Here is a 56,544-nt window from a genome sequence, read left to right on the forward strand (position 1 = left end):
AACTGGACGAAGCGCAGGAGGACTGGAGGCGCGGTGCGAGCTGACACCGCGCCTCCTGTCCGTCAGCGGGTCGCGTCAGACCGCGATCCGACCACCGTCCACCGGCACGACCGCGCCGTGCACGAACGAGGCCGCGTCGGTGGCGAGGAAGACGATCGCCTCGGCGATCTCCCCGGCCGTGCCCGGCCGTCCGGCCGGACCGGCAGCGGCGAGCTGGTCGAGGCTCTCCCCCATGGCGGCCGTGCCCTCGGTGCGGGTCGGGCCGGGACTCACGGCGTTCACGCGGACGCCGGCGGGGCCGAACTCGGCCGCCCACGACTTCGTCAGCAGGACGAGCGCCGCCTTCGTCGAGCCGTACAGCCCCATGCCGGCCGCACCGAACTCGGCGACCATCGTCGTGACGTTCACGATCGCGCCCGCACCGCGCTCTGCCATGCCCGGAGCGAGAGCAGCGACCAGGAAGTACGGCGCCTTCACGTTGACGTCGTAGACCTCGTCGAAACCTTCCGAGGTGGTGTCAGCCGTCGCGCCGAAGGGGAAGATGCCCGCGCTGTTGACGAGCACGTCGACCCGGCCGCCCCCGATCGCGAGCGCCGCCTCGGCGAGCTCCTTCGCGCTGGCGGCGTCACGCAAGTCCGCCCGGACGAAGTCGGCCGTGCCACCGGCCACACGGATCCCCCGTACGACCTCGTCACCTCGCTCGGCGTTCCGGCCGGAGACGACGACGTGCATCCCCTCCGCGGCGAGGCGTTCGGCGGTGGCGCGGCCGATGCCGCTGGTGGACCCGGTGACGAGGGCGGTGGTGGTCATGGTCGATGTCCTAACTGAACAGATCGGTTTGGTTGAATCGCTGGTAACTGTACAGATCAGTGCAGTAAAGTCAAACCATGTCCGACACGTCGACTCCCCGAACCCGCCGCCGACCCGCGTACGAGCGCGCGGTCGCCACGGCCGACCGGCTCTTCTACGAGCAGGGGATCCACGCGGTCGGGGTGGACCAGGTCGCTGCCGAGGCGGACATCTCGAAGGCGAGCCTCTACACGCACTTCCGGACGAAGGACGACCTCGTGCTCGGCTACCTGCAAGGACGGAGCCGGTCGTGGCAGGAGCACGTCGCCGCCGAGCTCCCCGGGCGCGGGAGCACGCCGCGCGACCGCGTCCTGGCGGTGTTCGACCTGCTCGGGGAGTGGTTCGCGGCTCCGGGCTACCGGGGCTGCCCGTTCATCAACGTCGAGGCGGAGTACGGCGCCGGGCACCCCACGCACGAGGTGACGCTCGAGCACCGCACGTGGGTCCGGGGACTCTTCACGTCACTGCTCGCGGAGGCCGACGCAGCCGATCCGGACGGCAAGGCGCTACAGCTCTGCCTGCTCTACGACGGCGCGATGGCGAGCGCGCAGGCTGACCCGTCGCGGCCCTGGGCAGCGGCGGCGCGGGCGGCCGCCGAACGGCTCGTCGACGCCTGAACGGGCGGGATCCGCCGGACAGCACCCGGGGTCAGAGTCGACCCGGCACGAGACGCAGCCGCGGCGGCCGGAGCTGTGCCAGCGTGCTGTCGGCAGCGCACCGGTACCGGATGACGTCGTCGTCGATGGGGGCGGAAGCAGACTCGGCCGGAGCCCACAGCAGCTCGTCCCGGTCATCCCGACCGCACGGCCGGACCGCTGGGCGCTCGAGGATCGCCGTCCAGACCTCGGAGACCCGCTCGGCGGCCCGACTGTCCAACACCACGCGGAACCCTCCCGGACTGCAGCGAATCCGTCCGCCCACGACGCCGGAGCCTGATCGGCACGTCGAAGGCCGGCCACCGGTCCGAGGCCGCGAGGTGCCGCAGCCAATCGTCCACCGGGAGCCGGTCGATCCACCGGAAGGCGATGGTCGAGTTCGCAGCGACCACGGCCTGGTGGCGGTCGACGCCGTCCACCAGGAACACCCCCTGGTTCCGCAACGGGAACCGCACCCGCCGACGACGAAGTGCGTGTGCGGTCGCCAGAACCTCACGCGACGAGTGGTTGACGAGGCGTCCCGATACCACCACCTCGACGTGCAGGCGCTCGTCACGTGCTCGTCGCGGCGAGACGCCCTCGCCCGGAACGAGGCCGGGGTCCGTCGCGGCGCCGGACTCCCAGACCTCGGTGTCGGTCGCCCACCGGTACGTGACCGCGTCGAGCACCATGTCGACGGTCGGTTGCCAGGAGCCGACCCACGCGGCGTGCCCGAGCTGGTTCTGCTGATCCGCCGCGCGCTCGGCCGCCCGACCCGCCCGCCATGCGACGACGGCGGACGCGACCGCCACCGGGACACTCACCGTCGCGGCCACCGCACTGATCGCCGCAGCGGTCGTCTCGTCCATGCCACGATCATCGCAGGGGCCGCCGACGCCGCGCGAGACGACCGGGGCGGACTACTGCGGGTCCGCCGGCTCGCCGCCCGAGTCGTGGTCGCTGTCCTGCTCCGGGTCCTTCGTGGCGTCGCCCGAGGGCGAGCCGTCCGGCAGGTCCTCGGTGTACTGCCGCTCGGCGTCGGTGGGGTCGCTGGTTCCGCTGGTGTCGCTCATGTCCCGGACCGTACGCGCGCTGCGTCCGGTGTCCGTCCAGGACGGGCGTCGGTCAGCGGACGAGCCGCACGGTGGAGCCGATCGGGCCGAAGCTCGACGTCGCGCCGTCCGGAGCGAATCCGTTCCGTCGGTAGAAGGCGTGCGCACGCGGGTTGTCCTCGGCGACCCACAGCGATGCCGGACGGTCACCGAGGACCGCGTCGAGGAGCGCTTGACCGCTGCCGTCGCCGTGAGCGCGCCCGAGCACGTACAGCATCGTGAGTTCCTCGGGTCGGACGGCGTCGGGCTCGGGCGTCGCCTCCACCGCGGCGAAGCCGACGATCCCGTCAGCGCCGTCGGCCACCACGGCCGCGAACGTCCCCTGGGCGAGGTTCGCGCGCCACATGTCGAGTCGCCGCCCCAGGTCGAACCACGGGTCGGTCTCCGGATCGTCCACGAACCGGCCGTAGGTCTCGCGCCACGATGTGGTGTGCACCCTGGCGATGCCCTCGGCGTCGGCGGTCGTCGCCGGGCGGATCACCACGGCCTCGTCGTGCGGGTCTCCCATGGGACGACCGTACCGGCCGAACCCACACCGATGACGGACGGGAGGCGCGGTGCCAGCCCGCACCGCGCCTCCCGTCCGTCTCGGCGTCGGTCTACTGCACCGCCGGCTGCGGCAACGAGGCGAGGATCTCGGCCGCCGCTTCGCGGCCCATCCGCACCGCCCCGTCCACGTGCTGGTACCCGTGCCCGGCGAGGTCGCTCGACGCGAACCGGATCGGGCCGACGGCAGCGCGCTGGTCGGCGCCGTACCGGACGAGCCCGCCCAGGTCGAAGCTCGCCGCGTAGGCGCCACGGGTCCACTCCTCGGTGCCCCAGTCGCTCTCGTAGTAGACGACCGGTCGGCGCGCCTCGTCGCCGTAGTAGTGCGCGAGCGAGTCGAGCACGCGGGCCTTGCGCTCCTCGGCGGAGAGGGCGAAGACGTCGTCGGCGTGCTGGTCGGACACGAACCCGACGAGCGTGCCCTGCTCCTGCCCGTACGAGGTGTTGTCGTACGCCTCGTGCACGAGCTCGTACGGGCTGAACGCGGTGCCGGACAGCCCGGCGCCGCGCCAGAACGGCCGGTCGTAGACGGCGTGCACCTTGATGACGAACCCCATCGACAGGTGCTGGTGCAGCTGGTGCTGGCGACGCGGCAGCGGCGGCTCGTACGAGATGCGGGAGTACAGGGGCGGCGGGACGGCCACGAGTGCCTGGCGGGCACGGACCTCGATGCCGCCGTCGGCGAGCGCTGTGACGCCCTCGTCGTCCCAGCGCAGGGTGCGCACCGGGGCGTTCAGGTGGACGTCCGCACCGAGCCGGGCGGCGAGCCGCTCGGACACCTGCTGCATGCCGCCGACGACGCGCTTGTCGAGGATGAAGTCGGCGTCGACGAGGTTCGAGAAGCTCCCGGCCGAGGCGGCCATGAGCAGGGCCTGCAACGCCGAGAAGGCGTGCGCGGGCTTGGTCAGCATGGCGCCGGCGATGAAGAGCTCGACGTTGTCGGTCGCGACCCGGTCGTCGCTCAGCGTGTGCAGCCAGGCGCGGAACGAGGTCTCGTCGAGCGCGGCGGCGTGGGGCGCTTCCCAGGGGCGCGCCGGGTCGACCGTCGCCACGTACTCGTCGACGACGGCGACGAGCCGCTCGATCTCGGCGGCGGTGGCCTCCGGCAGCGGGAAGATGTCGCCGGTGTACTCGGTGCGGGTGCCGTGCTCGTCGATGTAGACGCTGGAGCCCTCGCGGTAGCGGTCGTACGTCTCGAGTCCGAGTTCGTCGAGGGTCTCGAGCAGGGCGGTCTGGTCCGGGGAGACCCACTGGCCGCCGATCTCGAGGGTGACGCCCTCGATGTCGTTCGTCCACGTGCGGCCACCGACGCGGTCGCGGGCCTCGAGCACGGCCACGCGCTTCCCCTCGGCGACGAGGCGGGTCGCGGCGATGAGGCCGGTGACCCCGGCGCCGATGACGACGACGTCCTTCTCGATGGTCATCGCTGCGCTCCCTTCGGGCGCCCGAACGGGTCGGGCGTCAACGTGTACATGGTCTCGAGGTACTCGGCGATGCCCTCGCCGCCGCCCTCGCGTCCGAGGCCGGACTGCTTGACCCCGCCGAACGGTGCCGAGGCGTTCGAGACGACACCGGTGTTGAGCCCCAGCATGCCCGTCTCGAGCCGTTCCGTGAGGCGCTGTCCGCGCGCGGGGTCCTCGGTGAACGCGTAGCCGACGAGCCCGTACTCGGTGTCGTTCGCCGCCGCGACGGCCTCGTCCTCGGTCGAGAACGTCCGGATCGCCAGGACGGGTCCGAAGATCTCGTCGCGGAGCAGGTCGCTGCCGGGCTGCACGTCGGTGATGACGGTGGGCGCGTAGAACGTGCCGGGGCCGTCGACGGGGTGGCCGCCGGTCCGGAGGGTCGCACCGCGCTCGAGGGCGTCGGTGACGAGCCGGTGCGCCTTGTCGACGGCGCGCTGGTCGATGAGCGGGCCGATGGCGACGCCGTCCTCGGTCCCACGGCCGACGGACATGGCCGCGACGCGGTCGGTGAGCCGGCCGGCGAACTCCTCGGCGACGTCCTCGTGCACGAGGAACCGGTTGGCCGCGGTGCACGCCTGCCCGGTGTTCCGGAACTTCGCGGCGAGCGCTCCCTCGACCGCGAGGTCGAGGTCCGCGTCGGCGAACACGAGGAACGGGGCGTTGCCGCCGAGCTCCATGCTCGTCCGCAGCACGTTCTGCGCCGCCTGGGCGAGGAGCGTCCGGCCGACCGGCGTCGATCCCGTGAACGACAGCTTCCGGAGTCGCGGGTCGGCGATGATCGGCTCGGAAAGCGCACCGGCGCGCGTGGTCGGCACGACGTTGACGACCCCGGCCGGCACGCCCGCCTCGACCAGCAGGTCGGCGAACAGCAGGGTGGTGAGCGGGGTGAGCTCGGCGGGCTTCACGACGACCGTGCACCCGGCGGCGAGCGCGGGGGCGATCTTGCGGGTGGCCATCGCGAGGGGGAAGTTCCACGGGGTGATGAGGAACGCCGGGCCGACGGGCTTGTGGCTGACGATCGCACGGCCGGTGCCCTCGGGGTTGGTGCCGTAGGACCCGCCGATGCGGACGGCCTCCTCGGAGAACCAGCGGAGGAACTCACCGCCGTAGGTGACCTCGCCGTTCGCCTCGGCGAGCGGCTTCCCCATCTCGAGCGTCATGAGGAGGGCGAAGTCGGCGCGGCGCTCCTGGAGCAGGTCGAAGGCGCGGCGCAGCACCTCGGCTCGCTCGCGCGGCGGGGTCGTCGCCCAGCCGTGCTTCGCCGCTTCGGCGGCGTCGAGTGCCGCGACACCGTCTTCGGGGGTTGCGTCGGCGATCTCGAGGAGCGTCTCACCGGTGGCGGGGTCGACGACGCCGAACGTGCCGCCGTCGGCTGCCGGTCGCCAGGTGCCGTCGACCAGGAGGCCCGTGGGGACCTTCGCGAGCAGCTCGCGTTCGGCGTCGGTGCGCTGGGTGGCCTGCTGGCTGGTCTGCTGGGTGTCGGTCATGCTGCTGCGAGTCCTTCCAGGACGATGTCGAGCCCCTCGTGGAGCAGGTCGTCGTCGATCGCGAGCGGGGGGAGGAAGCGGAGGACGTTGCCGTACGTCCCCGCGGTGAGGGCGATCACGCCGTGCTCGTACGCGTACCGTACGACCCGTCCGGTGAGCGCGGCGTCGGGTTCCCCGGTCGCCGGGTCGACGAGTTCGATCGCGATCATGGCGCCGCGGCCGCGGACGTCGCCGATGCGGGGGTCGGTCGCCTGCGCGGCGCGGAGTCGTCCGAGCAGCACGTCGCCGATCTCGGCAGCGCGTTCGACCAGGCCCTCGTGCTCGAAGGCGTGGATCGCGGCGAGTGCTGCGGCGCAGGCGACGGGGTTGCCGCCGTACGTGCCGCCGAGTCCGCCGACGTGGGCGGAGTCCATGATCTCGGCGCGCCCGGTGACGGCGGAGAGCGGCATCCCGCCGGCCATGCCCTTGGCGGTGGTGACGATGTCGGGGACGATGCCCTCGTGCTCGCTCGCGAACATGGCGCCGGTGCGGGCGAACCCGGTCTGCACCTCGTCGGCGATGAACACGACGTCGTTCGCGGTGGTCCACTCCGACAGCGCGGCGAGGAACCCGGGTGCCGGGACGACGAAGCCGCCCTCGCCCTGGATCGGCTCGACGAGCACCGCGGCGGTGTTCTCCGCGCCGACCTGCTTCTCGATCTGGCTGATCGCGCGCTTCGCCGCCTCGGCACCGGACAGTCCGCCGTCGCGGAACGGGTACGACATCGGGACGCGGTAGACCTCGGGCGCGAAGGGACCGAAGCCGTTCTTGTACGGCTGGTTCTTCGCGGTGAGCGCCATCGTGAGGTTCGTCCGCCCGTGGTAGGCGTGGTCGAACACCACGATCGCCTGCCGACCGGTGTGCTTGCGGGCGATCTTCACCGCGTTCTCGACCGCCTCGGCACCGGAGTTGAAGAGCGCGCTCCGCTTCTCGTGGTCGCCGGGGGTGAGCCGGTTGAGCGCCTCGGCGACCTCGACGTACCCGTCGTAGGCGGCGATGGTGAAGCAGGTGTGCGTGAACGCCTGGACCTGCTGCTGCACGGCGTCGACCACGCCCGGGTGGGCGTTGCCGACGCTCGTCACGGCGATCCCGGAGCCCAGGTCGACGAACGAGTTGCCGTCCGCGTCGACGACCACGCCCCCGCCGGCCGCGACGACGGCGATCGGCACCGCGACCCCGACGCCGGACGCCACGGCGGCGGCCTTGCGTTCGAAGAGCGCTCGGGAGCGGGGGCCCGGCACCTCCGTGACGAGCCGCCGTTCCTGGGGCAGCGAGGGGCCGCCCGCGGCGGCGCTGGTCGAGGGTGCGACGGTGGAGGACATGCCGCGATCGTAGGAGCCACTCCCCTGCGGTGCCGCTGTCCACCGCGTACACCGGCGGCCACCTCGATCGACGCAGCGGATAGGGTGCACCCATGCCCGCGACCCTGCGCTCCCTGCTCCACCGCGCCGACCTGCGGCTCCGGCTCCTGACGGCCACCGACGCAGCCCTCGATGCGCCGCTGTCCTGGTTGCACAGCTCCGACCTCGAGGACCCGACGCCGTTCCTCGCTGACGGGCAGGGGCTGCTCACCACCGGCACGCAGTTCGGCGACGACACCGAGGTCACGGCGGCGGTCGCGGACGCCTACGTCGCCCGACTGCTGCGCCGGGGCGTCGTCGCGCTCGGCTTCGGGGACGAGGTCGTGCGCACCGGCACCCCGCCGCAGCTCGTCGACGCCTGCACCCAGCAGGGACTCGCACTCTTCGAGGTCCCGTACGAGACCTCCTTCATCGCCGTCGCGCAGGCGAACGCGGACGCCGTCGCCCGTGACGCCAACGCCCGCAACGCCTGGGCCCTCGCCGCGCAGCGGGCCATCTCGCTCGCGGCCATGCGCCCCGACGGCCTCGGGGCGACCATCGCCGAGCTGTCCCGGCAGCTCGACGGGTGGGTCGGCCTCTTCGACGTCTCCGGACGGCTCGACCGCGGTCACCCGGCCGACGGTGTCCCCGTCGAGGACCTCGAGGTGCTCCGGACCGAGGCGCTCCGGCTCCTCCGAGCCGGCCAGCGGGCGAGCCTGCCCGTGACGACCGAGCACCGCACCGGGTTCTCGCTGCAGACCCTCGGCAGCGGCGGCCACCTCAGCGGCGTGCTCGCCATCGCGAACGGCGGCGCGCTCGACCGGGCCGGCCGCGAGGTCGTCACCGCCGTGATCGCCCTGGCCGGACTCGCACTGCAGCAGAACCGCGAACTCGCCCGTGCGCGCGGGCTCCTCCGCACCGGGCTCCTCACCATGCTGTCGGTGGGCGACCCCGCCGTCGTGGACACGACCTCGCGCGAGGTGTGGGGACCGCTGCCGGCCGAACCCGTCCGGATCGCCGCCGTCGACGTCCCCGACCAGGACCTCGACACCGTGGTCGACTGGCTCGAGCTGTGGGTGCAGGACCGCCCCGGCCGGCTCTTCTTCGCGGCGGACGACGAACTGTTCCTCTGCGTCGGCGCGGAGGACACCGCGATCGTCGAGGAACTCGTGGACCGCTTCGACCTGCACGCCGGGCTCTCCGACGGCGCCTCGTACCGGTACTTCGGCCGTGCGCGGACCGAGGCGGTGCAGGCACTCGACCGCCGTCGCGAGGGGCGACCCGGCACCACCGAGTTCGGCGACCTCGCCCGCGAGGGGGTGCTCGCCCACCTCGCCCACGTGGACGTCGACGCCGGTGCCGTCGCCCGCGCGTTCCTCGCACCCCTGCTCGACCACGACCGGACGGCCGGCACCGAGCTGACCCGCACAGTTCGGACCTGGCTCGAGCAGAACTGCGAGTACGACCGCACCGCCCAGGCACTCGGCATCCACCGGCACACCGCCCGCGCGCGGGTCGAGCACGCCGGACGGCTGCTCGAACGGGACCTGTCGGTGTTCGCCACCCGCGCCGACCTCTGGGCGGCGTTCGTCGTCGAGGGCGCGTGAGGCGCGCCTAGGCTGGCGTCGTGCCGACCACTCCGACCCGCCGGCGCCTCAGCCCGGTCGAGCGGGAGGCCCAGATCGCCGACGCGGCCGTCGCCGTCGCCCGCGCCGAGGGCCTCGCCGCCGTGACCCTGCGCGGTGTGGCCGCTGCGATCGGCGTGGCGCCCTCGCTCGTGGCGCACTACCGCCCGGTGATGGAGGACCTCGTCGGCGACACCTTCCGCACCGTCGCGAGCGCCGAGGTGGCCGAGGTCCGCCGGATCGTGCACGAACGGTCCGACCCGACCGCACGCCTGGGGACCCTGCTGGCCTGCATCGCCGACCCCACCCGGGACGACGTCGCCGCGCTCTGGGCCGACGCGTGGAGCCTCGGCCGGACCAACGGTGCGCTCGCCACCGCCGCGCGTGACGCCATGGACGACTGGCAGGCGCTCGCGACCGGGGTGGTCCGCGACGGCGTCCGCGACGGGGTCATGCACACCGACGAGCCGGACGCGGTCGGCCGGCTGCTGTTCGCGCTCGTGGACGCCACGAACGGGTACGCCCTCGTGGACTACCTCGACCGGCCGACGCGCGAGGGCCTCGTCCGCACGACGATCGCGCACGCCGTCGGGCTGGACGCCGCTGCCCTCAGCGCTGCAGGGCCACCCACTGCAGGAGCATGATCGTCTTGCCGTCGGCGATGCGCCCGTCCGCGACCATCGCCAGGGCCTCGTCCGACGGGAGCTCGAGCACCTCGATGTCCTCGCCCTCGTCCTCCAGCCCGCCGCCGGCGTGCACGAGGTCGGCGGGCGTGTAGGCACCGACGTACCCGTGCACGCGCTCGGTCACGGACCCGGGGCTCATGAACGCGTCGAACACCTTCGTGACGGTGCCGAGCCGGATGCCGAGCTCCTCCGCCGCCTCGCGCCGCACGGCCGTCTCCGGGTCGTCCTCGTCGAGGAGCCCCGCCGCCGCCTCGACGAGCATCCCGTCCGGGTGGCCGTTGACGTAGGCGGGCCAGCGGAACTGCCGGGTGAGCAGCACGGTGTCGCGCTCGGGGTCGTGGGGCAGCACGGCAGCACCGTTGCCACGGTCGTAGGTCTCGCGCTGCTGCCGGTCCCAACGACCGTCACGGCGCCGGACGTCGAGGGTCGTCCGGCGGAGCACGTGCCAGCCGTCCGAGACGACCTCGACGTCACGGACGACCACCTCCGGGTTGCGGTCGAGGTCGCGGCCGACGGCGTCGAGCCCGGTGCGACCACGGGCGTCCGGGACGGTGGTACCGGGTCGGGGGTCGGTCGTGCGCGCGTCGTCCACGTCGTCACGCTAGCGTCCCGCCGGCGCGGGCAGGCCGCCGGTACGATCGTCACGCCGCACCAGGGAGCGGCGGGGACGGGGAGCACATGACGACGACGGACGATCTGCGACGTTCCCGACCGACCCCGCCTCCGGTCGTCCGGACGGCGGTCGTCCTCTGGGCCGTCTGGCTGGTCGTCGGCGTCGTCTCCACCGTCGTCGTCTCGGTGTCCGGATCGGGACTGACCGGGGTCGGCGGCGTCCTCGCACTCGTGCTGTCGTTCGTCGTCTGGGCCGCCGTCGCCGCTGCGACGATCCTGGTGCTCCGCGGGTCCGCGGTGGCCCGGATCGTGCTCGTGGCGATCGCAGCGCTCCGTGCCGTCCTGAGCATCACCGACGGTGGCCTGTCCACCGTCCTGATCCTGGTCTCGGTCGTCGCCGCGGTGCTGCTCTTCCTGCCCAGCGCACGCCCGTTCTTCCGGCGCGCCGACGGTGTCGAGCCGAGCCGCGCCTCCAGGCCGACGGATCCCGACCACCCTCGGAACTGACGCCGCTGCGGAATGCGAAGAGGCCCCCGGATCTCTCCGGGGGCCTCTTGCGTTGCCTGGTGCGCGAGGGGGGACTTGAACCCCCACGCCGTTTCCAGCACACGGACCTGAACCGTGCGCGTCTACCAATTCCGCCACTCGCGCCAGCCCGAGAACACTACCACGCACAGACGCTGCCAGACGCCAACCACTACCATGCAGAGGTCGACGACCGAGAACACTGGAGACCCATGGGCCTGTTGGACAGCTTCGAGCGAGGGCTGGAGCGCGCCGTGAACGGCGCGTTCGCGAAGACCTTCCGCTCCGGCGTGCAGCCCGTCGAGATCTCGAGCGCCCTCCGCCGCGAGCTCGACACCAAGGCAGCCGTCGTCTCCCGCGAACGCATCCTCGTGCCGAACGAGTTCACGGTGCGACTCGCGCCGCCGGACTACACGCGCATGAACGACATCGGTCGGCCGCTCGTCGACGAGCTCTCGCAGATGGTGCAGCAGCACGCGGTCGCGCAGAACTACTCCTTCTCCGGACCGGTCACGATCCGCCTGCAGCAGGACGGCACCCTCTCCACCGGGATCCTGCAGATCGACTCGACGACGGTGCAGCGCGACGTCGCCTGGGTCGCGGTGCTCGACATCGGTTCGCAGCGGCACAAGCTGCAGCGTGGTCGCACCGTGATCGGTCGCGGGACGGACGCCGACATCACCGTCGCCGACACCGGCACGAGCCGCAAGCACGTCGAGGTCATCTGGGACGGCAAGCACGCCCAGGCCAACGACCTCGGGTCGACGAACGGCTCGAAACTGAACGGTGAGCGCTTCCAGCAGGCCATCGTGGAGCCGGATTCCACGATCGAGATCGGTCGTACCCGTATGGTGTTCCGGGTGATACCCGAGAACGACGGAGGTACCAGGTGACCACAGGGCTGACCCTGCTCGTCCTGCGCTTCGCGTTCCTCGCGGTGCTCTGGCTGTTCGTGTTCGTGATCGTCTTCGCCCTGCGGAGCGATCTGTTCGGCCAACGCGTGCGCACGATCCCCACCGATCCGAAGGCCGGTGCGTCGGGTCCGACGACCCCCGCGGTGCCGGCAGCAGCGGCCCCGGCCGCCGCGTCGGCCGGTGCCTTCACGGACCTCATCGGTCAAGCGACGGGGGCGCAGCAGTCCGCCACGCCGGCTGCGACCCGCCTCGTGATCACCGAGGGCTCGCGCGAGGGCATGGAGATGCCGCTCGGTGGCGGCCCGATCACGATCGGCCGGTCGAGCGAGTCCAACGTCGTCATCCGCGACGACTACACGTCCACCAACCACGCCCGCCTCGACCTCCGGGCCGACGGCTGGCTCCTCACCGACCTCGAGTCCACGAACGGCACGTTCGTCAACGGTCAGAAGGTGACCGTTCCCGTGATCATCGCGGAGCGGACGCCGATCACGATCGGGACGACGACGTTCGAGCTGCGGCGGTAACCCGGGATGACCGCTCGCACGCTGAGCGCCGCTGTGTCCCACGTCGGACGCATCCGCGCGAACAACCAGGACTCCGGCTACGCCGGACAGCACCTGTTCGCGGTGGCCGACGGCATGGGCGGACACGCGGGCGGTGACGTCGCCTCGGCGATCGCGATCCGCCGCATCCGGGAGGTCGACCGCGAGTTCCCGTCGGCGCACGACGCCGAGTTCGCACTGCAGTCGGCGCTGATCGCGGCGAACCAGCTCATCACCGAGACGGTGTTCGAGCACCAGGAGCTCACCGGCATGGGCACCACGGTGTCCGCGATGATCCGGGTCGGCGAACAGATCGCCATCGCGCACATCGGCGACTCGCGCATCTACCGGCACCGCGACGGCGAGCTCCAGCAGATCACGTCCGACCACACCTTCGTGCAGCGGCTCGTGGACAGCGGCCGGATCACGCCTGAAGAGGCCGCGGTGCACCCGCGACGCTCCGTCCTCATGCGGGTGCTCGGCGACGTCGACGCCGCGCCGGAGGTCGACACCGCCATCATGGACATCCAGCCGGGCGACCGCTGGCTGCTCTGCTCCGACGGACTCTCGTCGTACCTGGCCGAAGAGCGCATCCGGCACGCGCTCGCGTCGAACATGGACGCGAACCAGGTCACGCAGCGCCTCGTGAAGGAGACGCTCGACCACGGCGCTCCCGACAACGTGACGGTCGTCGTGATGGACGTCACCGACACCGAGCCCGATGACGACGACGATGCGGCCACCACGGTCGGCTCCGCGGCGGCACCGCTCACGTTCGAGGCGTCGACCGGCCGCAAGCCGATCCGCCTCCCCACGATCCTGCTCCACCCGCTCAAGGTCACGACCGCCCCCGAGGACTCGCACTTCGAGCCCGAGTCCGACCAGTTCTTCGCCGAGCTCATCGCCGAGGACCGCCGTCGCCGGATCCGCCGTCGTGTCTCGTGGACCATCGCGCTCATCGTGGCCGTCGCTGCACTCGTCGGCGCCGTCTTCCTCGGCTGGCGGATCATCCAGGACCACTACTACGTGGGGACCGACCGCGGCACCGTCGCGATCTACAAGGGCGTGCAGCAGTCGATCGGGCCGATCGCGCTGTCCGACGTCTACGAGGACACCGACATCTCGGTGTCCGGGTTGCCGGAGTACACCCGCGAGAACGTCCGCTCGACGATCAACGCGCAGTCGCTCGACGACGCCCGTGACATCGTCGACCGGCTGCGGAAGGCCGCCGAGACCGGGCAGGACCAGGCGGGCACCGGCGGAGACGGCGGATCGCCGTCCCCGACGCCCTCCTCGTCCCCGACGAAGTCGCCGTCACCGTCACCAGGGGCGAAGCGATGAGCAGCGCCACCGCCCAGTCCTTCACGCAGGCGATCACGATCAAGCTGCGAGAACCCGCCCGCGCCCGCAACCTCGAGCTCGTGCTGCTCGTCATCGCGTGCGGCATCTGCGCCGGCGCGATGGTCCTCGTGCAGCTCGGCACGAAGGGCAAGCTGTTCGACACCTCGGTGCTCTGGGTCGGCGCCGGCATCCTCGGGCTCGCGCTCGTGATGCACGTCGTGCTGCGCATCGTCGCGAAGAACGCCGACCCGTTCATCCTGCCGGTCGCACTCGTGCTGAACGGCATCGGGATCGCCGAGATCTACCGCATCGACGTCCACAACGGCCTGACCGGCTGGGGCGCGATCGGCGTGAAGCAGATCGTCTGGACGATGCTCGCGATGGTCCTGGCGATCATCACGGTCTCCGTCGTCCGGAACCACCGGTTCCTGCAGCGGTACCGCTACATCTTCATGTTCCTGACGATCGCGCTGCTGCTGCTGCCGATGCTGCCGGGCATCGGACTCAACGTGAACGGCGCGCGGGTCTGGATCAAGCTCGGCTCGTTCACCTTCCAGCCGGGCGAGCTCGCCAAGATCACGATGGCGCTGTTCTTCGCCGGCTACCTCGTCACCGCACGGGACTCGCTGTCGATCGTCGGCCGGAAGTTCCTCGGCATGACGTTCCCGCGGGCGCGCGACCTCGGGCCGATCCTCGTGATGTGGGCCGCGGCCATGGGCGTCCTGGTCTTCCAGCGCGACCTCGGCACCGCACTGCTCTACTTCGGCCTGTTCCTCGTGATGATCTACGTCGCGACGGCGCGGCTGAGCTGGGTCCTCATCGGGCTGGTGCTGTTCGTCGGCGGCGCGCTCGTCGCGCAGTCCGTGCTCGTCTACGTGCACGGCCGGTTCGAGCAGTGGCTCGACCCGTTCAACCAGGAGATCTTCACCAGGCAGACCCAGGGCAGCTACCAGCTCGTGCAGGGCCTGTTCGGCTTCGCGAACGGCGGGATCACGGGCACCGGTCTCGGCCAGGGGCGTCCGTACATCACCCCGGTCGCCAACGCGGACTACATCATCGCCTCCCTGGGTGAGGAACTCGGCCTGATCGGCGTCTTCGCGATCCTCGCCCTGTTCATCATCCTGGCGTCCCGAGGCCTCCGCGTCGGGTTCATGGCGCAGGACGACTTCGGCAAGCTGCTCGGAGTGGGCTTCGGCTTCATCATCGCGCTGCAGGTGTTCGTCGTCGTCGGCGGCATCACCCGGGTCATCCCGGTCACCGGCCTCACGACGCCGTTCATGGCGGCCGGTGGTTCGTCCCTCGTCGCCAACTGGATCATCGCCGCGATGCTGCTGCGCCTGACCGATGCAATCCCCGCCGAACAGCGCGTGCAGCAGGGTGCGATCCCGGCTGCTCGTGGTCGCGGGACGACCAGGAAGGAGCGCAGCCGGTGAACCGACAGCTCCGCGGTGTCTCGACCGTCATCGTGCTCATGTTCGTCGCACTCTTCGTGTCGACGACCTCCATCCAGTTCTTCTCGGCCGACTCCCTCCGCGCGGACTCGCGGAACTCCCGGACGATCCTCGCCAGCTACTCCACGAAGCGCGGCGCGATCCTCGTCAACGGCAGTCCCATCGCCGAGTCGACCCCGGTGGACGACCAGTACCAGTACCAGCGGAAGTACACGAACGGCGACCTGTACTCGGCCGTCACCGGGTACTTCACGATCGGCCAGGGCAACTCCGGCATCGAGGGCGCCGAGAACACCGTGCTCTCCGGCAACTCCGACGCCTCGTTCTTCCAGAACCTCAACGCGATCCTGACCGGCCAGGACGTCCAGGGCGACAACGTCAACCTGACGATCGACCCCGACGTCCAGAAGGCCGCGTACGACGCACTGGGCGACAACACCGGCGCCGTCGTCGCGATCCAGCCGAAGACCGGCAAGATCCTCGCGATGGTGTCGAAGCAGAGCTACGACCCGAACACGCTGACGTCGCACGACACGCAGAACGTCATCGACCAGTACAAGGCGCTCGAGTCGAACGCCGCGAAGCCCCTGCAGAACCGGGCCATCGGCGGCGACCTGTACACGCCCGGCTCGGTCTTCAAGCTCGTCGTGGCGTCCGCGGCGCTCGAGGGCGGCAAGTACAACCTCGACTCCGAGTTCCCGAACCCGTCGCGGCTGCAGCTGCCCGGGACGAGCACGTACATCAACAACGCCGAGGGCGGCTCGTGCGGCGGCGGCGACAAGGTCAAGCTGCGCACCGCGATCCAGTACTCGTGCAACATCCCCTTCGCGGAGCTCGGCCAGAAGCTCGGCTACGACGCGATCAAGAGCATGGCCGACAAGTACGGCTTCGGCGACGCGATCGAGGTCCCGATGCGCGCCACCGCCAGCCAGTACCCCGACGTCAGCGACGACACCGCGCAGCTCATGCTGAGCTCGTTCGGCCAGGCCAGCGTCCGCGTGTCCCCGCTGCAGATGGCCATGGTCTCCGCCGGCATCGCGAACGGCGGCAAGGTCATGCAGCCCTCGCTCGTCGACTCGATCACGACGAGCGACCTGAAGACCGTCGAGTCCTTCTCCCCGAAGCAGTACAGCGACCCGCTCTCGGCCTCCGAATCGAGTGACCTCACCGAGGCCATGCAGAGCGTCGTCAGCTCGGGGACCGGCACCAATGCCAAGATCGACGGTGTCGACGTCGCAGGGAAGACGGGCACGGCCGAAGGTGGCACGGGCGATCCCTACACACTCTGGTTCACGGGCTTCGCCCCGGCGAAGGACCCGGAGGTGGCCGTCGCGGTCGTCGTCGGGAACGGCGGCGGACTCGGGCAGTCCGGAGTCGGCAACACGGTCGCGGCCCCGGTCGCGAAGAAAGTCATGGAGGCGGTGCTGAACAAATGAGACCCACCAGCGGACTCACCTTCGGTGGGCGGTACCAACTCTCGTCCCGCGTCGCCATCGGCGGCATGGGAGAGGTGTGGCAGGCCACCGACCTCGTCATCGGCCGGACCGTCGCACTCAAGATCCTCAAGGACGAGTACCTCGGCGACCCGGGCTTCCTCGAGCGCTTCCGCGCCGAGGCCCGTCACGCTGCGCTCGTCAACCACGAGGGCATCGCCAACGTGTTCGACTACGGCGAGGAGGACGGCAGCGCCTACCTCGTGATGGAGCTCGTCCCCGGCGAGGCGCTCTCGACCATGATCGAGCGGGAGCACACGCTGCCGGTCGACAAGGTCCTCGACATCGTCGCGCAGACCGCGAACGCCCTGCAGGCCGCGCACGCCGTCGGGCTCGTGCACCGCGACATCAAGCCGGGCAACCTGCTCATCACGCCGGACGGCCGCGTCAAGATCACCGACTTCGGCATCGCGCGCATCGCCGACCAGGTGCCGCTCACCGCGACCGGACAGGTCATGGGCACCGTCCAGTACCTCTCGCCGGAGCAGGCGAGTGGGCACCCGGCGTCGCCGTCGACCGACATCTACTCGCTCGGCATCGTCGCGTACGAGTGCCTGGCGGGCCGTCGCCCGTTCACGGGCGAGTCGCAGGTCGCGATCGCCATGGCGCACATCAACGAGCAGCCGCCGGCGCTCCCCGGGGACATCCCGGAGCCGGTGTCCGCCCTCGTGATGTCGTGCATCGCCAAGAAGCCGGCCGACCGTCCGGCGACGGCGGCGAACCTGGCCCGTGCGGCGCAGGCGCTCCGCCGTGGGGACGTCGCGGCCGCCACCGTCGCCGTCCCGGCCATCGCCGCCGGCGGCACGGTGGCGTTCAACCCGCCGCAGACGCCGGGGAACGACGCCGCGACGGCGCTCATCGGCACCCAGGCCGGTGCGGTCGCGGGCGGTCCGGGCACCCCGGGCTCGCCGGTCGACGGCGAGGACGAGGAACCGAAGAAGAAGCGCGCCTGGATCTGGTGGGTCGTGGGCATCGTCGCGGTGCTCATCATCGCCGGTGTCGTCGGCGCGTTCGCCCTGAACAGCAACGGTCAGCCGGAGCCGACCAAGTCCGCGACGACGCGCAGCGCGACGCCGAAGCCGTCCAACACCCCGACGCCGTCTCCGACCGAGACGCGCGTGACCGTGAACTCGGCGGACTTCGTCGGGCTGTCGGTCGCCGACGCGCAGGCCAAGCTCGAGGCGCTGAACCTCACCTCCCGCGTCGAGGACGGCGACCCCGCCCCGAAGCCCGAGCAGGCGAACACCGTCCAGTCGATCAGCCCCACCGGCAGCCTGGCGCCCGGCTCGCTCGTCGTGCTGCAGCAGTACACGGCGCAGCCGACGGTCAACCAGCCGAACTCGGCGTCCCCGGGTGCGGTGTCCGCCGACGGCGTGGTGACCTTCAGCTGGGCGGCGGCGACGTGCCCGACCGGGTACACCGTGTCGTCGTACGCGTACACGATCACCGGCGGCAAGGACGCCTCGAGCCAGACCTCGGGCACCCTCGACGCCGACCACCGATCGGTCACCGTGCAGATCGACAAGATCGACACCTCGGCCTCGCTGAGCTACACCGTGACGTGCGGCAACCTCGCGGCGTCGGCTGCGTCCGAGGCCGCGTCGAGTGACGCCTGGCAGGCCACGGACGAGCCGACGACCGACCCGACCGACGGCAACAACCCGAGCGCTGGCCCGCAGGACGGCAACTGACCGACCCCCGGACGGGGGCTCGCGACACCGTTGCGTAACGGTTCGGTCGAGCCCCCCGTCACCAGCCTCTCACCAGCGAAGCCTGCCGTACACTTGCCCGGACGGACATTCGGAGGAGTACGTGCCAGAAGGTGTGACCGCGGGGATCACCCTCCTCGCCAACCGCTACGAGATCGGTGACGTCATCGGTCGGGGCGGCATGGCCACTGTGCATCTGGGCAACGACACCCGGCTCGGACGCAAGGTGGCAGTGAAGCTGCTGAAGCCCAGCCTCGCCAACGACCCGGCGTTCCGCACGCGCTTCCGCCAGGAAGCCCAGGCGGCCGCCCGCATGGCCCACCCCACCATCGTCCGCGTCTACGACGCCGGCGAAGAGACCGTCACCGAGACCTCCGGTGCCGAGGTGCAGGTGCCCTTCATCGTCATGGAGTACGTCGAGGGCCGTCCGCTCTCCGACATCATCGGCGAGGGCCCGGTCGCCCCGGACGAAGCCGTGCGCATCACCGAGGGCATCCTCACCGCGCTCGAGTACTCCCACCGTGCCGGCGTCGTGCACCGCGACATCAAGCCCGCGAACGTCATGGTGACGCACTCCGGCCAGGTGAAGGTCATGGACTTCGGCATCGCCCGCGCCATCACCGACACCTCCGCGACGGTCGCCCAGACGACCTCGATCCTCGGTACCGCGTCGTACTTCTCCCCGGAACAGGCCCGCGGCGAGACCGTCGACGCCCGTACCGACGTCTACTCCACCGGTGTCGTGTTCTTCGAGCTGCTCACCGGCCGCCCGCCGTTCCTCGGCGACACCCCCGTCGCCGTCGCGTACCAGCACGTCAGCGAACAGCCCGTCGCGCCGTCGTCCCTCACGCCCGAGGTCTCGCCGGCGCTCGACGCGGTCACGCTGCACGCCCTGGTGAAGGACCGCACGCGCCGCTACCAGAACGCGGCGGAGTTCCGGACGGAACTGCAGCAGGCCGCGGCGGGCAAGGTCCCCGCGTCGACCCGCAAGCTGCAGCAGCAGGCCGCCCACGACGCCTCGACCGTGCTGTTCGGGGTGAACCCCCGGACGACCTCGAACCCCGCGGTGGCCTTCCGCGAGCTCGACGACGACACCGCCGAGCACCGCCCGCAGCGCACCCAGAACCGGCCGCCCGTCGCCTGGATCTGGGTCGGCATCATCCTGACCGCGGCGGTCATCGTGGCGGTCGTGTTCTTCGTCGCGAACCTCGGTCCGGGCAAGCCTCCCGTCACGTCCTCGGTCAGCGTGCCGAACGTCGTCGGTGCGACCTACGACTCCGCGGCCTCCGCGCTCGGCAAGAAGGACCTCGTCCCCGTCAAGGTCGAGGAGAACTCCGACGACGTCGACCGGGGATCGGTCATCCGCACCGAGCCCGGCTCCGGCACGAACGTCGCGCGCAAGCAGAACGTCCGCGTGATCGTCTCGCTCGGCCCCGAACAGGTCGCCGTCCCGGACCTCGCGGGGCAGGCGCAGGACGCAGCGCAGAAGACCCTCGAGCAGGCGGGCTTCGCCGTCGGTGCGATCAACTCCGACTACTCGCCCGACGTGCCCGAGGGGACGGTCATGAGCACCGATCCGGCCGCCTCGTCGCAGCACGCCAAGGGCACGGTGGTGAACCTGACGGTGTCGAACGGCAAGGTCGAGTTGCCGAACGTCACCCAGCAGCCGTTCTCCACGGCGAACGCGACCCTCGCCCAGCTGGGGCTGAAGGTCACGCCGGCGCCGTCCTACTCGTGCATCGGCGGTACCGTGACGCAGCAGAGCGCCCCCGCCGGCGACATCGCGCAGGGCAGCACCGTGACGCTCACGTACTGCGCCGGCTCGGCGCAGCCCTCGCAGCCGCCAGCGACGGATGCACCCGCCGACGGTGGGAAAGACGGCGGCGACGACGGTCAGTGACTTGTCCGCGTCCTGACGGATGCTCCGCGGCGGGGGTGCGCCGCGCCTCCCGTCCGGCGTCGTGCCGGCCTGCCTTCCCGGAGGCGCGGCTCGACCCCGCCACGTCCCGACCGTCCCGCAGGGCGGTCGCGTCAGTGGCCCGCCGCTGTCAGGCCCGGTGAGCCGCGATGAGCGGGTTCAGGCCCGCAGCGCGTTCCGCTGCACCGGCGAGGCCGGTCGTCTCGAGCCAGTTGCCGACCATCCGGTAGCCGCCCTCGGTGAGGACCGACTCCGGGTGGAACTGCACGCCGTACACGGGGTGCTCGCGGTGCTGCACGCCCATGATGACGCCGCCACCGGTCCGGGCCGTCACGGTGAGCTCGTCGGGGACCGTGCCGTCGACGATCGCGAGCGAGTGGTACCGCGTCGCCGTGAAGGGATGCGGGACGCCCGCGAAGAGGGGGCTGTCGTCGTGGTCGACCTGCGAGGTCTTGCCGTGCATGAGTTCCTCGGCGTGGGTGACCGTCGCACCGAGCGCCTCGGCGATGGCCTGGTGGCCGAGGCACACACCGAGCAGGGGCTTGTCCGCGGCGATGGCGGCGTGCACGGTCTCGACGGAGACGCCGGCGTCCGCGGGCGTCCCGGGGCCGGGAGACAGGAGCACACCGTCGTACTCGGCGATGCGGTCGGCGATCTCGGACGCGGGGAAGGCGTCGTTCCGGACCACGTCGGTCTCCGCCCCGAGCTGCTGCACGTAGCCGTTCAGCGTGTAGACGAAGCTGTCGTAGTTGTCGACGACGAGGATCTTGGTCATGGTCGGTTCACCGTACTCGTGGGGGATGTGTGAGGCGGGCTGAGAGGCTTCCCACACCCGCGGTCACGGTAGGATACCGGCCATGGCCAAGGACAAGGACCGCACCAAGCCCGCCCGGACGACCCGAGCCGACTCGGTCGACACCGCGGGGGACCAGCCGAACCCCGTGTGGTTCAAGCCGGTCATGTTCGGTTTCATGCTCATCGGCCTCGCCTGGGTGATCGTCTTCTACATCTCGAACACGACCCTGCCGGTGCCGTCCCTCGGTTCGTGGAACATCCTCATCGGCTTCGGCATCATGTTCGTCGGCTTCCTGATGACCACGCGCTGGCGGTAGCACCCCGGCCACACACCTCTCGACGCCCGTCGCACCTGCTGGTGCGGCGGGCGTCGTCGTTCGTGCCGTTGTCCACAGTGAACTCGCCCCGCCGTGGCCCTTGTCCCCACCTCCGCGCGCGTTCTCCACAGTTCTCCACACTCTCCACACACCCATCCACACCCCCGTCCCGGAGTTATCCACAGCGGACTCCACAGTGGGGATAATCACATGCGTGTAACTCACCGCGTTCTCCACAGCTGTGGACAACTCAGTCGTGCACGTGTGGAAAAGCCCCCGGGGACGCACGAACGCCCCGCCGCTGAGCGACGGGGCGTCCGGTGGTGCTGCTGTGCGGCTGTGCGGCTGTCAGCCGATCGTCACCGCGTACCCGACGGCGGTCAAGGCGATGCCCACGACCGCGGCGGCCACGAGCAGTGCGATCTGCAGCGGACGCTGGCGGATGTTGCGGGTCCGTGCGAACACGAAACCGACCACGAAGCCGCCGATGATCCCGCCGACGTGCGCCTGCCACGAGATGTTCGTGCCCGGCAGGAACCCCACGACGAGGTTGAGTCCCATGATGACCAGCAGCTGCACGGCGTTGTTGCCGAGACTGCGCTGCAGGACGAAGAACGCCGCGAACAGCCCGAAGATCGCGCCGGACGCTCCGACCACCCACGTGCCGGGGGCCAGGAACGTCACGAGCATCGACCCGAAGATCCCGGTGATGAAGTAGAGCGCCAGGAACCGCCACGCCCCGAGCATGTTCTCGAGCATCCGGCCGAAGATCCACAGCGCCCACATGTTGAACAGGATGTGGAAGAGGCCCGAGTGCACGAAGAGCACCGTCACCGCTCGCCACGGCTGCGAGGGCAGGAGCAGCGAGTTGTAGGCGAACAGGTTCGTGAAGAACCCGCCCGAGACCTGGTCGAGCAACCAGATCGCGACCGAGACGGCGACGATCACGACCGTCGCCTTCTGGTCAAGCATGGCGAAGCGCCTCCGGGCGACCGTCAGCCCGCTGGGGCCTCCGGACGCCCGACGGTTCGCCTGGAACTGCGCACGCTGCTCGCGCACGCACTCAGGGCAGTGCACCCCGACCGCCGCCGGCGTCTGGCACTCCGGGCAGATCGTCCGCCCGCAGCGCTGGCAGAGCACGAAGCTCTGCCGGTCCGGATGCCGGTAGCAGGTGTTGTTCGGGTTGTACGCCTGATCGGTCACGTGGTGGCTCAGACGTCCTCGACGTCGATGCTCTGGATGACGACGTCCTCGAGCGGCTTGTCACGGCCGTCGGTCGCCACACCCTCGATCGCGTCGACGACCGCGCGGGACTCGTCGTCCGCGACCTCGCCGAAGATGGTGTGCTTGCCCTGCAGCCACGGCGTCGCCACCGTGGTGATGAAGAACTGCGAGCCGTTGGTGCCGCGGCCGCCCTGGATGCCGGCGTTCGCCATGGCGAAGATGTACGGGTTCTGGAAGGTGAGCTCCGGGTGGATCTCGTCGTCGAAGCGGTAGCCCGGTCCGCCGATGCCCTGACCGAGCGGGTCGCCGCCCTGGATCATGAAGTCCTTGATGATGCGGTGGAAGACGACACCGTCGTACAGCTTGTCGGTCGAGACCTTGCCGGTGCCGGGGTGGGTCCACTCCTGCTTGCCCGTCGCGAGGTCGACGAAGTTCTTGACGGTCTTCGGAGCGTGGTTGCCGAACAGGTTGACGCGGATGTCGCCCTTGTTCGTGTGGATCGTTGCGACAGCGGTGTGCAGAGACATGTTCCGATTCTCGCATGTACTGCTGACGGTCAGACGGATCACACAGGTGAGGCTCCGTGACCTGTCAGGCACTGCGGTGGCAGGATGGGGTCACGCCGTTCCGATGGAGGTACCAGATGACGACGATCGAGATCCCGCGCAAGCGCCGGAAGCAGATCAAGAAGCTCAAGGGCCAGACCGCCTCGCTCCTCGGCGAGCAGCGCAAGGTCCTCGAGCACGCGAACGCGATCCTTGCGGAGGCGCGGTCCCACGCCGTGGACACCGCTCGCAAGGACATCGCTCCGCGAGTGCAGAACGCGATCGACAACGGCATCCGTCCGGCTGTCGCCACGGGGGTGCACGCTGCCACGAGTGCAGCGCAGAATGCTTCGCACCGCTTCCAGTCCGAGGTCGTCCCCGGACTCGTCGCGACGGCGGGCTCGGTCCTCAGCGTGGGTGACCTCGCGAAGGACCCCCGCGTCAAGAAGATCGTGAAGAACGCCCAGAAGAAGGGCAAGAAGGCCAAGAAGGCTGCGGAGAAGTACGTGCCGCACCAGAAGAAGGGCATCGGCTTCGGCGGTGTCGCGCTGATCGTGGTCGGTGTCGTGGCCGTGGCGGGCGCCGCCTACGCCGCGTACCAGACGCTCCGCGCGGACGACGACCTGTGGGTCGCCGACGACGCTGACACGGCGGAGAAGCCTGCCGTCTGACCTCCCGGTTCGCACGAAGGGCCCCGGCACGCGCCGGGGCCCTTCGTCGTCCGTGGGCCAGCGGCTCGAGGGCTTGGCCGGAGCGGCGAGCGGGCAGAATACGTCCCGTTCACCGCGCCGAAGCGGCCGTTCGTGCCCGCTCGACGCCCGACGCACGGCATGTCGTGCCCACTCGCCGGCCCGGCGTCGGCCCGGCGATGGACGGGAGGGGCGGGTCGGCCCCGCCCCGCGCCTCCCGTCCGCCGTCGCGTTCGGCCCACCCCGCCACGCGGCGAGGTCGCACGACCCGCCACGCACGTCCACCGGGGTCCACCCGGAGCCGTGTCGCGGTCGCACGACGCGCCGCTCACGTCCACCGAGGTCCCGCAAACGGCCGCCAAGCCGGCGCGAGATGCCACAATCGGCACACCTCGAGCCCGAAACCGACCGGTCCCACGACGCGAGAACGTCGCGCAACGGAACCGATCGCGGAGCGGCGCGCCGAAGGCGCCGACGAACACGACGACCGAGCGAGGCGAGGAACGAGCGGAGCATCGCTCACGCCGAGGGAGTGGAGCCTGGGAGAATCGAACTCCCGACATCCTGCTTGCAAAGCAGGCGCTCTACCAACTGAGCTAAGGCCCCGTGACACCCATCGTACGGAGTGTCGGAGGAAGTGGTGGGGCTACAAGGACTTGAACCTTGGACCTCTTCGTTATCAGCGAAGCGCTCTAACCGCCTGAGCTATAGCCCCTCAGACCGGATGAAAGCCTACCGTACGGATCTCGCAGAACGAAATCGAGACGGTCGGCCCATCCGGCCCGGGTGTGTCAGTTGTTCGTGAAGCCGACGAGCAAGCCGCCGGTGATCCGCACACTGAGGTTGTAGAGGACACTCACGATGGCGCCGAGCACCGTGCCGACGACCACGTTGAGGATGCCCACGACGATGGAGAACCCGAGCACCTGACCCAGCGAGAACTGGTCCATGATCGAGTAGTTGTTCTGCCCGGTGACGTCCTTCAGTAGGGCGTCGATCTGGGTGAAGACACCGGTCTGGTTCAGGATGACCCACACCAGCGCGGTGGCGACGACGATCACGATCGAGCCGGCCAGGGCGATGAGGAAGCTGAGCTTCACCATCGACCAGAAGTCGACGTACACGAGCCGCAGTCGCACCTGACGGGTGCCGACGGGCCGCTTCGCCTTCTTCTGGAGCTTCTCGGCGACACTACTCATTGCTTGACTGGTCCTCTCCGGCCACGGTGTCCGTGGGCACTGTGTCGGCGGGGTCGGCGGCCGCTTCGTCCGGGCTGACCGTCTCCACCGGGCCCGCAGGCTCGATCTCGGCGTCGTCCTGGTCGTCCAGGTTCCGCTCTGTGTTCCGGGCCACCGCGATGATCCGGTCGTTCTCCGCGAACCTCGCGAAGACCACACCCATCGTGTCGCGACCCTTGGCGGGCACCTCGGCCACGGCAGACCTTACCACCTTGCCTGATTGCAGCACGACGAGCACCTCGTCGTCCTCGCCCACGATGAGAGCACCCACAAGGTCGCCCCGGTCAGCGGCCAGCTTGGCCACCTTGATGCCGAGACCACCACGGCCCTGCACGCGGTACTGGTCGACCGACGTGCGCTTGGCGTAGCCGCCCTCGGTCATGACCCACACGTAGCCGTCGTCCGAGACGACCCGGGCTGCGAGCAGCGAGTCGTCGTCGCGGAAGGACATGCCCTTCACGCCGGAGGTCGATCGACCCATCGGGCGCAGGGTGTCGTTCGTCGCGGTGAAGCGCAGGGACATGCCGTGCTTCGACACGAGCAGGAGGTCGTCGTGCTCGTCGACGAGGAGTGCCTGCACCAGGGTGTCGCCGTCGCGCAGGTTGATCGCGATGATGCCACCGGTGCGGTTCGTGTCGTACTCGGTGAGCGGGGTCTTCTTCACGAGACCGTGCGCCGTGGCGAGCACGAGGTACTGCGCCGCCTCGTAGTCGCGGATGTCGAGCACCTGCTGGATCTGCTCGTCCGGCTGCATGGCGAGCAGGTTCGCCACGTGCTGACCCTTGGCGTCGCGGCTGGCCTCCTGCAGCTCGTAGGCCTTGGCACGGTAGACCCGCCCCTTGTCCGTGAGGAAGAGGAGCCAGTGGTGCGTCGTCGTCACGAAGAAGTGCTCGACGATGTCGTCGGCGCGCAGCTGCGCACCCTTCACCCCGCGGCCGCCGCGGTGCTGCGAGCGGTAGTTGTCGCTGCGCGTCCGCTTGACGTACCCGCCGCGGGTGATGGTGACGACCATCTCCTCTTCGGGGATGAGGTCCTCGATGGACATGTCGCCGTCGAAGCCGAGCAGGATCTCGCTGCGGCGGTCGTCGCCGAACCGCTCGACGATCTCCTCGAGCTCGTCGCCGATGATCGTGCGCTGACGGGTCTCCGACGCCAGGATGTCCTGGAAGTCGGCGATCTTGCGCTCGAGCTCCTCGGCCTCGTCGTGGATCTTCTGCCGCTCGAGGGCGGCGAGACGACGGAGCTGGAGCTCGAGGATCGCGCGCGCCTGGATCTCGTCGACGGACAGCAGGTCCATCAGACCGGTGCGGGCCTCTTCGACGTCGGGCGACCGGCGGATGAGCGCGATGACCTCGTCGAGGGCGTCGAGCGCGGCCAGGTAGCCACGGAGGATGTGGGCGCGCTTCTCGGCCTCGCGCAGCCGGAACTGGGTGCGGCGGACGATGACGTCGATCTGGTGGTCGACCCACGCCGAGATGAACCCGTCGAGCGCGAGGGTGCGGGGCACGCCGTCGACGATCGCGAGCATGTTCGCGCCGAAGTTCTCCTGCAGCTGCGTGTGCTTGTACAGGTTGTTGAGGACGACCTTGGCGACGGCGTCGCGCTTGAGCACGATGACGAGACGCTGACCGGTACGACCCGAGGTCTCGTCGCGGATGTCCGCGATGCCGGCGAGCTTGCCGTCCTTCACACCCTCGGCGATGCGGATCGCGAGGTTGTCGGGGTTCACCTGGTACGGGAGCTCGGTGACGACGAGGCAGGTGCGGCCCTGGATCTCCTCGACGTTGACGACCGCACGCATCGTGATCGAGCCACGACCGGTGCGGTAGGCGTCCTGGATGCCCTTCGTGCCGAGGATCTGCGCCCCGGTCGGGAAGTCCGGGCCCTTGATCCGCTGCATGAGCGCGCCGAGGAGCTCTTCAAGCGTGGCGTCGGGGTGCTCGAGCGCCCACTTGGCGCCCGCAGCGACCTCGCGCAGGTTGTGCGGCGGGATGTTCGTCGCCATGCCGACCGCGATGCCGACGGAGCCGTTGACCAGCAGGTTCGGGAACCGTGCCGGCAGGATCGCGGGCTCCTGCGTGCGACCGTCGTAGTTGTCCTGGAAGTCGACGGTGTCCTCGTCGATGTCCCGGACCATCTCCATGGCGAGCGGCGCCATCTTGGTCTCGGTGTACCGCGGGGCAGCGGCGCCGTCGTTGCCCGGGGAACCGAAGTTGCCCTGGCCGAGCGCGAGCGGGTACCGGAGCGACCACGGCTGCACCAGGCGGACGAGGGCGTCGTAGATCGCGCTGTCACCGTGCGGGTGGAACTGCCCCATGACGTCGCCGACGACGCGCGAGCACTTCGAGAAGGCCCGGTCGGGACGGTAGCCGCCGTCGAACATCGCGTAGATCACGCGGCGGTGCACCGGCTTCAGTCCGTCACGGACCTCGGGCAGGGCACGACCGACGATGACGCTCATCGCGTAGTCGAGGTACGAGCGCTGCATCTCGAGCTGCAGGTCGACCTGCGAGATGCGGTCACCGGAGACGACGATGTCCCCGCTGTCGCCGTGGACGATCTCGGGCTGCTCGTCGGCGCCGTTCTCGTTGTCGTCAGCCATGTGGCTTCGTTCCCTTTCTGGACAGCCTGGAGGCTGTGGTTCCGTCAGTCGCGCCGGGCGCGACCACAGGTGGTCAGGACTGGTCCGCGCGACTCACGCCGCGCCTCCAGGCCAGGATCAGATGTCCAAGAACCGGACGTCCTTCGCGTTCTGCTGGATGAACTGGCGACGGGACTCGACGTCCTCCCCCATCAGCGTCGCGAAGACGCTGTCCACCGCGGCGGCGTCCTCGAGCGTGACCTGCAGGAGCGTCCGGGTGTCCGGGTTCATCGTGGTGTCCCACAGCTCCTTGTAGTCCATCTCGCCGAGACCCTTGTAGCGCTGGATCCCGTTGTCCTTCGGGATGCGCTTGCCGGCGGCGAGGCCGGCCTGCATCAGGGCGTCGCGCTCCCGGTCGCTGAACACGTACTCGTGCGCCGAGTTCGACCACTTCAGGCGGTAGAGCGGCGGCTGCGCGAGGTACACGTAGCCGCGCTCGATGAGCGGCCGCATGTAGCGGAACAGCAGGGTGAGGAGCAGGGTCGTTATGTGCTGGCCGTCGACGTCGGCATCGGCCATCAGCACGATCTTGTGGTACCGGGCCTTGTCCGGGTCGAAGTCCTCGCCGATGCCGGCGCCGAACGCCGTGATCATCGACTGGATCTCCTGGTTGGCCAGGGCACGGTCGAGGCGGGCCTTCTCGACGTTGAGGATCTTGCCGCGCAACGGCAGGATCGCCTGCGTCATCGGGTTGCGACCCTGCACGGCGGAACCACCGGCGGAGTCACCCTCGACCATGAAGATCTCGGAGACCGTCGGGTCCTTCGACTGGCAGTCCTTGAGCTTGCCGGGCATGCCGCCCGACTCGAGGAGGCCCTTGCGACGGGTGGTCTCGCGTGCCTTGCGTGCAGCGAGACGGGCCTGCGAGGCCTGGATCGCCTTGCGCACGACGTCGCGGGCCTGCGTCGGGTTGCTCTCGAACCAGTGGGTGAGCTCGGTGCCGACGACGCGCTGGACGAAGCCCTTCGCCTCGGTGTTGCCGAGCTTGGTCTTCGTCTGCCCCTCGAACTGCGGTTCGCCGAGCTTCACGGAGATGACGGCCGTCAGCCCTTCGCGGATGTCGTCACCCGTGAGGTTGTCGTCCTTCTCCTTGATGATCTTCGCCTCGCGCGCGTACTTGTTGACCAGGTACGTCAGCGCCGCGCGGAAGCCCTCTTCGTGGGTGCCGCCCTCGTGCGTGTTGATCGTGTTCGCGAAGGTGTGGACGCTCTCCTGGTAGGAGGTGTTCCACTGCATCGCGACCTCGAGCGCGATCTTGCGCTCCGGGTCCTCGGCCTCGAAGCCGATGACGTCCGGGTGCACCAGGTCGGCCTTCTTCTGGGCGTTGAGGTACTCGACGTAGTCGGCGAGGCCGCGCTCGTAGAGGAAGGAGTCGTGCCGTGCCTCTTCACCCTCGGCCGGGGTGCGCTCGTCGGTCAGGGTGATCCGCAGGCCCTTGTTGAGGAAGGCCATCTGCTGGAAGCGCGTGCGCAGGGTCTCGTAGTCGAAGACGACGGTCTCGAAGATGTCGGCGTTCGGCCAGAAGGTGATCGTGGTGCCGTGGCCGTCGTCTTCCTCGTCCTTCGACAGGGGCGCGACCGGGACGCCGTCGGTGTAGCTCTGGCGCCAGACGTGGCCCTGCTGGCGGACCTCGACGTCGAGCTCGGAGCTCAGCGCGTTGACGACCGACGAACCGACGCCGTGCAGACCACCGGACACCGCGTACGCGCCGCCGCCGAACTTGCCGCCGGCGTGCAGGACGGTGAGCACGACCTGGACGGTCGAGACGCCCTCGGCAGCGTGGATCCCGACGGGGATGCCACGGCCGTTGTCGACCACGCGGACGCCGCCGTCTTCGCGGATGGTGACGTTGATCGTGTCGCAGTAGCCCGCGAGTGCTTCGTCGACGGAGTTGTCGACGATCTCCTGCACGAGGTGGTGCAGACCGCGGGGACCGGTCGACCCGATGTACATGCCCGGACGCTTCCGGACGGCTTCGAGTCCCTCGAGCACCTGGATCTGGTCTGCGCCGTACGCTGGATCGCTCTGCGGGGTCGCCTCGCCGGACGAGTTCTGTCGGTCGTCGTCAGATCCGGATGTCATTCGAAGGTGCTCCTGCCTGCGCGCGGAACACCCGCGCACTGCACCTCTCAGTCTACCGCAGGACCCCCTCCTCCGAGGGCGGATTCCGGCCGTGGACGGCCTTTTTTCGTCCTCCCGGACGATTTCGTCGCCCTACCCGTAAGTGTCGCGGGGACCGCGCCCCTGAACCGTCCTGGGACCGCGTTTCCAGGTGGGGGCGTCGGGGCCTGAAACCCGGATCGACTGCACCCCCGCCTCGGGGTGCCGCTCGGCGATGGTCGTCGTGACGGTGCTACGCATCAGTCGGAGCTGGGTCGCCCAGGCCGTCGAGTCGCACCGGATGACGAGTGCACCGTCGTCGATGGTCACGGGTCGGGAGTGCTTCGCGAGTTCCTCGCCCACCACGGCGGGCCAGTCCACGAACAGCTCGGACCGGGCGAGGGGCTCGGTCCAGCCCAGTTCCTGCGCGAGCGAACCGACGACGTCACCGAGTCCGGCGGGCTCGCGACCGCGACCGTAAGGCACGGAATCGGGGTCGAGTCCCTTCATACGGCGCCGGCGCGCGTCGACGCCGCGCTTCGAGGGGTCGCCGAAGACGGCGCGGAGGTGCCGGTAGACCCGCGAGGGCTCGGTCGGCTTCGACGGCTTCGGCATCAGACGCCCGCTCCGGTCGGGTCGGCTTCCGCCCGGTGGTCGTCCGGTTCTTCGGTCGGACTGGAGGCGCGGCTCGGCTCCGCCTCGTCGGTCACGATCGTGCCCGCTTCGATCCGGACCGTGTGCGCGGCCAGCTGCTCGGGCACGTCACCGAACACCGCCGCGGTGATGAGCACCTGCTCGTAGTCGGCGACCGCCCCGGCCAGGCGTTCCCGGCGGGACTCGTCGAGTTCGGCGAACACGTCGTCGAGGATGATGATCGGATCCCCCAGGCTCGACTCCGCGCGGAGGATCGACGCACTGGCCAGCTGCACGGCGAGCGCGAACGACCACGACTCCCCGTGACTCGCGTAGCCGCGGGCAGGTAACCCGTTCAGCTGGAAGAGAACGTCGTCGCGGTGCGGACCGACGAGCGTCAGGCCGCGGTCGAGCTCGTCGCGTCGACGCCGTTCGAGTGCTGCTCGGAAGGCATCGGCAGCCGCGGTGACGGTGACCGGCTCGTCGGGTGTCCCGAGGACGGGATCCGTCGCGGCCGCGTCCTCCGGGTCGCCGCCGCGGACGCTCAGGACGCCGGTGATCGACGCCTCGTGCCGTTCGCCGGCGACGGTCGCGTAGGCCTCGGCCACGAACGGGGCGAGCCGCCGGGTGAGGTGGTCACGGGCGGCGATGATCTCCGCGCCGAACGCCACGAGTCGCTCGTCCCAGACGTCGAGCGTCGCGAGCGAACCCGCCTTCGCTCCGGTCGCCCGGGCCGACTTCAGCAGGGTGTTCCGCTGGCGGAGCGTCCGGTCGTAGTCGGCGAGGACGCCCTGCATGCGCGGGGCGATCTGCCCGAGGAGCTCGTCGAGCATCCGGCGTCGGCCAGCCGGTTCGCCCCGGACGAGCGCGAGGTCCTCGGGAGCGAAGAGGACGCTCGTGCAGTAGCGCGGGAGCTCGCGCGGCTTGATGGCCGAGCGGTTCACCTGGGCCCGGTTCGAGCCCGTCCGGTTGATCTGGACCTCGGCGAGGATGCTGCGGTCCTCGTGGGCGAGCCGGGCGCGGACGATCGCCGCGTCGCAGCCCTGCCGCACGAGTGCCGCGTCCGTCGGGACCCGGTGCGAGCCGAGGGTGGAGAGGTAGCCGATCGCCTCGACGAGGTTGGTCTTGCCCTGACCGTTCCGGCCGACGAACAGGTTCGGCCCGCGTGCGAGGTCGACCTCGGCCTCCCGGTAGTTCCGGAAGTCCGTGAGTTGCAGGTGGTCGACGTGCACGCGGGCCGTGGCCGGGTTGCCCCGGTTGGACTACGCCTTCTTGACGGCGTGGCCGCCGAACTGGTTGCGGAGCGCCGCGACGGCCTTCATCGTCGGGGACTCGCTGCCCTGACGCGAGACGAAGCGGGCGAACATCGCCGCGGAGAGCGCGGGCATCGGCACCGCGAGCTCGATCGCCTCTTCGAGGGTCCAGCGACCCTCGCCCGAGTCGTCGACGTAGCCCTCGAGCTCGTCGAGCTTCGGGTCCTCGTTGATCGCGAGGACGAGGAGGTCGAGCAGCCAGGAGCGGACGACCGTGCCACGCTGCCATCCGGCGAAGACCGCCGGGACGTCGTGGACGATGTCCTTCGCCTCGAGGAGCTCGTAGCCCTCGCCGTAGGCCTGCATGATCGCGTACTCGATGCCGTTGTGGACCATCTTCGCGTAGTGGCCCGCGCCGACGCCGCCGGCGTGCGAGAAGCCCTCTTCGCGCGGGCCCTCGGGACGGAGCGCGTCGAAGACCGGCATGGCGAACTCGACGTCCTCGGGGGCGCCGCCCACCATGAGGCCGTAGCCGTTCTCCTTGCCCCAGACACCGCCGGAGACGCCGGCGTCCATGTAACGGATGCCCTTGGCGTCGAGCTGCTTGGCGTGCACCTCGTCGTCGAGCCACTTCGAGTTGCCGCCGTCGATCACGAGGTCGCCCTCGCTCAGGACGTTCGACAGGTCGGTGATCACGTCGTCGGTGATCTTGCCGTGCGGGACCATGACCCACACGAGCTTCTTGCCCTCGGGGAGCGCCGCGGCGAGTGCGCCGAGGTCGGCGACGTCCGAGACGGCGGGGTTCGCGTCGTAGCCGGTGACCTCGATGCCTGCGTTGCGGAGACGGGCACGCATGTTGTTGCCCATGCGACCGAGGCCGACAAGACCGATGTGCATGATTTCCTCTTCTGTTCGTCGTCGCGCTGATGCAGGGATGGCGCGTCAGCGCAGTGTTCGGCTGTTGCGCTTACCGCAGCAGGAGATTGGGCTGCAGCAGGTACCGGTATCCGTCCGCGGCCGGGGCCTCTTGCGAGGTCTGCCCGGTGATGAGCACCGGGCCCGGCTTGTTGGGGTTCTCCGTCTTGGTGAAGGAGATCCGGACGAACTCGGAGTGCACCGCGTTCAACCCGTCCAGGAGGAAGGCGGGTTTCAGCGAGACCACCGTTTCCTCACCGGTCAGCAACGCACTGATCGACTCTGACGCCTGCGCTTGTTCGGAACCGATCGCTTCGAGCGTGAGCCCGTCGACCGTGAAGGAGAACCGGAGGGCGGCTTCGCGCTCCAGGACGAGGGAGACCCGTCGGACCGCCTCGACCAGTTCCGCGGTGTTGATCACCGCGTGGTCCTGGACGGTCTCGGGGAAGAGCCGGCGGACCGGCGGGTAGTTGCCCTTGATGAGCAGCGACGTGACGGTCTTGTCGTCCGCGTGGAACGCGATCAGCTCGCGGTCGGACGAGCCGCTGATCGACACCGAGACGGTGGACGCCGAGCCGAACGTGCGGCCCACCTCTTGCAGGGTGCGAGCCGGGACGAGCGCGTGCAGCGGGTCGGAGCCGACGCGGCCGGAGTCCCACGCGATGGTGCGGACGGCGACGCGGTAGCGGTCCGTGGCGATGAGCGAGAGGTCGTTGTCGCCGACCTCGAGCTGGACGCCGGTGATCACGGGGGTGACGTCGTCGCGGCTGGCGGCGACGGCGACCTGGGACACGGCTTCGGAGAAGGCGTCGCCGGGGATCACGCCGGTCTGCTCACCGATCTCCGGGAGCGTCGGGTACTCCTCGACCGGCATGGACAGCAGCGTGAAGTGCGCCGAACCGCAGGTGACCGAGATCTTCGAGTCCTCGGTGGTGAAGGTGACCGGGGCGTTCGGCAGGCGGCTCGCGATGTCGTTGAGGAGCCGGCCGGAGACGAGCACCGTGCCGGGGTCGTCGATCTGCGCGGCGATGGACGTCTGCGCCGAGACCTCGTAGTCGAACGACGAGAGCGTGAGTCGATCGCCGTCGGCGTGGATGAGGACGCCCGAGAGGATCGGGAGGGTCGTGCGCTGTGGGAGGAGCTTCACCGCGAAGGAGACGGCTTCGGAGAAGACGTCCCGGTTGACCTCGAACTTCACAGCTGGAACCCCTGTCGATCGGTTGGACTGTCCGGCCGCCCCATTGTGGCACAGCCCGGCGAGGCCCGGATTTCTTGTCATCCCGCCGTCCACAAGGTTGGCCCGCTGAGATCAATCGTTAACCAGGAGTAATGGTGTTAACGCCTGTGCACACTGTGGATAACCCTGTTAACACCGCTTGTCCACAGGGAACTACACACGTGTGAGTTGTGAGTGGTGTGTGGGCGGCGTCTGGATGAATGAATCTCATCTATCCACTTCCATCCCCAGTCTCCACAGGTGGCCCCTCCGCTGTGAACAACCGACCGGCGTGTCCTCCACAGTTATCCACAGGCTTTCCACACTGTGTGAAGTCCGGCGCATGGAACCGTCTCAGATGGTGGATGCGCGCGGAAGCAGGCCGATCTGACGGTCGTCAGCCGCGCCTCCAGGGCCGTACCAGATGTGCGCAGCGCGACGCGACGCAACGCGACGTGCGTCAGCGGTAGCGGCGGTCCTGCTTGATGCGGCTGGTCAGCTCCGTGACCTGGTTGTAGATCGAGCGACGCTCCTTCATGAGCTCCGCGATCTTCTTGTTGGCGTACATCACCGTGGTGTGGTCCCGGTTGCCGAAGAGCTGTCCGATCTTCGGCAGCGACAGGCTCGTCATCTCACGGCAGAGGTACATCGCGATCTGCCGTGCCGTGGCGATCGCCTGCGAGCGGGAGGACCCGTAGAGGTCGTCGACGGAGAGCTTGAAGTACTCCGCGGTGTGGTTGATGATGTCCGTCGGCGCGATCACGTTGTCGTCGTCGAGCGTGATGAGGTCCTTGAGGACCGTCTGCACCAGGGCCATGTCGACGGCCGTCCGGTTCAGGCTCGCGAACGCCGTCACGCGGATCAGCGTGCCCTCGAGCTCGCGGATGTTGCTCGACACCTTCGACGCGATGAACTCGAGGATGTCGTCGGGCACCTGCAGGTGGTCGGACTGCGCCTTCTTGCGGAGGATCGCGATGCGGGTCTCGAGGTCCGGCGCCTGGACGTCGGTGATGAGGCCCCACTCGAAGCGGGAGCGCATCCGGTCCTCGAACCCGGTCAGGTGCTTCGGCGCGACGTCCGACGTGATGACGACCTGCTTGTTGTGGTCGTGCAGCGTGTTGAAGGTGTGGAAGAACGCCTCTTGCGTGGAGTCCTTGCCCTGCAGGAACTGGATGTCGTCGATCAGCAGGATGTCGATGTCGCGGTACCGCTGCTGGAACTGGTTCGACCGGTTGTTCGCGATCGAGTTGATGAAGTCGTTCGTGAACTCCTCGCTGGACACGTACCGCACCCGGATCCCCGGGTAGAGGCTCTCGGCGTAGTGGCCGATCGCGTGCAGGAGGTGGGTCTTGCCGAGGCCTGAGTCGCCGTAGATGAAGAGCGGGTTGTAGGCCTTCGCCGGCGCCTCGGCCACCGCGACCGCCGCCGCGTGGGCGAAGCGGTTCGACGAGCCGATGACGAAGTTGTCGAAGTTGTACTTGGGGTTGAGCCGGGACTCGGGGCGACCGCTGGTCCCCGGGGAGTCGATCTGGCTCGGGACGAACGGCGCCTCGATGTACTGGCGGGGGGCCGCACTCTGCTCGACGGCTTCCTGCACCGGCTCGGCGTACTCGGGGACGTTGCTCGTGACCTGCGTGTCGACCCGCGGCTCGGACGCCATGTCCGGGTTCACCGTGATGGCGAAGTTCGCGACCGTGTCGTCACCGATGCGGGAGACGGCCTCGGTGATCGGGATGCGGATCCGCTGCTCGAGCATGCCGCGGGTGAGGTCGTTCGGCACCTCGAGGTAGAGGGTGCCGGCCAGCACGCCCTTCGGCTCGACCAGGTTGAGGAAGCCGTGCAGCTGCGGGGTGATGCGGTCGTCCTCCGAGAGGAGTCCGAGGACGGATGACCAGAGGTCCTCGACGGGGTCGGCCGGCATCGTCATGTCGCGCTCGTCTCCTGATGTCGTGTCGTGCTCGTCGCTGGTGCTCGTCTGCACTGGGTGTCCACCGCCGCCGGACGGACCGGCGCAGCGTCGACCGCCGGAACGTTCCTGGCGAGTCGTCGTGAGTCCGGGTGGCATCGTCGACGTCCCGGACGCGTGTCGTCCCGCATGGTGGTCCACAGGGTTGTCCACAGTCTTGTCCACGACCGGCGCGAGCCGCACGACGAGGGGAATCCCCCGTCGTACCGGGCCGCTGGCCGGTCGATCACCCCACTGTAAAGGACTCGAGCGCGTCGTACCGAACGCACGTTTTCCCCAATGTGGATAATGAACGTGCGCACCGCTCCCGCGGTCGGGTCGACGACGGCGTTTGACCTGCTCGCCCCTGTCACGTACCGTTAACCAGTTGACTGCGGCCATTCGGTCGCGCCCATCTGCGTCGTTCGGCACCGAGCGACTACACATACGTGACGGCTCGCCGCGAGCAGCCGTGTGGAGAACATCATGAGCAAGCGCACCTTCCAGCCGAACAACCGCCGCCGCGCCAAGAAGCACGGCTTCCGCGCCCGCATGCGCACCCGTGCCGGCCGCGCCATCCTGGCCGCACGTCGCGCCAAGGGCCGCACCGAGCTCAGCGCCTGATCAGGCTCCCCGCCTGATCTCGTCCTCCGGTACCGACTCGTGTTGGCCCGCGCCAACCGGATCGTCCGAGGTGACGACTACCGGTCCGTCGTGCGTCGTGGTCGCAGAAGCGCCACGGCGCACGCCGTCGTATCGGTGGTCCGTCGCACCTCGGACGACCCGTCGAGCGGTACCGGTCCGACACGGTTCGGGTTCATCGTCGCGAAGACGGTGGGCAACGCCGTGACCCGGAACCTGGTCAGGCGTCGCCTCAAGGCGATCGCGCACGGGCTGCTCGCCGACATCCCCGTCGGCTACGACGTGGTGGTCCGCGCACTGCCAGCCGCTGCGCAGGCCGGATGGCCTACCCTGCTCGAAGACGTCTCGCGCTCCTGTGCGCGTGGTGTGGAGAAGGCAGCATGAACCGCAACCTGTGGACCCGGCTCGCCTGGGCCGTCGCGTTGCTCCCGCGCAACGTGTGCGTCATCGTGCTGCGCGCCTACCGTGCCGTGATCTCACCGCTCTACGGCAACGTCTGTCGGTACCACCCCTCGTGCTCCCGGTACGCGCTCGAGGCGATCCAGCAGTACGGCGTCGTCCGCGGATCCGCCATGGGTGCATGGCGCATCGCACGGTGCAACCCCTGGGCAGCCGGGGGCATCGACGACGTCCGTGCACGGCGTCGCCCCTACGACGTCAACCGGTTCGGGTTCGTGCTCGCACCGACCCAGCCGCAGCCGCAGCCCACGGGTGGTTCCACCCTGCCGGTCCTGCTCCCCCAGCGCACTCGAAAGGCGTGACAGTCCCCATGGACCTCGGATTCATCGGAACGATCCTCTGGCCGCTCAAGTGGGTGGTCTCGGCCATCCTCGTGGGCTTCCACTGGATCTTCGAGAGCATCGGCATGGACCCCGGAGCCGGCATCACCTGGGTGCTCTCCATCATCTTCCTGACCTTCGTGGTGCGCGCCGCGCTCATCCCGATCTTCGTGCGCCAGATCAAGTCGCAGCGCCGCATGCTCGAGGTGGCGCCGCAGCTCAAGAAGATCCAAGAGAAGTACAAGGGCAAGAAGGACCAGTTCTCGCGTGAGGCCATGAGCCGCGAGACCATGGCGCTGTACAAGGAGACCGGGACGAACCCGCTGAGCTCCTGCCTGCCGCTGCTGATCCAGATGCCGATCTTCTTCTCGCTGTACTCGGTGCTGCACGAGGCGCAGATCAACAAGACGGGCATCGGCCTGCTCACGAACGACCTCGCCGCGTCGTTCGGCAACGCATCGCTCTTCGGCGCTCCCCTGCACGAGACGTTCACGAACGCCTCCGGCTGGGAGGTCCGGGTCATCGCCGGCGTCATGATCGTCGTGATGACCGCCTCGCAGTTCATCACCCAGCTGCAGCTCGTCGCGAAGAACATGTCGCCGGAGACCAAGGAGTCTCCGATGTACCGCCAGCAGAAGATGATGCTGTACATCCTCCCGCTGGTCTTCGTCATCTCCGGTCTGTCGTTCCCCCTCGGCGTCATGTTCTACTGGCTCGCCTCGAACGTCTGGACGATGGCGCAGCAGTACTTCGTCATCCGCAGCATGCCGACCCCCGGCTCCGAGGCGGCACTCGCTCGTGAGGCACGTCTCGCGAAGAAGGCGCAGCGTCGCGGTGCGGCCACCCCGGTCCTCGCCGAGGCCGGCGCCGGGGCCGGTGCCGCCGAGATCGAGGCCGTCCGCGTGACGACCCAGCGGCAGCAGCCGGTCGGCAAGAACCGTGCCAAGAAGAACGGGAAGAAGTAAGTGACCGAGCAGGACACCGCGGACGCCGTGGACACCACCGTCGACACCTCGACCGCGACCGTCGACGACGACGCCCGCGACGAAGCCGACATCGCGGCGGACTACATCGAGGAACTCCTCGACATCTGCGACCTCGACGGTGACATCGAGATCGAGGAGCGTGCGGGCCGCGTGTACCTGTCCGTCACGGACGAGGGCGACGCGCTCCGCGTGCTGTCGAAGCCGGACACCGTCTCGGCCCTGCAGGAGCTCACGCGCATCGCCGTCCAGGCCGAGACCGGCGAGTTCAGCAGGCTGATCCTCGACGTCGGCGGCTCGCGCGATGCTCGTGCGTCCGAACTGCAGCGGCTCGTCGACACCGCCATCGAGCGCATCGAGGCGGGTTCGACCACGGCTGCACTCCCCGCGATGTCGTCGTACGAGCGCAAGCTGGTCCACGACCTGGTTGCCGAGAAGGGCTTCCACTCGGAGTCCGAGGGTGAGGGTCGGGACCGCCACACGGTCGTCACCCGATGACCGAGACCGCGCCTCCCGTCCTCGAGACGGAGCCGGCGGCTGCTGCGACGCTCTTCGGCGAACGCCTCGACCTGGCGCGTTCCTTCACGAACGAGCTTGCTCGACGCGGTGAGGAGCTCGGCCTGATCGGCCCACTCGAACTGCCGCGCTTGTGGACGCGACACATCCTCAATTCTGCGGTGCTCGCTCCACTCCTGGAGGAACGGGGCCGGGTTGCGGACGTCGGTTCCGGTGCTGGACTCCCCGGCTTGGTGCTCGCGATCGCCCGCCCGGACGTGCACCTCACGCTCATCGAACCGATGGAACGGCGAGTGGATTGGCTGACGTCAGAGGCCTCGCGCCTCGGCCTCGACAACGTCGAGGTCGTCCGTGCCCGTGCTGAGGACGTCGCCGACGACATCGTGGTCGACCAGGTGACTGCGCGGGCCGTCAGCGCGTTGTCGAAGCTGATCCCCCTGACCGTGCCCCTGGTTCGATCCGGTGGCCAGCTCATCCTGATGAAGGGCGCCCGCGTCGAGGACGAGATGGAGAAGGCCCGAAAGGTCATCCTCCGAAAGCGTCTCGCCGATGTCGAGGTGCTCGAGCTCGGAGTCGGTGTTGTCGAGGAGACCACGCGCGTCTTCCGGGCTACAGTTGACTGACGCTGCGGCTCGGGCCGGCTCGACCGGCCACCAGTGGCTCCGCGTTCCACGTGAAACACCGAACCGGGGAAGAGGCACTCGTTGAGTTCATCGACCGATTACGACGCGTCGACACCGCTCGCCCGTGAGATCGCTGATCTGAACCGTCGTCGCCGTGCGATCGCGACGCAGCAGTTCCCGCTGCCGCCGAAGACGCGTGTCTTCACGGTGTCGAACCAGAAGGGTGGCGTCGGCAAGACCACCACCACGGTCAACCTCGCCGCTGCGTTGGCGCACGGCGGAGCGCGCGTGCTGGTGATCGACCTCGACCCGCAGGGCAACGCGTCCACGGCGCTCGGTGTCAACCACCAGGCCGAGGTCCCGAGCATCTACGACGTGATCGTCGACGAGGCGCCGATCGCCGACACGGTCCAGCGCTCCCCCGAGTCGGACACGCTCTGGTGCGTACCGGCCACGATCCACCTCGCCGGCGCCGAGATCGAACTGGTGTCGCTCGTCGCTCGCGAACAGCGCCTGCGGACCGCACTGGACCAGTACCTCGAGTCGCTGGACGAGCCGTACCACTACGTGTTCATCGACTGCCCGCCGTCGCTCGGGCTGCTCACGATCAACGCCTTCGTCGCAGCGCGCGAGGTCCTGATCCCGATCCAGTGCGAGTACTACGCGCTCGAAGGGTTGAGTCAGCTGCTCCGGAACATCGAGCTCATCGAGCGGCACCTGAACCCGAACCTCGCCGTGTCGACCATCCTCCTGACGATGTACGACAGCCGGACGAACCTCTCCAACCAGGTCGCAGCAGACGTGCGGGAGCACTTCGGCGAGCAGGTGCTCGAGGCCGTGATCCCCCGATCCGTCCGCGTCAGCGAAGCCCCGAGCTACGGGCAGAGCGTCGTTGCGTACGACGTCAACTCAACCGGCTCGCTCTCCTACCTGGAGGCGGCAGCCGAGATCGCAGCACGAGGAGCGCAGCACTGATGGCACCGAAGCGAACTGGACTCGGACGGGGCATCGGCGCCCTCATCCCGACGGCGTCGGAGCAGCAGGACCGTCCCGTCGACGTCTTCTTCCCGACCGGCGGATCGCCGGCGTCCGCGCCGCTCGTCGACGGTGCAACCGCAGAGGAGCTCGTCGCGGTTCCCGGCGCGCGTCTGGCGAACCTGAACCCCCTCGACGTCGTGCCGAACGCGCAGCAGCCGCGCAAGGAGTTCCGCGAAGAGGAACTGCAGGAACTCGTCCACTCGATTCGTGAGATCGGTGTCCTGCAGCCCATCGTCGTGCGCCCGATCGCCGGCGCCGCTGGGACGGAGCCGCAGTACGAGCTGATCATGGGTGAGCGCCGACTTCGCGCCACCAAGGAGCTCGGGCTGAGCACCATCCCGGCCATCGTCAAGGACACGCCTGACGATGCGATGCTCCGCGACGCGCTGCTCGAGAACCTCCACCGTGCAAACCTCAACCCGCTCGAAGAGGCTTCGGCGTACCAGCAACTCCTGGCGGACTTCGGGATCACGCAGGAGCAGCTCGCCCAGCGGATCGGCCGTTCGCGTCCGCAGATCACCAACACCATTCGTCTCCTGCGACTCCCCTCCCCCGTTCAGCGGCGCGTGGCAGCTGGCGTGCTCTCGGCCGGACACGCACGTGCGATCCTCGCTGCGCCTGACGCCGAGGCCATGGAGTACCTCGCCGAGAAGATCGTCAACGAGGACCTGTCCGTCCGGGCCGCCGAGTCGATCGCGCAGCAGCTCGCGGCGAAGACTCCGATGAAGCCCAAGGCGGAGCCGTCCAAGCGGCAGGTGCACTTCAACGACCTGGCGGAGCGGCTCGGGGATCGGCTGAACACGCGGGTCAAGATCGCTGTCGGGGCGCGGAAGAGCTCGGTGACGATCGACTTCGCGAACGGGGATGACCTCAACCGGATCCTCGGGGAGCTCGGTATCGAGGACGTCGCGGGCTGACGTTCGGCCGTCTTCTGCCGCGGAGGTCATTGTGCGGCGCTGTGCGGCCGCCTGCGGGCTCGACGGCGTGGTCGGGTCCGCGGGTCTGACGGCGGGTCTACTGGGCCCGGAGTGAGCCTGCTGTGACCTCTCGCGCACCCCGTTGTTCAGGGCCTGATTGTGCAGGCAGCGTTTCACGTGGAACATCGAGTCGAAGCGCCAAGGGTGGTTCGTGTCGGCCAGCAGACGCCGTTCTGTCCGATCGTGGCGCCGTGCTCGCGCCTACCGGAGCCGTCAGACCGAGCGATCTGGCCCCTGCACGGAGCGGCCAGGAGCGGCCAGGCGTCGAAACCAGTGGCCCGCGTGTCCCCGCCGTGGCGGTCATCCGGGCCATCTGCTTGCGGTGGGGCGGTCGAGCGGCTCCGGCGCGTCTCGGATCCGGCCTTGTGCCGAGAGGTCGAGACCGGCGTCTTGCGCGCGGGCTTGGGGGAATGTTCCACGTGGAACGGGTGGATCAGGCCCGAGGTTTCACGTGGAACACGGCACGAAGCTTCCACAGCCCCACGGCAGCGAACACGGGCTTCAGCAGGATCATCTCTCCGAACCGGTAGTCATCGGCAGCCGCGAGCCGCCCAACGAGCTCTGGTCGCTGACGCGCGAGGTAGACACGCGCCTTCTCAGCGTGCAGTCCGTTCGATGCGAAGGCGACCCAGTCAGCGGACTCGATCCACGGCAGCGCATTGCGCACGTTCTCCCACGTCGAGCGACTTTCCAACTCAGTCGCGATCGGACCGTCCCACCCGAGAGAGCTCTCGATGTAGTCGCGGAGGAGCACAGCCTCCGCGACGGTCCCGCGCACGGCTCCCCCACTGCAGAGGATCCAAGCGGGAGCGCCGGCCGCGCGAGCCGAGCGTGCTGTGCGGACAGCGATCCGAGCCCGCCACCGATTCACGACGTTGATGCGATGACGCCGATTGCCGAACCCCAGGACGACGACGAGCCCAGTGGAGCCCTTCGTCTGTCGTGGAAGCCGTCCTGCCCGACGAGCGGCCCGCCAATGCACGGCTTTGCCCACGGCCAGTGTCCCGAGGCCCACGGCCGCCAGGACGACGGCAAGGGATGTTCCACGTGGAACGTGTCGGCACCCCACGATCGCGGTGTCAGGCCCGGTGGTCGCGGATCGCCTGCTCCGCGAGCTCGGCGTAGGTCCATCCCAGGTCGAAGCCAGACGCGGACAGGGCCTGCGGCACGAGAGAGGTCTCGGTGAGCCCGGGAAGGACGTTCGCCTCGAGGAACCAGGGTGTCCCAGCGGCGTCGACGATGAGGTCGACGCGCGAGATGTGTCGCAGACCGAGCGCCTCATGGGCTGCCACAGCGGCGGCGGACGCAGCAGCTGCGAACTCCTCGGACAGGCGGGCCGGCGTGTAGAAGGTGGTCTCGCCGGCGTTGTACCGCGCCTCGAACCCGTAGATACCGCTGCGCGGGACGATCTCGACGGCGGAGAGCGCCACCGGACCGTCGCCGGTGTCGATGATGCCGACCGCCACCTCGGTCCCACGGATGAGCTGCTCGACCACGACGTCGTCGCAGTACGTGTACGCGGTGACCATCGCGCGGGGCAGGTCGTTCACGTCGTCGACGAGGGTGACGCCCTGGGCGCTGCCGCCTCGGGCCGGCTTGACGGCGAGTGGGACCGGGTGCTCGACAGCGATGCTCTCGAGGACGCCGACCGCGCCGAGCTCCCGGAAGACGTCGTGCGAGAGCGTGACCGAGCGAGGGGTCCGGACGCCCGCCCGCGCGACCAGCGCCGACGCGGTGGGCTTGTCCCATGCCAGCCGGGCCGACGTCGAACGTGAGCCGACGAACGGGATGTCCAGCGCCTCCAGGATGCCCCGCAGGGCGCCGTCCTCACCGGAGGCGCCGTGCAGAGCCGGCCACACGACGTCCGGGCGGCTCTCCCGCAGGGTCGGCAGCAACGAAGCGTCTGCGTCGCGGAGGTCCACCTGCCAGCCGTACCCGGTCAGCGAGTCGGCCACACGGCGACCGGACCGCAGGGAGACGTCACGCTCGTGCGAGATCCCTCCCGCGACGACGACGACGTGACGGCGGGTGAGCTCGGCCATGCGGATGGACCTCCGGTACTGCGGGTGGAACGGTGAAAAATGCTGATCAGGAGATGTTCGGCGGCGGAGCGCTCACCGACGATGCCGGTCGGACGACCGCGTTGGGCCGCGTCGCGGACCCGAAGGTCTCGACCAGCTCGAGCTCGTCGTTGACGACGTTCGCGAGCCGCTTCACGCCGATGCGGATCTGCTCCGGCGTCGGGTAGCAGAACGACAGGCGGATGTGACCGCCGCCGCGTCCGTCGGCGTAGAAGGCCGTCCCCGGGGTGTAGGCGACGAGCTCCTTGACCGCCCGCGGCAGCATCCCCTTGGAGTCGAGCGACTCGGGCAGGGTCAGCCAGACGAAGAACCCACCGTTCGGCTTCGTCCAGGACAGGTCCGGCAGGAACTCCCCCAGCGCGGACAGCATGGCGTCACGACGCTCGGCGTAGAGGCCCCGGAAGGTGTCGACCTGACCCTTCCAGTCCGCGGCGTCGAGGTAGGCGTTCACGACGTACTGGCCGAAGGAGTTCGGCGCGAGGACGGCCGACTCGTTGGCGAGGACGAGCTTCTCGCGGATGGCGTGGGGTGCGAGGGCCCAGCCGACGCGGAAGCCCGGCGCGAGCGTCTTGGAGAACGAGCCGAGGTAGACCACGCCCTCTTCGTCGATCGATCGGATCGCCTGCGGCGCCGGCTCGTCGAACCAGAGGAGGCCGTAGGGGTTGTCCTCGAGCACGAGGATGTTGTTCGACCGGCAGATGTCGAGGATCTCGATGCGACGCTCGCGGCTGAGGGTCACACCGGCGGGGTTGTGGAAGTTCGGGATCGTGTAGAGGAACTTGATCCGCTTGCCCTGGGTCCGAAGGTTCGCGATCGCTTCGCGCAGCGCTTCGGGGACGAGACCGTTCTCGTCGGTGGTGACGTGCACGGTCTCGGCCTGGTACGACCGGAAGACCCCGATCGCGCCGACGTAGGACGGCGACTCGGCGAGCACGACGTCACCCGGGTCGATGAAGAGTCGGGTGACGAGGTCCAGCGCGTGCTGCGACCCGGTGGTGACGACGACGTCCTCGGCGCTGGCACGGATGCCCTCGAGGCTCATCACGTCGACGATGTGCTCGCGCAGGGACCGCAGGCCCTGTCCCCCGCCGTACTGGAGCGCCATGGCGGCGTCCTCGGCCATGACACGGTCGAGGGAGCCCGTGACGAGCTCACGCGGCAGCGCGGAGACGTACGGCATGCCGCCGGCGAGCGAGACCACCTCGGGCCGCGACGCGACGGCGAACAGGGCTCGGACCTCGGAGGCGCTCAACCCGGCGGTGCGCTGGGCGTAGGAGTCGTACCAGGGGTCGAGGCTGTTGCCGTTCGTCATCTTGGCTCCGTTCCAGCGGGACCTGCCCGCCACTCACATTCCCGCCACACTACGACATCGACCCCGGAAACCCGGGCCCCGCGACGGGGCCGATCCTGAACCAGTGGCCCGGGGGACGCGAGCGGCCCCGCACCCGGTGGGGTGCGGGGCCGCTCGGTGGGGCAGGTGCCTACGCGAGGAACTCTGCGAGGTCGGCCTCGAGTGCCGGCTTCGGCTTCGCGCCGATGACGGTCTTGACGACCTCGCCGCCCTTGAAGACCTTCATCGCCGGGATCGAGGTGATCTGGTAGTTCATGGCCGACTGGGGGTTGTCGTCCACGTTGAGCTTCACGATCTCGATCTTGCCAGCGTGCTCTTCGGCGATCTGGTCGAGGATCGGCGAGACCGCGCGACACGGGCCGCACCACTCGGCCCAGAAGTCGACGAGGATCGTCTTGTCGGACTTGAGGACCTCGTCCGAGAAGGTGGCGTCGGTGACTGCCTTGGCGTTGGACATGTGTGCTCCTTCGAGAAGTCGATCAGTGGGTGCAACGCCCGGGGCGCTGCGGTATTCCGTGGATCAGGCGTGGGCGGCTTCGACGTCGACCGTGACGGGCGACTCCGGGGTGACGCCCTCGGCGGGGCCGGTCAGTGCGTCGTCGAGCTCGGCGAGGTACTTCTCCGCGTCGAGCGCCGCGACGGTGCCGGAGCCGGCAGCCGTGATCGCCTGGCGGTAGGTCGGGTCGATGACGTCACCGGCGGCGAACACGCCGGGCAGGTTCGTCTTCGAGGAGCGACCCTGGACCGCGATCGTGCCCTCGGGAGCGATGTCGATCTGGCCGTGGATCAGGTGCGTGCGCGGGTCGTTGCCGATCGCGATGAAGAGGCCGTCGAGGGCCAGCTCGCTCTCGGTGCCGTCCACCGTGTCGCGCAGCGTGACGCCGGTCACCGCGGAGTCACCCGTGATGCCGGTGACCTCCTTGTTCCACGCGAACTCGATCTTCGGGTCGTTCATCGCCCGGTCCTGCATGATCTTCGACGCGCGCAGGGTGTCCTTGCGGTGGATGACCGTCACCTTGTCGGCGAAGCGGGTGAGGAACGTCGCCTCTTCCATCGCGGAGTCGCCACCGCCGACGACGGCGATGTTCTTCTGGCGGAAGAAGAAGCCGTCGCAGGTTGCGCACCAGCTGACGCCGTGGCCGGACAGCCGCTCTTCGTCGGCGAGGCCGAGGTGGCGGTACGCCGAGCCGGTCGCGTAGATGACCGCGAGGGCCTCGTACGTCTCGCCGGAGCCGACCGTGACCTTTTTGACGTCACCGGTGAGGTCGACCGACACGGCGTCGTCGTACAGGACCTCGGCGCCGAACTTCTCGGCCTGTTCCTGCATCTTGATCATGAGGTCCGGGCCCTGGATCCCCTCGGGGAAGCCCGGGAAGTTCTCGACCTCGGTCGTCTTCGTGAGCTCGCCGCCGGTCTCGACGCTGGAGGCGACGATCAGGGGCTTGAGCTCCGCGCGTGCCGCGTAGATGCCGGCGGTGAACCCGGCCGGGCCGGAACCGATGATGATGAGCTGGCGCATGCCTCGCTGCCCTTCCGTAGATAGCTGACCGGGTCAACACATGCTACCGGCGTGGCATTCCGCATCACCCGGGAGCGCGTCAGCGACCGAGCCGCTTCCGCAGGATGTCGACGGCGCCCCTGATCTCGCCGTTCTTCGCGACGACGAGCGCCCCGAAGTAGACGAGCACCATCACGGCGCCGGTGAGGGCGATGGTGATCAGTGCGCCGGAGACGTCGGACATCGCGAACCCGTCGGCCGAGAAGCCGCCGAAGAAGTTGACGACGACGAGCCCCACGACGCCGGAGATGAGCGCGGCGATGACGAACTGCACGTGCGACCGGGTGACGATCGGCCCCTCGATGCCGTTCAGACGCTTGCGGACGAGGACGAGCGCGATGATCGTCTGCACGGTCCCCGCGACGGTCGTGCACACCGCGATCGAGACGCCGATCACGTTGCCGGGGAAGGTCGCGACGGCGAGGGCGCCGATGACGAAGAGCACCGACTGGACGCACTGCATCAGGAACGGCGTCCGGTGGTCGTGCAGGGCCCAGAACACCCGCTGGATGATGAAGAGCATGCTGAACAGCACGAGACCCGGCATGTAGGCCCACAGGACCTCGGCCATCGCCTGGGTGTGGTCGAACCGGTTCTCCCAGATCCGGGCGAACGGCATCGCGAGCACGATGAGCGCGACGCTCGCGAACACGGTGAACAGGCCGACGATCCGCAGCGAGAGCGAGAGGTTCCGGCGCACTGCTCCGAGGTCGCCGCGTTCGGCGTCGTGGCTCATCCGCGTGAAGTACGCCGTCGCGATGGAGACCGCGATGATCGAGTGCGGGAGCATGAACAGCAGCCACGTCGTGCCGAGGGTGGCGATGCCGGCGCCCCCGGCGAGCGATGCGACGCGGGACTGCACGATGCCGGCGAGCTGCGTCACGAGGATCATCGCGAAGAGCCACCCGGCGGCCGTCCCGGTGGAGCGCAGCCCCACCCCGCGCCAGCGGAAGTCCGGTCGGAAGGTCAGTCCGGCACGCCGCCAGAAGAACGGCAGGAAGGCGGCCTGCGCGAACACGCCCAGGGACGCGCTACCGGCGAGGACGGCGATCTTGATCGCCGTCCACCCCTCTGTGGAGGAGTTGACGTCGCGACCGCCGAACAGCGCGATGAAGACGATCAGTCCAGCGATCGCGATGACGTTGTTGAGCAGCGGCGCCCAGGTGAAGGGCCCGAACACCTGCTTCGCGTTGAGGACCTCGCCGAGGAGCGAGTACATCGCGTAGAAGAGGATCTGCGGCAGGCACCAGAACGCGAAGGCGACGGCGAGGTCGGTCTGCGCGTCGGTGAAGCCCTTGCTGTCGCCGGACGCCTGCTGGCTGTACACGGAGACGAGGAACGGTGCGAGGAGCGTCGCGACGATCGCGATGACGACGAACACCGACCCGCCGAGCGTCACGATCTTGTTGACGTAGGCCACGCCGCCGTCGGTGTGCTGCTTCATCGAGCGGACGATCTGCGGGATGAGCACGGCGGACAGCAGGCCGCCGGCGATGAGCGCGTAGATGTTGTTCGGCAGCTGGTTCGAGATGCCGAAGGCGTTCGCGGCGTCGGAGCCGGTGTTGCCGATCGCGAAGGCGAGGACGAACGTCTTCGCGAAGCCGAGGATGCGCGACAGCATGGTGCCGGCGGCGAGCATCGCACTGGCACGGCCGAGACTGCGCTCGGCGGCCGGCTCCGCGTCGACGGACGGCTCGGGCTGGGTGGCGCTGATGGTCGGCTCCTCGGGGTCGGCTGTCGGTGCGTCGCGCACCGCGGTGTCGGACTGGAGGAACGGTGCACGCCCGTCGTGCGGCGATGCGGCGGGAACGGGGTCCCCACCGACCACCGGCTGGACCTCGAGCAGCCGGTTCGGGTCCTCGTCGTCGTCCTCGTCGCCGTCGCCGTTCCGGCGACGGCGACGCTTCCGGATGCTCCGGAAGATGCCGAACCCGAAGATCGCGACGAGCGCCGCTGCCGCGGCCGCGGTGATCACGGTCTCCCACTGCGCCTGGACGTTCAGCTCGACGGTGGCCGGGGTCGCGATCTTCACCCCGGTCGGACTCGTGAGGGAGAGGGTCAGGTTGACCTTGCCGTTCGCGACCGACTGGACCGGCACCGTCGTGCGGGTGGAGGAGTCCGGCTGGATCTTCACCTCGATGTCGTTCCGCACCACCCGCAGCGCGGAGTTGGACGGCTGCACGGACAACAGCACCGTGACCGGGAAGTCGGAGCGGTTCCGGATCGAGATCGGCAGCGAGGACCGGTCGCCGAGCAGGGTGAGGCTGCTCGAGTCGGGGATGCTGATCTGCGAGGTCTTGCCCGCCCAGTTCGCGACCTGGGCGTCGACGGCGGTCGCGAGGCCGTCCGTGTCGATGCGCCAGGCGTTCGAGGCCAGGGCGAGCAGCCGGAGTCGGGCGGGCGCGGTCAGGTCGGTCGGGGTGTCCAGCGCGGACGCGAACCCGGCGAGGTCCTGTTCGCCGTCCACCAGTCGCTGCAGCTGGTCGATGCGAGCGTCGCCGTTCGTCCCGGCGGACAGCGTGAGGGAGCCGGCCGTCGCGGAGGCCGCGGTGGAGAGGTCCGCCGGGGCGACCCAGGCGGTGTCCTCGATTGCGTCGAGGGCCTGGCTCAGCCGCGCGGAGTTCGTCGGCCAGTCGCGACCGAGGGTGAGCAGGATCGGTGCCTCGGCCGTGCCCGCCCGGGCGGAGGTCGCGAGCGTCGCGGTGAGCTCGGACATGGCCGTCGACCACTCCTGCTGGCTCGACGCGGTCGCCGCGGTGCGGAGCAGGGCGGACATCGACTGGTCGGACACGAGGACGTGTTGCCCGGCGATCTGCTCGGACGCGGCGATCGTCGTGTCCGCGCCGGCCGACGTGTTGCCGCTCGACACGATCGTCGTCTTCGAGCCGGCCTTCGCGAGCGCCGGCAGGTCCGCCGCGGTGACGGTGCCGTCGGACGGCCAGGCGATCCCGTCCATCGAGTAGGGGAAGTCGAGCAGGGAATCGGTGGTGGGCAGCGTCGCGGGTGCCTCGTCGTCCGTCCCGGGGTCCGCGGTGGCGTCGTCGGTCGGTGACGTCGAGGCGGAGGGGTCGGCCGTCGGGCTCTGCGGATCCGACGTCGGGGTCGGGGTCGGGGTGGACGCGCCGGGGAAGTTCTGCTGCTTGATCTCCTGGTCGAGGGAGATCGGCGAGAGGACCCCGTCGGCTCCCGCCTGCCGGAGGCCGGTGACGTCGGCGTCGGCGTACGGGAGCGCGAAGGTCTCGTTGCGGAGTGACTCGAGCCGGTCCAGCCACGCGGTCGCCGACGACGGTGCGTTCTCACCGAGGATCCGGATGGACGCGATGATCCGCGGGTCGATCGCGACGGCGACGTTGTGGTCCTCGGCCGCGTCGAGCTGCTGGGTGAGCGTGCCGTCGACGGCGGTCGCTGAGGCCAGGACGCCGGCCGTCAGGACGCCCTGGTTCGTCGCCGGGACGGTGATGGGCATCGCGACCGAGACGCTCACCGGCGTCTGGTCCGTCTCGGGGTACCAGGTGATCGCGGACCGCGCCACGGCGTAGGTGTCACCGGCCGTGTACTCGGCGGCGATGCGTCGGGCACCGAACGACGAGTACCCGCCGAGGGCGACGTTGCCCGAGACGATCTTCACCGAGCCGAGCGTGACGGATCGGTGTGCCGGGACCGCCGGGACGTCCACGGAGTCCATCGGGGCGCCGAGGTAACCGGTCGTGCTGGTGTCGGCGAGCCAGTCGGAGAGGACGTCGCGTGTGCTCACGGAGCGGAAGATGTCGAGCTCCGCGGTGCCGGCGGGGACGTCCGCGTTGGTGTCGTTCGTGACCGTGACGGAGAGCTCGAGGTCCTCGTCGCGCTGGACGATCCCGCGGTTCGCCGGCGCGATCGTGATCGTCGTCCGGCCCTGCTCGGCAGCCGCGGGGTGTGCGGTGTGCGTCGTGGTCGTGGAGGCCGTCGTGGCGAGAGCACCGTCGGCCGCAGCGGGCGCGACGACGAGGCCGAGCGCGACGAGGGCCGACGCGGCGGCGGCGAGCGTGGTGCGGAAGATCTGCATGCGGGAGGGGCCACGGGGTCGGTTCGGGCCGTCCACGAGTGTATGAGGCCCGACCATGAACGCTCCCGTGCGCGCGCACGTTGTGGAGAACTCAGGCCTGCGATCTGGGAGGATGAGGACCGTCATGCAGTCCGTTGCCCAGGCCGTCGAGCGACTCGACGCACTCGCCGCCACCGAGCCCGTCGCCATCCTCGCTCGGGCCTTCGCCGACGCCGGACACGAACTGGCCCTCGTCGGTGGGCCCGTCCGCGACGCCTTCCTCGGGCGTGCGGTCACCGACCTCGACTTCACCACCGACGCCCGTCCGGACGACATCCTGCGGATCGTCGGACCGATCGCGAGCAACACCTGGGACGTCGGTCGGCAGTTCGGCACCATCGCCGCGCGGGTGGCCGGCGAGCAGGTCGAGATCACCACGTACCGCAGCGACGTCTACGACGGCGAGACCCGCAAGCCCGAGGTCGCGTTCGGCGACACCATCGAGGACGACCTGCTCCGCCGCGACTTCACCGTCAACGCGATGGCGCTCCGGTTGCCCGCGCGGGAGCTCGTCGACGTGCACGGCGGCGTCGAGGACCTCCTCGCCGAGCGCCTGCACACGCCCCAGGCCGCCCGGGTCTCCTTCCGCGACGACCCCCTGCGGATGATGCGCGCCGCCCGGTTCACCGCGCAGCTCGGCTTCACGGTCTCGGACGAGGTGCGCGAGGCCATGACGGACCTGGTCGACTCGATCGACATCGTCTCCGCCGAGCGGGTCCGCGACGAACTGGTCAAGCTCCTGAACACGGACGAACCGGTGGACGGCGTGCGGCTGCTCGTCGACACCGGGCTGGCCGAGCGGTTCCTCCCCGAACTGCCGGCGATGCGGCTCGAGATCGACGAGCACCACCACCACAAGGACGTCTACGAGCACTCCCTCACGGTCCTGACGCAGGCGATCGGCTACGAGGCCGAGCGGCACCCCGGCGACGCCCCCGACACCGTGCTCCGACTCGCAGCGCTCCTGCACGACATCGGGAAGCCCGCGACCCGCAAGCTCGAGCCCGGCGGCGCCGTGAGCTTCCACCACCACGACCTCGTCGGCTCGAAGCTCGCGAAGAAGCGGCTCCGTGCCCTGCGCTTCGACAACGACACCATCGCCGCCGTCAGCCGCCTGATCGAGCTGCACCTCCGCTTCTTCGGCTACACGGACGGCGCGTGGACCGACTCCGCCGTCCGTCGCTACGTCCGGGACGCCGGCGACCAGCTCGAACGCCTGCACGAGCTCACCCGCTCCGACGTCACCACCCGGAACCGCCGCAAGGCCGACCGGCTCGCCTTCGCGTACGACGACCTCGAGGACCGGATCCGGGAACTCTCCGAGCAGGAGAAGCTCGACTCGATCCGGCCGGACCTCTCCGGCGACGACATCATGCGCATCCTCGACATCCCGCCGGGGCGTGCCGTGGGCGAGGCCTACCGCTTCCTCCTCGAGGTGCGGATGGACGAGGGCCCCCTCGGGTCCGACGATGCCGAAGCGCGTCTGCGCGACTGGTGGGCCGCCCGCGACGCGACCGCCTGACGGACGCGATCGGTTCTGCACAGCCGGTGGCGCGCCTCCAGGCCGTCCGCTAAGCTTGCCGGGTTGTCCGCACGCACTCTGCGTGGCAGGACACATGCATCAACCCTCCTGCCCCGAGAACTGCTCGGGGCCGCTGAGACCAGAGGAGGTGGGTTCCGCATGCACCAGTACGAACTGATGGCGATCCTCGACCCCGAGATCGACGAGCGCACCGTCGCTCCCAGCCTGGACAAGTTCCTCGCTGTGATCCGCAACGACGGTGGCACCGTCGACAACGTGGACGTCTGGGGCCGTCGTCGTCTCGCCTACGAGATCGCGAAGAAGTCCGAGGGCATCTACGCCGTCGTGGACTTCACGTCCACCCCCGAGGCCGCCAAGGAGCTGGACCGTCAGCTCGGCCTCTCCGAGGCCGTGCTCCGCACGAAGGTCCTCCGCGCCGAAGAGGGCATCGCGCAGGTCGCCGCCCAGAAGCAGCGCGACGAGGCCCGCGCGGCCCGCAAGGCCGCCAACGCAACCGCGACCGCGAGCGCCGAGTAACCCGTGGCCGGCGAAACCGTCATCACGGTGGTGGGCAACCTCACCGCGGACCCGGAGCTGCGGTACACGCAGAACGGGCTCGCCGTGGCGAACTTCACCATCGCGTCGACTCCTCGCACGTTCGACCGTCAGGCGAACGAGTGGAAGGACGGCGACGCGCTGTTCCTCCGTGCGAGCGTCTGGCGCGAGTTCGCCGAGCACGTGGCGGGCTCGCTGACGAAGGGCTCGCGCGTCATCGCGCAGGGTCGTCTCCGTCAGCGCTCGTACCAGGACCGTGAGGGCCAGCAGCGCACGAGCATCGAGCTCGAGGTCGACGAGATCGGCCCGTCGCTCCGCTACGCGACCGCGCAGATCACCCGTGCTGCGGGTGGCTCCGGCGGCGGTCGTGGCCAGGTCGGTGGCGGCAACGCCCCGGCGGGCAACGGCGGCAACGGCGGCGGCTGGAACAACAACGGCGGCGGTCAGTCGGACGCGCCCTGGTCCCCCCAGGGTGGCCAGCAGGGCGGCAACGCACAGTCGAACGACGTGTGGAGCACCCCGGGCGGCACGTACGACGATGAGACCCCGTTCTGATCCTCCGCGGTTCAACGGACACAACTTCCACTTCTTAAGGACAAACAATGGCTGGAAAGAGCACCGGCGATCGCCGGAAGCCTCGCGGTAAGGGCGGCAAGAACGCCGCTCCCGCGAAGTCGATCAAGGTCGGCGTCATCGACTACAAGGACGTCGCGACCCTTCGCAAGTTCATCTCGGAGCGTGGCAAGATCCGCGCCCGTCGCATCACCGGCGTCTCCGTCCAGGAGCAGCGCCTCATCGCCCGTGCCGTGAAGAACGCCCGTGAGATGGCGCTCCTCCCCTACGCCGGCTCCGGCCGCTGATCGGAGGTCGACACATGTCGAAGCTCATCCTCACCCACGAGGTCTCCGGCCTCGGTTCCGCCGGTGACGTCGTCGACGTCAAGAACGGCTACGCCCGCAACTACCTGATCCCGCAGGGCTTCGCTGTCGCGTGGTCCAAGGGCGGCGAGAAGCAGGTCGAGTCGATCCGTGCGGCACGTGCCGCTCGCGAGCTCGCCACCATCGAAGAGGCACAGGACCTCAAGATGAAGCTCGAGAACGCGACCATCAAGCTGACCGTCAAGGCCGGCAAGGACGGTCGTCTGTTCGGCTCCGTCCGTCCGGGCGACGTCGCTGACGCCGTCCAGGCGCAGGGCGTCGGCTCGCTCGACAAGCGCAAGGTCGAGGTCCCCGCGACCATCAAGACCGTCGGTGACCACGAGGCCACCGTGCGTCTGCGCGAGGACATCACTGCCGTGATCTCGCTCCAGGTCGTCGCCGCCAAGTAACACTGGCTGCGGTCTTCCGCTCACGACGGGCGGGTCTCCTCCGGGAGGCCCGCCCGTCGTCGCGTTCCGGGGTCGTCGGTGGCGGTTCCGACCCAGGAGGCGCGGCTCGTCCCGCGCTGACCGGTTACTTCTCAGACAGGGTCGCGCTTGCTGGGAACGGCTTGGGAAAGTTGTCCTCAGGTTTCCGTTTGTCAACTGTTTTTACACAGGCGAAACGGTCGGATCGGCAACCTTCAATGCGTACTTGAACCCCACTTCTCCACACATGGTGTGGAACACGAAACCCCAGGTCAAGCTGTCGAAAGTGTGTTCCCCAGCACACTTGTCCACACCCCTGTCCACAGTTGTCCACACAGCATCCCGGCGTGTTCCGCAGGCTCTCCACAGAGTTATCCACAGCGCCGTTTGCTGGGGATAACTCTGTCCCCGTAGCTTGGCCCAGCGACTCGGCGATGTCGGTCGCCCGGGGTAGAACAGGGACGGTCGGTTCGTCACGGCCGCCGTCGGCGGACCCGTCGCAGCCACTGGACGAGCCGTCACTGAACAAGAGGAGCAAGTGTGTCGATCGCGCATCTCGAACCCGCGCCGCAGGACTACGCGGATCGTGGTGGCGCGGAACGCACTCCCCCGCACGACATGCTCGCCGAGCAGTCGACGATCGGCGGCATGCTCCTGTCGAAGGACGCCGTGGCCGACGTCATCGAGACCGCACGTGGCGTGGACTTCTACATCCCCAAGCACGAGGTCATCTTCGACGCGATCCTGTCCCTCTACTCGCACGGTGAGCCGACCGACGTCATCGCCGTCACAGACGAGCTGACGAAGACCGGCCTGCTGTCCCGCGCCGGCGGCGCTGAGTACCTGCACAGCGTGACGAGCATGGTGCCCACCGCAGCGAACGCCGGGTACTACGCGGCGATCGTGGCGGAGAAGGCCGTGCTGCGCCGCCTGGTCGACGCGGGCACCCGCATCGTGCAGATGGGCTACGCGTCCGAGGGTGAGGTCACCGACCTCGTGAACAGCGCCCAGGCCGAGGTCTACAACGTCGCCGGTGGTGTCCAGACCGAGGACTACGTCCCCCTCACCGACGCCATCTCCGCCGCCCTCGACGAGATCGAGGCCGCGAAGGGGCGCGACGGGCAGATGACCGGTGTCCCGACCGGCTTCGCCCAGCTCGACGGCCTCACCAACGGCTTCCACCCCGGCCAGCTCATCATCATCGCCGCCCGCCCGGCCCTCGGGAAGTCGACGCTCGCGCTCGACCTCTGCCGCGCGGCCGCCATCAAGCACAACGAGACCGCCGCGTTCTTCTCGCTCGAGATGGGTCGCGCCGAGATCGCGATGCGTCTGCTCTCCGCCGAGTCCAGCGTGCCCCTGCAGAACATGCGCAAGGGCACCGTCGACTCCCGCGACTGGACGACGATCGCGCAGACCCGTGGGCGGATCAACGACGCGCCGTTCTTCATCGACGACTCCCCCAACATGACGCTCGTCGAGATCCGGGCGAAGTGCCGGCGCCTCAAGCAGCAGCACAACCTCCGCATGGTCGTCATCGACTACCTGCAGCTCATGACCTCCGGCAAGAAGGTCGAGTCCCGCCAGCAAGAGGTCTCCGAGTTCTCGCGTGCGCTGAAGCTCATGGCGAAGGAGCTCCAGGTCCCCGTCGTCGCACTGTCGCAGCTGAACCGTGGTCCCGAGCAGCGTGCCGACAAGAAGCCCCAGATCTCCGACCTGCGTGAGTCCGGGTCGATCGAGCAGGACGCCGACATGGTCATCCTGCTGCACCGCGAGTCGGCGTACGAGAAGGACAACCCGCGGCAGGGTGAGGCGGACCTCATCGTGGCGAAGCACCGCAACGGGCCGACTGACACGATCACGGTGGCGTTCCACGGGATGTTCTCGAGGTTCGTGGACATGCCGCAGTAGGGCCTTCTTGTCGCTGCGCTTACAACTTGTGTCCTCCGCACACAACTTGTCGCCATGCGCGCGGGCGGGGGCGACGGTCCGTCGCTCACCCCGGGACCCGGGAGCGCGCGCGAAGCGTCCGCATGACGCACCTCCGCCGAGAAGGATCGCGGACCACCTATCTGAGACAAGAGCTCCCGACAGGTCGCGCTAGCAGGCACCTCAGCAACGAACCGCCCTCGCCTACGGCAAGTACCTCCGCATCCTCGGCGTCGCCGAGTCCGGTCGACGACCGGCTAGCGGACAGGATGATTGTGCGATCTCGCTTCCTGGCGCTGGCTAAGTTCGTCTCATGAAGAGGTCGAATTTCTGGCGACGGGCGAGCGTTGCAACGGCCTCCCTTGTGCTGGGTTTGATTTGCGTACTGACGCCGGTACGGACTGTGACTACGACGCACGGGTTCCCGACCTGGATCATCGGCATCGTCCTTCTAATCGGCGGCGTGGGCCTGTGGGCCGACGCGCTGATCGGCCGATCACGAGATCGCGATTGAGTCGCTCGATTGCCTACGTCACGGCTCGCTGCTCAGGGTCTGTCAGCTTCCGAGCTTGGCGTCGCTTTCGTGGGTCGGATGTCTCTGTCTATCACCGCCAGCGCCGCCCGCACCGTCTCGGTAGCCGATCGGACGCATGCACATCCGGCCTAGGACGCTCACGCTTCTGATCGTTCTCGCGGCTTGCGGAGTTGGCCTCTTCGTAGTGCCCCCGGGGGTGCCAACAAAGAATTCTCGGGGCAGTACTCA

The 56,544-nt window shown here is 69.3% G+C and carries 52 protein-coding genes and 3 tRNA genes; 27 read left to right on the plus strand and 28 right to left on the minus strand.

All coding sequences use genetic code 11. From position 1 onward, the window contains the following. Positions 1 to 75 precede the first annotated feature (75 nt). On the minus strand, positions 76 to 810 hold the full coding sequence (locus HWD93_RS01720; protein ID WP_261645856.1) for an SDR family NAD(P)-dependent oxidoreductase: 735 nt from the start codon (positions 808 to 810) through the stop codon (positions 76 to 78). 77 nt (positions 811 to 887) lie between these two features. Between HWD93_RS01720 and HWD93_RS01725 the strand changes: the two genes are divergently transcribed. Next, entirely contained in the window at positions 888 to 1,466 is a 579-nt protein-coding gene (locus HWD93_RS01725) for a TetR/AcrR family transcriptional regulator (protein WP_261645857.1), read from the plus strand. 173 nt (positions 1,467 to 1,639) lie between these two features. Here the strand turns inward: HWD93_RS01725 and HWD93_RS01730 are convergent, their stop codons facing one another. The 6 genes from HWD93_RS01730 to gabT form a co-directional block, all read right to left on the minus strand. Beyond that, positions 1,640 to 2,353, minus strand: coding sequence for a hypothetical protein (locus HWD93_RS01730; protein WP_261645858.1), 714 nt, complete (start codon positions 2,351 to 2,353; stop codon positions 1,640 to 1,642). A gap of 51 nt (positions 2,354 to 2,404) precedes the next feature. Then, positions 2,405 to 2,557, minus strand: coding sequence for a hypothetical protein (locus HWD93_RS01735; protein ID WP_175475652.1), 153 nt, complete (start codon positions 2,555 to 2,557; stop codon positions 2,405 to 2,407). Between the two features lie 52 nt (positions 2,558 to 2,609). Continuing rightward, positions 2,610 to 3,104, minus strand: a complete 495-nt coding sequence (locus HWD93_RS01740; RefSeq protein WP_070417443.1) for a GNAT family N-acetyltransferase — start codon at positions 3,102 to 3,104, stop codon at positions 2,610 to 2,612. A gap of 91 nt (positions 3,105 to 3,195) precedes the next feature. Beyond that, positions 3,196 to 4,566, minus strand: coding sequence for an NAD(P)/FAD-dependent oxidoreductase (locus HWD93_RS01745; protein ID WP_261645859.1), 1,371 nt, complete (start codon positions 4,564 to 4,566; stop codon positions 3,196 to 3,198). After that, on the minus strand, positions 4,563 to 6,092 hold the full coding sequence (locus HWD93_RS01750; RefSeq protein WP_261645860.1) for an NAD-dependent succinate-semialdehyde dehydrogenase: 1,530 nt from the start codon (positions 6,090 to 6,092) through the stop codon (positions 4,563 to 4,565). Before HWD93_RS01750 ends, HWD93_RS01745 begins: the two co-directional genes overlap by 4 nt. Next, complete coding sequence (gene gabT, locus HWD93_RS01755; protein WP_261645861.1) at positions 6,089 to 7,453, minus strand: 4-aminobutyrate--2-oxoglutarate transaminase; 1,365 nt, start codon at positions 7,451 to 7,453, stop codon at positions 6,089 to 6,091. Before gabT ends, HWD93_RS01750 begins: the two co-directional genes overlap by 4 nt. Before the next feature lie 92 nt (positions 7,454 to 7,545). On the opposite strand from gabT, the gene HWD93_RS01760 reads away from it, so the two are divergent. Both HWD93_RS01760 and HWD93_RS01765 read left to right on the plus strand, forming a co-directional pair. Then, positions 7,546 to 9,078 (plus strand): PucR family transcriptional regulator, encoded by a 1,533-nt coding sequence (locus HWD93_RS01760; RefSeq protein WP_261645862.1) that lies wholly within the window; start codon positions 7,546 to 7,548, stop codon positions 9,076 to 9,078. A 20-nt stretch (positions 9,079 to 9,098) separates the two neighbouring features. After that, positions 9,099 to 9,740: a TetR family transcriptional regulator C-terminal domain-containing protein gene (locus HWD93_RS01765; RefSeq protein ID WP_261645863.1), complete on the plus strand. Its 642-nt coding sequence runs from the start codon at positions 9,099 to 9,101 to the stop codon at positions 9,738 to 9,740. Here HWD93_RS01765 and HWD93_RS01770 read toward each other — a convergent pair. After that, entirely contained in the window at positions 9,706 to 10,374 is a 669-nt protein-coding gene (locus HWD93_RS01770; protein WP_261645864.1) for an NUDIX domain-containing protein, read from the minus strand. The two genes, HWD93_RS01765 and HWD93_RS01770, sit on opposite strands and share 35 nt — an antisense overlap. 86 nt (positions 10,375 to 10,460) lie before the next feature. Between HWD93_RS01770 and HWD93_RS01775 the strand changes: the two genes are divergently transcribed. Next, positions 10,461 to 10,901 carry a hypothetical protein gene (locus HWD93_RS01775; RefSeq protein ID WP_071294237.1) on the plus strand — a complete coding sequence of 147 codons (441 nt, stop codon included), beginning with the start codon at positions 10,461 to 10,463 and terminating at the stop codon, positions 10,899 to 10,901. Positions 10,902 to 10,958: 57 nt separating this feature from the next. Here HWD93_RS01775 and HWD93_RS01780 read toward each other — a convergent pair. After that, positions 10,959 to 11,045, minus strand: a tRNA-Leu gene (locus HWD93_RS01780). 86 nt (positions 11,046 to 11,131) lie between these two features. On the opposite strand from HWD93_RS01780, the gene HWD93_RS01785 reads away from it, so the two are divergent. From HWD93_RS01785 to pknB, 7 genes are all read left to right on the plus strand, one after another. After that, positions 11,132 to 11,812 (plus strand): DUF3662 and FHA domain-containing protein, encoded by a 681-nt coding sequence (locus HWD93_RS01785; RefSeq protein WP_070417451.1) that lies wholly within the window; start codon positions 11,132 to 11,134, stop codon positions 11,810 to 11,812. Next, the gene (locus HWD93_RS01790) at positions 11,809 to 12,360 is read left to right on the plus strand and encodes an FHA domain-containing protein (RefSeq protein WP_070417452.1); all 552 of its coding nucleotides are present in this window, start codon (positions 11,809 to 11,811) and stop codon (positions 12,358 to 12,360) included. Before HWD93_RS01785 ends, HWD93_RS01790 begins: the two co-directional genes overlap by 4 nt. A gap of 6 nt (positions 12,361 to 12,366) precedes the next feature. After that, positions 12,367 to 13,719, plus strand: a complete 1,353-nt coding sequence (locus HWD93_RS01795; protein ID WP_071294236.1) for a Stp1/IreP family PP2C-type Ser/Thr phosphatase — start codon at positions 12,367 to 12,369, stop codon at positions 13,717 to 13,719. Continuing rightward, positions 13,716 to 15,152 carry an FtsW/RodA/SpoVE family cell cycle protein gene (locus HWD93_RS01800; RefSeq protein WP_070417454.1) on the plus strand — a complete coding sequence of 479 codons (1,437 nt, stop codon included), beginning with the start codon at positions 13,716 to 13,718 and terminating at the stop codon, positions 15,150 to 15,152. The genes HWD93_RS01795 and HWD93_RS01800 overlap by 4 nt, the downstream gene beginning before the upstream one ends. Further along, a complete protein-coding gene (locus HWD93_RS01805) occupies positions 15,149 to 16,606 on the plus strand; it encodes a penicillin-binding protein 2 (RefSeq protein ID WP_071294235.1) in 1,458 nt (485 codons plus the stop codon). The genes HWD93_RS01800 and HWD93_RS01805 overlap by 4 nt, the downstream gene beginning before the upstream one ends. Beyond that, the gene (locus HWD93_RS01810; RefSeq protein WP_071294234.1) at positions 16,603 to 18,354 is read left to right on the plus strand and encodes a protein kinase; all 1,752 of its coding nucleotides are present in this window, start codon (positions 16,603 to 16,605) and stop codon (positions 18,352 to 18,354) included. The genes HWD93_RS01805 and HWD93_RS01810 overlap by 4 nt, the downstream gene beginning before the upstream one ends. A 121-nt stretch (positions 18,355 to 18,475) precedes the next feature. Then, positions 18,476 to 20,272: a Stk1 family PASTA domain-containing Ser/Thr kinase gene (gene pknB / locus HWD93_RS01815; protein WP_261645865.1), complete on the plus strand. Its 1,797-nt coding sequence runs from the start codon at positions 18,476 to 18,478 to the stop codon at positions 20,270 to 20,272. A gap of 148 nt (positions 20,273 to 20,420) precedes the next feature. On the opposite strand, the gene HWD93_RS01820 is transcribed toward pknB, so the two are convergent. After that, on the minus strand, positions 20,421 to 21,065 hold the full coding sequence (locus HWD93_RS01820; RefSeq protein WP_070417458.1) for an aminodeoxychorismate/anthranilate synthase component II: 645 nt from the start codon (positions 21,063 to 21,065) through the stop codon (positions 20,421 to 20,423). Positions 21,066 to 21,147: 82 nt separating this feature from the next. Between HWD93_RS01820 and HWD93_RS01825 the strand changes: the two genes are divergently transcribed. Continuing rightward, a complete protein-coding gene (locus tag HWD93_RS01825) occupies positions 21,148 to 21,402 on the plus strand; it encodes a cell division protein CrgA (protein ID WP_070417459.1) in 255 nt (84 codons plus the stop codon). A 348-nt stretch (positions 21,403 to 21,750) separates the two neighbouring features. Here the strand turns inward: HWD93_RS01825 and HWD93_RS01830 are convergent, their stop codons facing one another. Then, on the minus strand, positions 21,751 to 22,605 hold the full coding sequence (locus HWD93_RS01830) for a rhomboid family intramembrane serine protease (protein ID WP_071294232.1): 855 nt from the start codon (positions 22,603 to 22,605) through the stop codon (positions 21,751 to 21,753). 8 nt (positions 22,606 to 22,613) lie between these two features. Then, entirely contained in the window at positions 22,614 to 23,153 is a 540-nt protein-coding gene (locus HWD93_RS01835) for a peptidylprolyl isomerase (protein WP_070417461.1), read from the minus strand. A gap of 116 nt (positions 23,154 to 23,269) precedes the next feature. Here HWD93_RS01835 and HWD93_RS01840 point away from each other — a divergent pair, with 116 nt between their 5' ends. Next, positions 23,270 to 23,842, plus strand: coding sequence for a hypothetical protein (locus HWD93_RS01840; protein ID WP_083403102.1), 573 nt, complete (start codon positions 23,270 to 23,272; stop codon positions 23,840 to 23,842). A gap of 551 nt (positions 23,843 to 24,393) precedes the next feature. Here HWD93_RS01840 and HWD93_RS01845 read toward each other — a convergent pair. The 10 genes from HWD93_RS01845 to dnaA form a co-directional block, all read right to left on the minus strand. Continuing rightward, positions 24,394 to 24,466, minus strand: a tRNA-Ala gene (locus HWD93_RS01845). 32 nt (positions 24,467 to 24,498) lie between these two features. Continuing rightward, positions 24,499 to 24,575 (minus strand) — tRNA-Ile (locus HWD93_RS01850). A 76-nt stretch (positions 24,576 to 24,651) separates the two neighbouring features. After that, entirely contained in the window at positions 24,652 to 25,059 is a 408-nt protein-coding gene (locus HWD93_RS01855) for a DUF3566 domain-containing protein (protein WP_070417462.1), read from the minus strand. Continuing rightward, positions 25,052 to 27,700 carry a DNA gyrase subunit A gene (gene gyrA, locus HWD93_RS01860; protein WP_261645866.1) on the minus strand — a complete coding sequence of 883 codons (2,649 nt, stop codon included), beginning with the start codon at positions 27,698 to 27,700 and terminating at the stop codon, positions 25,052 to 25,054. Before gyrA ends, HWD93_RS01855 begins: the two co-directional genes overlap by 8 nt. 117 nt (positions 27,701 to 27,817) lie before the next feature. Further along, positions 27,818 to 29,821 (minus strand): DNA topoisomerase (ATP-hydrolyzing) subunit B, encoded by a 2,004-nt coding sequence (gyrB, locus tag HWD93_RS01865; protein ID WP_070417464.1) that lies wholly within the window; start codon positions 29,819 to 29,821, stop codon positions 27,818 to 27,820. A gap of 132 nt (positions 29,822 to 29,953) precedes the next feature. Next, positions 29,954 to 30,454, minus strand: a complete 501-nt coding sequence (locus HWD93_RS01870; protein WP_071294231.1) for a DUF721 domain-containing protein — start codon at positions 30,452 to 30,454, stop codon at positions 29,954 to 29,956. After that, entirely contained in the window at positions 30,454 to 31,704 is a 1,251-nt protein-coding gene (gene recF / locus HWD93_RS01875) for a DNA replication/repair protein RecF (RefSeq protein WP_261645867.1), read from the minus strand. Before recF ends, HWD93_RS01870 begins: the two co-directional genes overlap by 1 nt. A 30-nt stretch (positions 31,705 to 31,734) precedes the next feature. Beyond that, the gene (gene gnd, locus HWD93_RS01880) at positions 31,735 to 32,622 is read right to left on the minus strand and encodes a phosphogluconate dehydrogenase (NAD(+)-dependent, decarboxylating) (protein WP_092385584.1); all 888 of its coding nucleotides are present in this window, start codon (positions 32,620 to 32,622) and stop codon (positions 31,735 to 31,737) included. A 70-nt stretch (positions 32,623 to 32,692) separates the two neighbouring features. Then, entirely contained in the window at positions 32,693 to 33,838 is a 1,146-nt protein-coding gene (gene dnaN / locus HWD93_RS01885) for a DNA polymerase III subunit beta (RefSeq protein WP_070417468.1), read from the minus strand. Between the two features lie 478 nt (positions 33,839 to 34,316). Then, complete coding sequence (gene dnaA / locus HWD93_RS01890; RefSeq protein WP_070419317.1) at positions 34,317 to 35,783, minus strand: chromosomal replication initiator protein DnaA; 1,467 nt, start codon at positions 35,781 to 35,783, stop codon at positions 34,317 to 34,319. A gap of 504 nt (positions 35,784 to 36,287) precedes the next feature. Between dnaA and rpmH the strand changes: the two genes are divergently transcribed. The 8 genes from rpmH (at position 36,288) to HWD93_RS01930 (ending at position 41,299) form a co-directional block, all read left to right on the plus strand. Continuing rightward, the gene (rpmH, locus tag HWD93_RS01895; protein WP_058724833.1) at positions 36,288 to 36,425 is read left to right on the plus strand and encodes a 50S ribosomal protein L34; all 138 of its coding nucleotides are present in this window, start codon (positions 36,288 to 36,290) and stop codon (positions 36,423 to 36,425) included. A gap of 39 nt (positions 36,426 to 36,464) precedes the next feature. After that, the gene (gene rnpA, locus HWD93_RS01900) at positions 36,465 to 36,827 is read left to right on the plus strand and encodes a ribonuclease P protein component (protein WP_070417469.1); all 363 of its coding nucleotides are present in this window, start codon (positions 36,465 to 36,467) and stop codon (positions 36,825 to 36,827) included. Beyond that, positions 36,824 to 37,204, plus strand: coding sequence for a membrane protein insertion efficiency factor YidD (gene yidD, locus HWD93_RS01905; RefSeq protein WP_071294227.1), 381 nt, complete (start codon positions 36,824 to 36,826; stop codon positions 37,202 to 37,204). The genes rnpA and yidD overlap by 4 nt, the downstream gene beginning before the upstream one ends. A gap of 8 nt (positions 37,205 to 37,212) precedes the next feature. Then, positions 37,213 to 38,187, plus strand: coding sequence for a membrane protein insertase YidC (gene yidC / locus HWD93_RS01910; RefSeq protein WP_070417471.1), 975 nt, complete (start codon positions 37,213 to 37,215; stop codon positions 38,185 to 38,187). Beyond that, a complete protein-coding gene (locus HWD93_RS01915) occupies positions 38,188 to 38,703 on the plus strand; it encodes a R3H domain-containing nucleic acid-binding protein (RefSeq protein ID WP_175473651.1) in 516 nt (171 codons plus the stop codon). It abuts the gene before it with no gap. After that, positions 38,700 to 39,344: a 16S rRNA (guanine(527)-N(7))-methyltransferase RsmG gene (rsmG, locus tag HWD93_RS01920; protein ID WP_261645868.1), complete on the plus strand. Its 645-nt coding sequence runs from the start codon at positions 38,700 to 38,702 to the stop codon at positions 39,342 to 39,344. The genes HWD93_RS01915 and rsmG overlap by 4 nt, the downstream gene beginning before the upstream one ends. Positions 39,345 to 39,425: 81 nt before the next feature. Then, positions 39,426 to 40,319: a ParA family protein gene (locus tag HWD93_RS01925; protein WP_071294225.1), complete on the plus strand. Its 894-nt coding sequence runs from the start codon at positions 39,426 to 39,428 to the stop codon at positions 40,317 to 40,319. Beyond that, a complete protein-coding gene (locus HWD93_RS01930; protein WP_261645869.1) occupies positions 40,319 to 41,299 on the plus strand; it encodes a ParB/RepB/Spo0J family partition protein in 981 nt (326 codons plus the stop codon). The genes HWD93_RS01925 and HWD93_RS01930 overlap by 1 nt, the downstream gene beginning before the upstream one ends. A 493-nt stretch (positions 41,300 to 41,792) precedes the next feature. Here the strand turns inward: HWD93_RS01930 and HWD93_RS01935 are convergent, their stop codons facing one another. From HWD93_RS01935 to HWD93_RS01960, 6 genes are all read right to left on the minus strand, one after another. Beyond that, positions 41,793 to 42,428: a YdcF family protein gene (locus tag HWD93_RS01935; RefSeq protein ID WP_261645870.1), complete on the minus strand. Its 636-nt coding sequence runs from the start codon at positions 42,426 to 42,428 to the stop codon at positions 41,793 to 41,795. Positions 42,429 to 42,438: 10 nt separating this feature from the next. Further along, positions 42,439 to 43,401 (minus strand): D-alanine--D-alanine ligase, encoded by a 963-nt coding sequence (locus tag HWD93_RS01940; RefSeq protein WP_092385576.1) that lies wholly within the window; start codon positions 43,399 to 43,401, stop codon positions 42,439 to 42,441. Positions 43,402 to 43,447: 46 nt separating this feature from the next. Further along, a complete protein-coding gene (locus HWD93_RS01945) occupies positions 43,448 to 44,752 on the minus strand; it encodes a PLP-dependent aminotransferase family protein (RefSeq protein ID WP_261645871.1) in 1,305 nt (434 codons plus the stop codon). Between the two features lie 169 nt (positions 44,753 to 44,921). After that, entirely contained in the window at positions 44,922 to 45,248 is a 327-nt protein-coding gene (gene trxA / locus HWD93_RS01950; RefSeq protein WP_017887828.1) for a thioredoxin, read from the minus strand. Positions 45,249 to 45,311: 63 nt separating this feature from the next. After that, positions 45,312 to 46,310 (minus strand): thioredoxin-disulfide reductase, encoded by a 999-nt coding sequence (trxB, locus tag HWD93_RS01955; protein ID WP_070417477.1) that lies wholly within the window; start codon positions 46,308 to 46,310, stop codon positions 45,312 to 45,314. Between the two features lie 79 nt (positions 46,311 to 46,389). Beyond that, positions 46,390 to 50,394 (minus strand): murein biosynthesis integral membrane protein MurJ, encoded by a 4,005-nt coding sequence (locus tag HWD93_RS01960; RefSeq protein WP_261645872.1) that lies wholly within the window; start codon positions 50,392 to 50,394, stop codon positions 46,390 to 46,392. A 124-nt stretch (positions 50,395 to 50,518) separates the two neighbouring features. On the opposite strand from HWD93_RS01960, the gene HWD93_RS01965 reads away from it, so the two are divergent. The 6 genes from HWD93_RS01965 (at position 50,519) to dnaB (ending at position 55,763) form a co-directional block, all read left to right on the plus strand. Continuing rightward, positions 50,519 to 51,955 (plus strand): CCA tRNA nucleotidyltransferase, encoded by a 1,437-nt coding sequence (locus HWD93_RS01965; protein WP_261645873.1) that lies wholly within the window; start codon positions 50,519 to 50,521, stop codon positions 51,953 to 51,955. A gap of 159 nt (positions 51,956 to 52,114) precedes the next feature. Beyond that, the gene (gene rpsF, locus HWD93_RS01970) at positions 52,115 to 52,492 is read left to right on the plus strand and encodes a 30S ribosomal protein S6 (protein ID WP_070417479.1); all 378 of its coding nucleotides are present in this window, start codon (positions 52,115 to 52,117) and stop codon (positions 52,490 to 52,492) included. 3 nt (positions 52,493 to 52,495) lie between these two features. Continuing rightward, on the plus strand, positions 52,496 to 53,065 hold the full coding sequence (locus HWD93_RS01975; RefSeq protein WP_070417480.1) for a single-stranded DNA-binding protein: 570 nt from the start codon (positions 52,496 to 52,498) through the stop codon (positions 53,063 to 53,065). Positions 53,066 to 53,112: 47 nt separating this feature from the next. Further along, a complete protein-coding gene (rpsR, locus tag HWD93_RS01980) occupies positions 53,113 to 53,370 on the plus strand; it encodes a 30S ribosomal protein S18 (RefSeq protein WP_017887834.1) in 258 nt (85 codons plus the stop codon). A 14-nt stretch (positions 53,371 to 53,384) separates the two neighbouring features. Continuing rightward, positions 53,385 to 53,837, plus strand: a complete 453-nt coding sequence (rplI, locus tag HWD93_RS01985; RefSeq protein ID WP_069712629.1) for a 50S ribosomal protein L9 — start codon at positions 53,385 to 53,387, stop codon at positions 53,835 to 53,837. Between the two features lie 558 nt (positions 53,838 to 54,395). Then, complete coding sequence (gene dnaB / locus HWD93_RS01990; RefSeq protein WP_070417481.1) at positions 54,396 to 55,763, plus strand: replicative DNA helicase; 1,368 nt, start codon at positions 54,396 to 54,398, stop codon at positions 55,761 to 55,763. The last annotated feature ends 781 nt before the right edge of the window (positions 55,764 to 56,544 follow it).

The organism is Curtobacterium sp. C2H10, assembly GCF_025407985.1.
Classification (GTDB): domain Bacteria; phylum Actinomycetota; class Actinomycetes; order Actinomycetales; family Microbacteriaceae; genus Curtobacterium.

Bases quoted from the DNA above. Each gene is read 5' to 3' on its own strand.
- yidD (WP_071294227.1), top strand. From the start codon at position 36,824: ATGAACCGCAACCTGTGGACCCGGCTCGCCTGGGCCGTCGCGTTGCTC.
- HWD93_RS01835 (WP_070417461.1), bottom strand. From the start codon at position 23,153: ATGTCTCTGCACACCGCTGTCGCAACGATCCACACGAACAAGGGCGAC.
- HWD93_RS01965 (WP_261645873.1), top strand. From the start codon at position 50,519: ATGCAGTCCGTTGCCCAGGCCGTCGAGCGACTCGACGCACTCGCCGCC.
- HWD93_RS01870 (WP_071294231.1), bottom strand. From the start codon at position 30,454: ATGCCGAAGCCGTCGAAGCCGACCGAGCCCTCGCGGGTCTACCGGCAC.
- gabT (WP_261645861.1), bottom strand. From the start codon at position 7,453: ATGTCCTCCACCGTCGCACCCTCGACCAGCGCCGCCGCGGGCGGCCCC.
- HWD93_RS01840 (WP_083403102.1), top strand. From the start codon at position 23,270: ATGACGACGATCGAGATCCCGCGCAAGCGCCGGAAGCAGATCAAGAAG.
- dnaA (WP_070419317.1), bottom strand. From the start codon at position 35,783: ATGACGATGCCGGCCGACCCCGTCGAGGACCTCTGGTCATCCGTCCTC.
- HWD93_RS01750 (WP_261645860.1), bottom strand. From the start codon at position 6,092: ATGACCGACACCCAGCAGACCAGCCAGCAGGCCACCCAGCGCACCGAC.
- HWD93_RS01735 (WP_175475652.1), bottom strand. From the start codon at position 2,557: ATGAGCGACACCAGCGGAACCAGCGACCCCACCGACGCCGAGCGGCAG.
- HWD93_RS01940 (WP_092385576.1), bottom strand. From the start codon at position 43,401: ATGGCCGAGCTCACCCGCCGTCACGTCGTCGTCGTCGCGGGAGGGATC.
- HWD93_RS01740 (WP_070417443.1), bottom strand. From the start codon at position 3,104: ATGGGAGACCCGCACGACGAGGCCGTGGTGATCCGCCCGGCGACGACC.
- HWD93_RS01725 (WP_261645857.1), top strand. From the start codon at position 888: ATGTCCGACACGTCGACTCCCCGAACCCGCCGCCGACCCGCGTACGAG.
- gyrB (WP_070417464.1), bottom strand. From the start codon at position 29,821: ATGACATCCGGATCTGACGACGACCGACAGAACTCGTCCGGCGAGGCG.
- HWD93_RS01775 (WP_071294237.1), top strand. From the start codon at position 10,461: ATGACGACGACGGACGATCTGCGACGTTCCCGACCGACCCCGCCTCCG.
- HWD93_RS01795 (WP_071294236.1), top strand. From the start codon at position 12,367: ATGACCGCTCGCACGCTGAGCGCCGCTGTGTCCCACGTCGGACGCATC.
- HWD93_RS01785 (WP_070417451.1), top strand. From the start codon at position 11,132: ATGGGCCTGTTGGACAGCTTCGAGCGAGGGCTGGAGCGCGCCGTGAAC.
- HWD93_RS01760 (WP_261645862.1), top strand. From the start codon at position 7,546: ATGCCCGCGACCCTGCGCTCCCTGCTCCACCGCGCCGACCTGCGGCTC.
- trxA (WP_017887828.1), bottom strand. From the start codon at position 45,248: ATGTCCAACGCCAAGGCAGTCACCGACGCCACCTTCTCGGACGAGGTC.
- gyrA (WP_261645866.1), bottom strand. From the start codon at position 27,700: ATGGCTGACGACAACGAGAACGGCGCCGACGAGCAGCCCGAGATCGTC.
- rplI (WP_069712629.1), top strand. From the start codon at position 53,385: ATGTCGAAGCTCATCCTCACCCACGAGGTCTCCGGCCTCGGTTCCGCC.
- HWD93_RS01820 (WP_070417458.1), bottom strand. From the start codon at position 21,065: ATGACCAAGATCCTCGTCGTCGACAACTACGACAGCTTCGTCTACACG.
- HWD93_RS01720 (WP_261645856.1), bottom strand. From the start codon at position 810: ATGACCACCACCGCCCTCGTCACCGGGTCCACCAGCGGCATCGGCCGC.
- trxB (WP_070417477.1), bottom strand. From the start codon at position 46,310: ATGCGCCAGCTCATCATCATCGGTTCCGGCCCGGCCGGGTTCACCGCC.
- rpsF (WP_070417479.1), top strand. From the start codon at position 52,115: ATGCACCAGTACGAACTGATGGCGATCCTCGACCCCGAGATCGACGAG.
- rsmG (WP_261645868.1), top strand. From the start codon at position 38,700: ATGACCGAGACCGCGCCTCCCGTCCTCGAGACGGAGCCGGCGGCTGCT.
- HWD93_RS01730 (WP_261645858.1), bottom strand. From the start codon at position 2,353: ATGGACGAGACGACCGCTGCGGCGATCAGTGCGGTGGCCGCGACGGTG.
- gnd (WP_092385584.1), bottom strand. From the start codon at position 32,622: ATGCACATCGGTCTTGTCGGCCTCGGTCGCATGGGCAACAACATGCGT.
- yidC (WP_070417471.1), top strand. From the start codon at position 37,213: ATGGACCTCGGATTCATCGGAACGATCCTCTGGCCGCTCAAGTGGGTG.
- HWD93_RS01855 (WP_070417462.1), bottom strand. From the start codon at position 25,059: ATGAGTAGTGTCGCCGAGAAGCTCCAGAAGAAGGCGAAGCGGCCCGTC.
- HWD93_RS01800 (WP_070417454.1), top strand. From the start codon at position 13,716: ATGAGCAGCGCCACCGCCCAGTCCTTCACGCAGGCGATCACGATCAAG.
- rpsR (WP_017887834.1), top strand. From the start codon at position 53,113: ATGGCTGGAAAGAGCACCGGCGATCGCCGGAAGCCTCGCGGTAAGGGC.
- rpmH (WP_058724833.1), top strand. From the start codon at position 36,288: ATGAGCAAGCGCACCTTCCAGCCGAACAACCGCCGCCGCGCCAAGAAG.
- HWD93_RS01930 (WP_261645869.1), top strand. From the start codon at position 40,319: ATGGCACCGAAGCGAACTGGACTCGGACGGGGCATCGGCGCCCTCATC.
- HWD93_RS01960 (WP_261645872.1), bottom strand. From the start codon at position 50,394: ATGCAGATCTTCCGCACCACGCTCGCCGCCGCCGCGTCGGCCCTCGTC.
- HWD93_RS01945 (WP_261645871.1), bottom strand. From the start codon at position 44,752: ATGACGAACGGCAACAGCCTCGACCCCTGGTACGACTCCTACGCCCAG.
- HWD93_RS01825 (WP_070417459.1), top strand. From the start codon at position 21,148: ATGGCCAAGGACAAGGACCGCACCAAGCCCGCCCGGACGACCCGAGCC.
- HWD93_RS01745 (WP_261645859.1), bottom strand. From the start codon at position 4,566: ATGACCATCGAGAAGGACGTCGTCGTCATCGGCGCCGGGGTCACCGGC.
- HWD93_RS01810 (WP_071294234.1), top strand. From the start codon at position 16,603: ATGAGACCCACCAGCGGACTCACCTTCGGTGGGCGGTACCAACTCTCG.